Genomic DNA, 57,671 nt, shown 5'->3' with positions numbered 1-57,671 from the left:
TGTTTTTGTTCGTCCGTACCATAATGCATCAACAGCTCACCAGGGCCGAGCGAGTTTGGCACCATACAGGTAACCGCAGCGGTCGGCGAGCGCGAAGCGATTTTACTCATGATACGGCTTTGTGCATAAGAGCTAAAATCTAAACCGCCAAACTCTTTTGGAATGATTAAGCCTAAAAATCCATTGGCTTTGATAAATTGCCACGCTTCAGGCGACAGCTCTTTGTCTTCATGCTGAATTTTCCATTCATCAAGCATGGCGCATAGTACTTCTACTTCATTATCAATAAAGCTTTGCTCTTCTGCCGACAGCTCTGGATAGGGATATTGAGCAAAAGTGTCCCAGTCGGGATTGCCCATAAACAGCTCTTTTTCCCACCAGCTGGTACCCGCATCGAGTGCTTCGCGCTCGGTATCGCTCATGCTCGGCATTGCCCCGCCCAAAGTTTTGTAAACAGGTCTGGTAATCAGTGACTGACGAATAGGGGCGACGAGCAAAACGATGCAAAGTAAAGCGATTGGTATGCCCAAAATGAGCGACCAAGGACTGATAAAGGCGGTGACAAGGACGGTAACTAGGGCAACGATACTGCCTGTAACTCGTGATAGGGACAATAAAAAGATGGCCAAAACCATGGCTAATTGAATAATGATTGCCAAAATAAATAAGCCAATTGCCATGACTATCTCCTTTTATAACGCTAAACCAAAAGCGCGAAAAATGTGTGTGTATTAAAGTATTTGAATAAATCTTGTTGTTATTTTTGCTGATGTTTAAGGGTCTGGTGACCAAATTAAACCAATGAGCCGTTATGGATTTTGTAGCATATTTTATGATCAATTTTAATTTGTTGAGCATTTTACAAAAGTGGCTTTGATAACTACCTAACCAGTGACAGACAAATAAAAGACAAATTTAGCCATCAATATGAAACAGTTGCCGATAACTATCAATAGCTAAAATGCTACGCTGTGTCGATTATATGTATCAAGATTTTCTCATATAAGCAAAAATAACAGTCGTAATCAGTTATCCAAAAGGCGCTAAGCCGCTTTCTGCATAAGATAATGTCTCATTGCGTCCAACAATGATGTGGTCTACCAAGGATAAATCGATTAAATCGCAGGCTTTCTTTAGCTCGTAAGTTAATAAATTGTCTGCCGTTGAAGGGGTCGCATCGGTATGCGGATGATTGTGTGCGACGATGAGTTGGCTGGCGGCGTGACTCAAGGCATGACGCAGAACGTGTTTGATACAGACGGAGCAAGAGGAGATGCCGCCAGTAAACAGTATCTCAAAATTAATGAGATTTAACGCATTGTCTAAGCAAAGTACCGCAAAGACTTCGCGATGCTCCCCGCGCAGCTGAGTACTGATATAGTCTTTGACCATTTGCGAGCGCCCAAGTGCGTGACCAGTTTTAAGCTGACTGTCCAAATAACGCGTACCCATCTCAAGTGAGGCCAATATCTGCGCGTATTTGGCAGGACCAATACCATGACAAGCCAGTACAGTCCCTTGCGGCGCTGCCAATAATTCTGCCAAGCTACCAAATTGCTCGATCAAATGACGCGCCAGCTCGATAGCTGACTGTGACTGCGTACCTGTGCGCAGAAATATCGCTAATATCTCGGCATCAGATAAATGCGCTGCCCCAAATTTTAGTAGTTTTTCACGTGGTCTATCATCTTCATGCCAGTCTTTAATCGCCATTGTCACTCCTTGAGAATGGATTGCTGCCAGATATATTGAGTAAATACGGAAATTCTTACCCAACTTATCTCATAATTGTTACTATAAGCGCAATTTTATCTTTCAACTTTTTATTGATGCCATGCTTATGTCCAATATTGTGCTTGCTATCACTGGCGGTATCGCCGCTTATAAATCTGCTATCTTTGCCCGCCTATTAATCAAGGCAGGCTTTGAGGTGCGTGTCATTATGACCACAGGGGCACAAGCTTTTATTACGCCACTGACCCTGCAAGCTTTGACTGGCAATGAGGTGCATATCTCATTACTCGATGAAAAAGCAGAAGCGGGGATGGGGCATATCGAATTAGCGAAATGGGCGGACTTAATCATCATTGCGCCAGCCTCTGCCAATACGCTTGCGCGTCTCGCGATGGGCATGGCAGATGACTTACTAACCACAGTGTGTCTGGCAACGGCGGCACCAGTCATCATTGCGCCAGCCATGAATCAGCAGATGTGGGCGCACCCTGCGGTGAATTTAAATGTGCAAACGCTGCGTGATATGAATTATCAAATTATTGCGCCTGCTAGCGGTGAGCAAGCCTGCGGTGATGTGGGAGCAGGGCGTTTGCCTGAACCTGAGCAGCTATTGGCAGAGGTGTTATTATTTAACGCCATGCAAACCACGCCGCAATTATTGGCAGGTAAACGAGTGGTAATTACTGCAGGACCGACGGTAGAAGCTATCGATCCGGTGCGTTACTTGTCCAATCACTCTACTGGCAAGATGGGCTTTGCATTAGCACGTGCGTGCGTGGCTGCTGGTGCAGACGTTATCTTGATTGCGGGTGGCAAAGTGGCACTGCCCACACCGCTGAATGTCACGCGCATTGATGTATTGTCGGCTAAAGAGATGCTGATAGCAGCCCAGCAGTGCGTGGATGGTACGCACAGTGCGCTACAGTATGTGCCTGAAGATGAGCACGACCATTCTCACGATCACGACCATAGCCATCAACATGAAAATCATGGCGAGTGTGATTGCGGCGATGATCATAGCCACAGTCATAACCACAGCCATGAAATTGATGATAAGCAGCATCATGCTCATAGCGAGAATCAAAATGTAATGGCGGATATCTTTATTGCCACTGCGGCTGTCGCTGATTATCGTACTGAAGAAGCTGCCCCGCAAAAAATTAAAAAAACCCAAGATGCTATGACGCTGAGTTTGGTCAAAAATCCTGATATCTTAGCGACGATTTCGCTTGCGCATCCAGCGCTGTTTGTCGTCGGTTTTGCGGCAGAAACGCAAGATATCGAGCGCTATGCTCGTGGCAAACTGGTGTCTAAAGATTTAGATTTGATCGCTTGTAATGATGTTTCCCGAGCAGACATTGGTTTTGCCAGCGATGACAATGCCATGCAGGTATTTTTCTCAGAGCGTTATGAGCACGATAGCGTCACACTTGAGAAGGCGAGCAAAGATAAGATTGCAGAGCAGTTGGCTGGCATCATTGGTGAGACAATATGGCAACGCCACAATGGTCACAATGCCTAGTTATGTCACTATTAATCCAGATATTAGGTCTTAATGTTTATGGCTAATATGATGGATAGTGATAGCACTCAGACGTTGTTATTGATGGTAATCTTTGCGCTGGCATCGTTGCTACACGGTATTAGTGGGTTAGGTGTGACGTTGGTGACGACCACTGCGCTTGCTAGTATCTATCCGTTACCACATGCTATTGTGTTGGTCATTTTTCCGTCATTATTGCTTAATGCCATGACTTGGCTCGCGGGTGGCGACCGTACGATCTGGCAAAATTTTATCTATTATGGCAGGCGCTATTGGTTACTGGCATTGACCAGCTTACTCGGTAGTATTCTAGGCGCGAAGCTCTTACTATGGGTCGATAGCGCCTATATTTTATTACTATTGGCAGCGGTTATTGGTTTTTATGTCATAAGCAGCTTGCTTGGTAAGCAACTCCGTCTACCTGCTACCAAGCCTGTGTTAATCATCGTTGGCTTTAGTGCAGGGGTGATTGGCGGCTCGACCAATGCCATGTCGACCATATTGATGATGTATCTACTGTCTGCCAGCGATGATAAAAACACTATCGCCAAAGTCGGCAACATGTGCTATTTTTTGGGTAAAATCGCCCAAATTATCGTATTACGTGAGCCTATTATGGCGCTCAGCAGTGGTGAATGGCAGCTGATTACTTTGCTTAGTGTACTATCGATTGCTGCGCTTTTAGTTGGCATCCGCTTGCGTCGCTATTTGCCCCAAGCGCGCTTTCGTCAGCTTATTTTATTGATACTTACCGTGCTTGGTATTCGTGTCGGCTGGCAGGGAGTTATGGCATTTTTATAAGATAGCTCGCGAGGCAGCTGGCTGTTTAGATGCTATTTTATGTGCGCGTTATTTTGTTATTTCATTAAAAAATATCTGTTGCGTCAAACGAAAGGTATTACAGTGCGCCTCAACCACATCGTCGATATCTTCTGAATAGCCACCACCCATCACGATAGCGATAGGAATTTTAGCGGCTTTTGCTTGGCGTAATACATATTCATCACGTGCCTTACAGCCCTCTATCGTCAGCCCTAACTTTCCTAATTTATCAGTTGCCAGCACATCGACGGCGGATTGATAGAAAATTATATCGGGCGCAACGTCGCTAATCAAACGTGGTAATGTCGCCTCTAGTAACTGCAAATATTCCACATCGCCAGTATCATTGTCTAGCTCAATATCCAAATCTGATACTTGCTTTCGAAATGGATAGTTCTTTGCGCCATGCATGCTAAACACAAAAACACGCGGCTCACCTGCCATAATACTGGCATTGCCATTGCCCTGATGGACGTCTAAATCGACCACTAAAATCTTTTGCGCCTGTCCACGATTTAATAATAAATTACTCGCGATACAAACGTCATTAAACACGCAAAACCCTTCGCCATGATCAGCAAACGCATGATGCGTGCCACCTGCGACATTCATCGCCGCGCCATATTGCTGCGCATATAATGCACATTCATAAGTGGCATGAGCAATATAACGCCCACGCTCTACCAGCTCTGGCGTCATTTCAAAGCCAATGGCTCGCGCTTCCTTTCGTGGTAGCGTTTGGGTTTTCAGCTGATACCAGTAGTCCGCAGTATGCGTGGTCAAAATCTCATCTTCGCTCAAACGTGCAGGGGCAAAAAAGTTGTCGGTACTGATAGTGCCTTCAGCCAATAGCCGCTCGGGAATCATGGTGTATTTTTGCATAGGAAAGCGGTGTTTTTCCGGCACAGAATATCGAAAAATATCAGAGTAAGCAATTTTTAGCATAGTGTTAGAGGATGTCTTTTTTGAAAAGTATGTTAAGGATAAATAGGTTTAAGCGCTTTGAAAGTAAGGTGCTGATGAGACATTGTAAAAGCTATGGATAGCTATGGTAGTCAGTTCATTACTGCACAAATTGCGTTGGCAAAAAGAAGGTTCTAGAATCTGATTGGTGACGTAGCTCGGTCAGCAATGTCGGTAAGTCTTCCGCAGGGTTTTGATTATCGATCAAATCACTAAATATCTCATTCGCGACCGTGGTCATCGCGATGACACTTTGTAATAAATGCTCGATAGCATCATTACCGATGCCTACCGCTTCGACATCGATAGCGTGTTTGTAGCGTATCTCGCCATCATTGACATCCATTTCTAGATTGCCGATTAGCAAGTCATAATTTATTTGAGTAATCAGTAGCATCGCCGCGCTTTGATGACTTTCTGGTATTAAAAATGGCAAAATTCCATAGACTGCCAGCAGCTTGTTGTTTTCTTGCACGCGAAACAAATAGCCGCAATCGAGACTTTTATTGCGCATTCTAAGCGATAAGTGATGCGATTGCTGACGGTCATTGTTTTTGTTGCCACTGCTTTTGGGTCGATAGTGAGTATAGTGCCATTGCTTATCATTAAAGTACTGTTTCAGAAAATCGATAATGGGCGTGTCGCTAGCTTCGTGTTGACTGGCACTCGAGTTAAAGGCGTCAGTTTCTGAATATTCGCTTGTGTTTTTGACATCAGATTCGGAATTGATTTCGGTATTATCATGAGCGTCACTAGTATCCTCATCATCTGTATCACTACTATATGTATCACTACTATACATGTCATGAGGCTCTGTTTGTATCATATCAACTTCATCAGCCTGCGCTGCTGAACCAGTCAGTAACTGTTTGAGTTTTTGCCACAAGCTGAGTGTATTACGTTGACTCATAAGTATGGTGCTGTCAAATAAATGAATGAGATGGGAAACTGAGACAAATACATCAAGACAGTAAACGACTAGGTATTAAATGCTAAGCCTTTTTTGATATTCGGTTGCTCATAAAACGCTTGTAACATTTCACGAGTATGTGCCGTCAACCACTCGCTTTCAATGGCATCGTGCACCACAGGTAATAGCGCTGTACTCAATTGAGTCATGGCTTGCTCATCAATATGAAGACTCGAAATTACCGTCGCAATAGTATCTGACTGATGATTACCATACCAAGTATCGATGCTCGCTGCCACAAGGCTGTGTAAGTAAGGCGACTGGCGCAGGCGGTTATAGCTTTGCTGAATGCTGGCTTCGATATGATCGATACTACTGTTGTCAGGCTCATCACGCAGATAAGTCTGTAGATGACTGACAGGCTGGTCTTTGATTCGTGCCCAACCAGTGATTAATAATCGCGCGACTTCGTCATTTGATAAATGCTCTTGCGCATTGGCTTCTGCGCGGCGTGCTAAATCTTTAATATTACGATGCAAATACGCCTGCAGTTTTTCATCAAGGTTTCTATTGGTCGCTTTTTCAAAAGAGCTGCGCCCAAATTTCATCAGTTTACCAGCAGCGCCTGCTTTATCCAGCGTGGTTTCCATAAAGTCATTAATGGCATGATATAGCGTTTGGGTTAGCAAATCGGCAAAAGTCTCGTTGCCGACCAGGGTATGAATCAAGATATTGCGTTGCTGATCGTGGCTACCAACATAATTGGCAAGGGTTTCAACTTGAGTGTCATCCACCAGCTCAGACAACGGCACGTTATCATTGACTGGATGATAAATAATCGTATGCAAGATATCGCGAATATCTTTACGTATCACATCAGTCATCGGTTGATTGAGTAGCCAGTCATTAATCAGCTGTTGCAAATCATCGGCACTGACATATTTATTCAATGGCTGTGCAGCAAACCATTGCCATGCCTGCATAGACAGCGGTTCAGCTTGCGTGCGCAACCATTGCTGCATAAACGCAACTTGTGCCTCGATTAAGCCATCTATGGTTAGCGCTGGCATATCTAAATTTTGGTTATCTTTTGAAGTCTGCATAGGTTTTGAGGTCATAATAATCGACAATTTGTTATACTGTGTGGTTGGGGTAAGCATAAAGTATTATGCCATGAACGTCATCTGTGTTTGTGATGAATGTTGACTGCTGCTTAATAAATAATGAGAGATTCTGATGACAGCTCTGAATACCGCCTTACTTGCGCTTGATGAGCTGACCGTTCAGCGCGGCGAAATCCCTCTATGTGAAGGGGTTGTACTCAATCTGGCAGCTGGTAGTATTTGCCATTTAATTGGTGCCAATGGTACTGGTAAGACGACTTTGCTAATGCAGCTGGCTGGGTTATTGCCAGTGTTAAGCGGTGAGGTTTATTATCAAGGAGCAGCGAATTTACCTATTCAGCCTTTGTACGTGTCGCACCAGTTGGGTATACATCCAAATCTGACGGTCGCACAAAATCTGACCTTTCTGCTGAATTTATATGGGATTGGCCCAAGCGTTACTGATATTGATGACGCCTTGGCTTGGGTTGGACTACAAGGCTTTGAGACGATTAGCTCAAGCCATTTATCTGCTGGGCAAACCCGCCGTATTACCCTTGCACGGTTATATTTATTGACCCCTGAGGTGACACCATTATGGCTACTTGATGAGCCTTTTACTGCCCTTGATGTCGATATGGTAGCGCGAATGGAAGACAGATTGCGCGATTTTGCCAATGCTGGCGGCGCTATATTAATGACCAGTCATCAGGCCGTTGGTGTTGCCAATCAAGTGCTCGATTTGTCCGATTATATGGTTTGAATACTAGTTTGCATACTCTCAGTATAAGTGTCCCAAGCATCCGTAGAAGAGCAAATAAATGATAGAAATAGACGGTCCAGTACAAACAGTGAATAAAAGCTCAAATACTGACTTAGCTGCGGTGCGCGGTATCAGCTTTATGCAGTTATGGCGGCGCGAGTGGCAAGTCAAACAACAGGGTGCCGTGCAGTGGCTTTATCCGCTAGTGCTGTTTTTGGTCATTATCACCTTATTTCCGCTAGCAGTGGGTAGCGAGCCTGCGCTATTGCAACGCCTTGGCGTGTCGGCGGTTTGGATTGCCGCTCTATTGTCACTGGTCATGGGTGTCGATGGCTTGTTTAAGCCTGCCCTTGATAATGGCACGTTGGCGCAATTGGTCGTTGCCAAAGCATCATTGCCCTTATGGGTATTGATTCGTTTGGTTATCCATTGGATTTTTAGTAGTGGTATTGTGGCAGCGCTTAGTTTACTTGCCGTGCCTTTGTTTCAGCTTAGTTGGTTTGAGGCGTGGATATTGATGGCTTCTATTGTGACGGGCAGTCCGATGCTCTTGATGCTGTCAGCGGTCGCGAGTAGCTTAACGCTATCATTAAAGAATGGTGCGGTGCTGGTACCTTTGATTGCCTTACCGATGCAGTTACCAGTGTTGATTTTTGCCACAGGAGCGGTTGATTTATTTGCCACTGGTCTCAATGGTTTACCTATACTGGCTTTATTATTAGCAGGTAGTATTATCTCGGTTTTGGTGATGCCATGGGTGATTGCCATGACGTTAAAAATGGCGTGGTTGAATTAAAAACGACATAAGTTGTGTACAACTCTCTGTATTGAGAGTTTGTAATAAAAACCCCTATAAAAAACCTTTGTATTAACAGCATGTTGAAAACTGGCAATTTTGCTATAATAGTCAGTTAACTAAGCAAACAATCACTTGTAGATTCTATCCAGTGTTTAACGCCAGCAGGTTAGCAGGTAGTCGCGCCTATGATGCGCTATATCGGTTACAACCAATACGCTGTGCCAATAGGTTTATTCCCATGCCCAACCTGAATAACGTCTCATCTCCTAGCCTGTGGCAGCGCATCTGGCAAGGCTTTTTGACCACTGTGGGTACCAAGCAGTTTTTTCGCATTTTTTCGCCTTGGGTCAAGTGGCTGGCGATATTAGCCAGTATTTGCCTGTTGATCGGTAGTGTCTGGGGTCTCGCTTTTGCGCCGCCTGATTATCTGCAGGGTAATAGCTACCGCATTATCTTTATTCACGTACCCGCTGCCAGTATCGCTATTTCCATCTATTTTGCCTTAGCAGTGCTCGGGGTCATTTTTTTGGTTTGGAAAATAAAAACGGCTAGTTTAGTGGCGCAGGCGCTTGCTCCGCTAGGATTCTTGCTCTGTGTGATTAGCTTAATCACGGGCTCTATTTGGGCAAAACCCACTTGGGGTACTTACTGGGTTTGGGATGCACGTTTGACCTCTATGCTCATTTTGGCATTTCTGTATGCGGGCGTGATGGCGTTATTTGCCGCGTTTGAGCATACCGCCAATCGTGGTAAAGCCGCTGCCATTTTGTCTATTGTTGGCGCAGTAAACTTACCTATTATCAAGTATTCGGTACAGTGGTGGAACACCTTGCATCAAGGCTCGACCTTTACCTTAACCGCTGCGCCCAAAATGTCTGCAGATATGTGGATGCCATTATTACTGATGATTATTGGTAGTTATTTGTTGGTCGCGACGTTAGCTATTTATCGTACCAATACCCTTATCTTGTATCGTGATCAAGGCAAAGCGTGGGTCAAAGAATATATTCGCGGGCAAGCTAAGTGACGTTAATGACTGTCGCCAAAAAAAATCACGGCTAGGAAAATATTATGCAGCCTTACTTTTATAGCGTATCTGAATTTCTTGCCATGGGTAAGCATGGCGTGTTCGTTTGGTCATGCTGGGCTATTACCGTTGGCATGATGCTGGCGTTTGTTATTTATAGTCGTAGACAACGACAGGCTTTAATCAAGCAGTTGACCATTCAGCAAGCGCGGCAAGCACAGCGTACTGCTAAAACAACCATGCCTGTCACCAAGCAGCCTCATTAGCCAGTAGGTTCGTCCTATCTAGCGTTAGCCGTTAATTTTTAGCCACTCAATCTGCAACTTAGCACCTGATAAAGAGGTGACTGCCACAGAGGTTATAGGGCTTATTGATTTGTCCGAAAAATGCTACCATATAGCTATTAGAAGAGTACGATTAGAAAGACATTTTTAGAACGTTTTTCTAATGGTAGTTTCTTCAAATTTTTCTGTTTTATACATTTGTATGGCATTGACTATAGTTTATAAAACAGTGACTCATCAATGAGGTAGTGGTATGAACGCAGTTCGTCGCAAAAAACTGATGTGGGTTATGTTTACGCTTGCAGGAGCGGCGATAGCCGTGGTATTGGTTCTTTATGCCATTGGGCAACAGACCGATTACTACTTTGATGCTACCGCGATTGCACAAGGTGAAGCACCACAAGATAAGCGTATTCGAGCAGGCGGTATGGTCGTTGCGGGTAGTGTCCAGCGCGCAGAAGACAATCCACTAAACGTTGAGTTTGCCATTACGGACTTTCAATCGACAGTACCAGTGACTTATCAAGGTATTTTGCCAGATTTATTTGCTGAAAACTCAGGTGTCGTCGCCACAGGTAAGATGCAGGGTGACACTTTTGTCGCTGGAGAAGTCTTGGCGAAGCATGATGAAAACTACATGCCGCCAGAAGTGGCCAAATCAATGAAAGAAAACAACCGTAGCGGTGTAGTGCCTCCTTCTGAGCAATATAATCCTGCTGAAAAGGTGCATGAGACGGATACCTTACAGTAGTAGTTATATAGTCCATACCATAGTAAAAGAGCCGCTAATATATTATTAGCGGCTCTTTTTTTACATGAATTTTGGTATTAATAAGTTTTGGTGGTTTTTTACGAGAACTTAGTCGTCCCATTCAGGCGAGTAATCTGGATGCTTAATTTTGCGCCCATCAGCACGCGCTAAGCTGCTGATTTTCTCAATATCATCCGCACTTAATTGTACTTTTATAGCGTCTAAGTTGCCTTGTAAATGATCAGGGTTAGCAGTCTTTGGGATAGCAATACGATGCTTGTCTGCCAGAATCCAAGCCAATGATATCTGTGCTGGCGTGACATTATGTTTGTCAGCGATTTCTTTAATAATCTCATTATCGAATACATCCCCGCGTGCAAGTGGTGAATAAGCTTCGAGTAGAATGTGGTGATTGTTCAAAAAAGTCTGCAAGGTTTTTTGCTTGATGAACGGATGAAACTCAACCTGATTGACCACAATCGGCACATCAGCATATTTCTCAGCTTCAATGATATTGGCAATATTAAAGTTAGAGACGCCGATATGGCGCGTCAAACCTTGTTTTTGTAGTTCGCACAAGGCAGGAATGGTTTCAGATAAAGGAACACGGTCATCTGGCCAGTGCAATAGTAGCAAATCAACATAATCAGTATCTAAATCTGCTAAAGAGCGTTTGGCGGCTGCAATCAATTTCTCAGGCTCAAACTTCATATCATCAGGAAAAATCTTTGTGGTCAAAAAGAACTTATCCCGAGATACCCCTGATTGTTTGATACCTTGACCCACTTCTTTTTCATTACCATAAGCTTGAGCGGTATCGATGTGCTCGTAACCCATTTTCAACGCTTGACTGACGACATCAACACAATCTTGACCGGTCGATTGCCATGTACCAAGCCCTAGTACAGGAATATTTGCTTGTCCAGCGGTACGAATATTATAAGTTTTAGCACGCATCTTATTATCCTTGTTATTTATGTATTTATTGATAGAGCATCGAATCATCAATATTCTGATCACCCTCTCTATTTGACCTACCCACTATAGAAAAAATTGGCAGCAAGTAAAAGGGCACGTGACGCTTTCCTACAAAGGACAAACAGGCTGTAACGTCATTTTTAGTAACTGATAGACAGCAGCGCGCGGTTAAAAAATAAAAATCGTAAAATCGAGTCCATAAAAAACGCCCATCACTATCTAGCAATGGGCGTTTACAATCGGGACGAAGACGATATTTAAGTGTTTTGGATTTAAGTGTTTTTGGCTTATGAGCTTATTGAGCAGCAGCTTCTACAGGTGCAGGTTTTGTTGCGGTATCCGTGTGCGCACTGTGATCAGAGCCCCAGATTTTTGGGTACTTATAACCAGGGAAAGTTTCATGAGCATACTTTTTAAAGGCTTCTGAGTTATATGCATTGGTCACATCTTCGACCCATTTTTTGCCAGCATCTGCTGATTTGATGGCTGACCAGTTGACATAAGCAAAGCTAGGCTCTTGAAATAGCGCTTCAGTCAGCTTGATACCAGCATCCGTGGCATAGTTGCCATTAATGACGGCAAAGTCGACTTCATCACGAGCACGTGGCAATTGAGCGGCTTCTAGCTCAATGATTTCAATGTCGTATTTGCTGTTATCAGCGATGTCAGTTTTTGATGCCGTTAGTGGGTCAATATTGTCTTTTAGCGTGATCCAGCCAAGATCATCCATCATTACCAGCGCACGAGCAAAGTTACTTGGATCATTTGGTGCAGAGACTCTCATGCCTTTATAAACATCATCAAGCGTGGTCTTTTTACCTGAGTAAATGCCAAGTGGGGCAGTAGGTACTTGGAAAACTTCTACCAGATCAAGATTGTTTTCTTTTTTGAAGGTATCAAGATAAGGCTTATGCTGGAAGATGTTGATGTCCAAATCACCTTCAGCCAAGGCAAGGTTTGGGCGTACATAGTCAGTAAAAGCAATCAGCTCAACTTCGTAACCTTGCGCTTCCAGTGAGCTTTTCACTTGGTTACGCACCATATCAGCGAAGTCACCTTCGGTGGTACCGATGACGATTTTGGTATGCTCAGGATCGATATCGCTAGCGGCAGTCTCTGCTGTTGAGCCTTCAGTAACAGGCTCTTTAGTTGCTTCTGGTGCTGATGAGTTGTTGCAACCAACCAAGACTAGGCTTGATACGCCAACGGCAGCAAATGCAGTCGCTAACTGACGGCTGATATCTGTTAATTTCATGGAGCTTCCTTAATAAGAGGGATGGGATGGAGGGCAAACGCTGGCCATTAAAAAAGCAACATTAGGGATAGTAATGCTGCTAAGTTAACGACTGTTAAGTTAGTATCAAAATTAAAGGGTCTCAGTAACAAAGTCAAGCATTTTGCTTAGGATGAATCGGCATTAAACCCTGAGTATTATTCATATTAGCGTTAACTGGCTTTGTCTAAGTCTTTTTTCTATCGTTTATCCAAACGGTTAGCCAACCAATTACCTGATGCTTGAATGGATACAACCATTATTGATAGGACAATAACGATAAAAATCATTACCTCCGTTTGATAACGATAGTAGCCATAACGAATGGCTAAATCCCCCAGACCACCGCCGCCAATCATACCCGCCGCTGCTGAATAAGAGAGCAGGCTGATACAGAGAATCGTCACGGACAATACCAGTCCTGAGCGTGCTTCATTGAGTAAAACTTTAATAATGGTCAGTGGACGTGCGCCCATAGATTCGGTCGCCTCAATGATGCCGCGTGGCACTTCGCGTAAGTTTTGCTCGACCAAACGGGCAAAATAAAACGAACCTGCAATGGCGAGTACCAATGAGGCCGCAATCGGTCCAATACCTGTGCCAACGATAGCTTTCGTAAATGGGCTCATGGCAATCATCAAAATGACAAATGGAAAGGCGCGCATAAAGTTGGTGATGCCACCAAGCAGACCATACAATGTTTTGTTTTGCAAAAACTGTCGATCACTGGATAAAAACAAAAATACGCCAAACAACCCACCGATGACAATGGCCACCGTCGTTGAGATGCCAAGCATAATAAATGTATCAATAAACGCGTTCACAATCTCTTTGCGCAGGGCAAACAGCTTGTCTATCGAGGCGGATAATTCACTACCAGTTAACATATTTATTTCTCCTGCCTCATTAGTCTTCGTGCACTAAGCCTTTGCCAATCGGGGTGGTCGCTTGAATCAGACCGTCTCTCACATCCGCAACTTCCAAGAGTTGACCTTGGTGCAGTAATGCGGCGCGATCACACAGCCTACGGATGACACTCATCTCATGAGTCACAATCACAATGGTGACGCCAAGTTGTTCGTTGATATCGCGTAGACAAGTCAACAAGCTGCGGGTCGTCGCAGGATCAAGCGCACTGGTTGGCTCATCAGCCAATAATACTTTAGGACTGGGGGCAATCGCTCGGGCAATACCGACACGCTGTTTTTGTCCGCCTGACAGCTGCGCAGGGTAGTGACCAGCGCGGTCTGTTAGATCAACAATCTCTAGGCAATCCATGACTCTTTTATGAATGTCGCGGCTCGGATATCCTGAAACGGTTAAATTAAAGGCCACGTTGTCAAAAACAGTACGATTGGACATCAGATTAAATTGCTGAAAAATCATACCAATATTATGCCGAGCGATACGCAATTCACTGGCAGACAAAGTGGTCAAGTCAGTGCCATCGACGATGACTTGACCAGCATCTGGACGCTCAAGCATATTGATTAGGCGTAGCAAAGTAGACTTACCGGCACCCGAGTATCCCATTAGGCCGAAGATTTCGCCTTGCTGGACAGATAACGAGGTCGGTTCAACGGCAGTAAACCAATGTGGTTTGCCATCTTTGTCTTTGATTGATCGGTCGCTTAAAAAACTCTTGGTCACATTGTTTAAGACAATCATGTCATTCATGGAGGGCTCAAAATTCAATAATTTTTTTAATAGTCACAAACGCGCTGTCGGGCCTCTTTAACAATGTAAGAAGCCAATTAAGAAACAACCGTTAATAACCCTATAATAAGGGGCGCTAATATAGCATATTATCGAGCACTTTGGATATGAACATCCGTGATAGGCTTATGATTAATAGCTATTATTAAGAGGGGTTTTGTAGAATATGAGTCACGATGATCGAGTAGAATGAAGTGTCTGTTCATAGCACCTTATATAGTCGTTCCACTATAAAAGTATTACTGCGTTAACCTCGCTTGAAGTATTAAATATACATCTACACTCAGTTGCCCTGTACTACTTTTAAATTGAATCTACTATAGCATCGCTGACTAGGTTGTGTCCTTATTTTAAAAATGGTGATAAAAATGAGATAAATCGCCGTTAAACAAGGAAAGTAGCACAAATAATATCTAGATATTGATAAGCTATTTGACGATGTTTGGCAAAATTTAGCCCATTTAAAGGTTACTAGATTGAATTGAAGAAACGCCCTAGTCATGTTGGTGATAATGTGGGTCGTGCTTGACTGGTATGACAACTAAAAACCTGGTATGTCCATTCAACGTATCAGTAATGATGCGCCCTTGATGGGCGGTAACGATTTGTGATACTAGCGATAAGCCTAGTCCAGAACCTTTATTTTTTTGTTGCAACCGCACAAATGGACTAAATACTTCTTCACGTTTGTCTTCTGGAATACCCGTGCCTTCATCAATCACTGCTAATACTGCATATTTCGGTAATGGACGTACAGGATCGGTCTTGGCTTTTTTTAGATGCTTGGCAAACAAGCCTTCTTTGCGCGGTGTACTGAGTACTTCTGTAGGATTTTGAGTGTTATTTTGAGCATCACCCTTGTCGCGTGTATTGCCCCCTTTATTTGTTATGGCGCCTTTGGATTTGGCAGCTGTATCATTCAAGGCAGTACTCTTAGCGTCATTGATAACTGCAGACGGCTCTTCAGTGTCAGGAACTGCTTTCCAAACCACCTTTTTAATTTTGTCAGTCAAATCATTGGTAAAGTTATGATAATTAGCAATCAATGAGGATGCGCTGGTGCTTCCAACGGTATCGTTACTGTTGACTGAGTTTGCCGAAGTACTTGCGTCAGTTTGAACACTATTCGCATCAGTAGATTCTGTTGTCGCACAGGTCTCAATAGAGTCAATGTCTCCGTTGATATTATTAATATCAGCCTTATCGATTTTAGTCTCTATATTCACATCGGCATCGGTATCAGAATTGAGATCATGCTCAACCGCAATATTTTCTCCGTTTCTATATATCGGTGGTGCTGGCAACACGATAATAGCATCCGTTGCTTCAGATTTAACTTTACCAGTACTATGAGAAGAATCGTTTGAGTGTGTATGACTATGCGCAATATGATTACGCGTATTGTCTTCATTAACCTCGATTGGTTCGTGATAGGAGTCAAAATCAGAGCTATTATAATCGGCAAAGCTACTGCAGAGTATCGTTTGTAGCAGGTAATCAGGTATGGTATCTGCTTCATCAATAGTTTGCACACCATACAATAGTACCGTCACGGGCGGCTTGCCGTGTAGCATGGCATTGGTTAACAAGTTGCGAATCAAATGGGTCAACATCGATGATTGACCATCGATCACAATATGTTCACCAATGAGCGTCGCTTCAGGATAATGTTGACGTTCTTGATTCACTAAATCATATAAATCTAAACTTTCAACTTGCTGCAAGGCATGACCGGCGTCTAAACGACTCACCAATAAGATACTCTCTACCAAATCATTAAGCCCTGACAAATCGCGGTTAATCGCTTGCGCACGTTTATCAAACTTTGCTTTGGTATCAGATGGTAGCGCCCCTGCGAGCATATCCATCATCTCAATCTGTAAGCGAATACGAGTAATGGGGGTACGTAGCTCATGAGAAGCATGTGCTAAGAGCAGGTTATTGGCATCGATAAGGTGTTCGATTTTTTGTGCTGCTTGATTAAATCCACGCGCTAGTGAGGCGATCTCATCGTTACCACGAGCATTCACCCGTACGGTAAAATCACCATCACCCAGTTGCGCCATCTGCTGGCTCATCTGATTGATGCGCCAAGTGATGGTACGAGCAATCCACCATAGGACACCTGCCATAATAAGTAACAGTAGTAGTGTGCCAGTAAATAAATTCAGCGCAGAAGAGAGTACTGGTTTTTTAGGCGGTAAGCGTGATTCATACAAAAGCGTATAGCCGGTGCTGCTATAAACCTGAGCTTGCTTGGTAGGGGAGGTATCTGCGAGAGAGGGAAAAACGCGTGAAAATAAAGAGGGCGGTGCGGGCAACTCCAACGGCAAATCGCTGTTATCCGTTTGCATTAGCAATCGACCTTCGCTGTCATACAAGCCCATCTTTGCCTGTAATGACTCATCAAAGATATCAAAGCTCTTTTTGACCACTGCTAGCATAAAGCGCGCTTGCAAGCGATTGTCCTCGCTAACAGAGATATTCAGCTCATGCAAGAAAGGGTCTATTTGTCCTAAAATCTGAGTGGCCAATACTTCTGATCGAATACTTGCATCTTTATCGTGCACAAGTTGCGTCAACAGCACCATCGCCACTGCAAATAAAATAAGTGCCAGCATGACACTGGCAAATAACTTGGCAAATACCGAACGAAATCCCAACTGCTGCATTAAACTATCTCTACTATCAGCCGTTTATATCGACTCATACTTCTAATTTGCATAAACAAATCAAAAGTATGGTTTGTATCGATTAATTTGCCGCTTTTGTGATCAAACCTGATCAGTGGCAAATTGATAACCAACACCGCGTACCGTAATAATACGTTTTGGCTGGCGTGGGTTATCTTCAATTAAAGCACGCAAGCGCGAGATATGCACATCAATGGCGCGATCAATATTATCTGAGCTGTCATCGTTGGGCATGGCTTGCCACAGTTGCTCGCGATTCAATACTTTACCAGAATGGGTGGCAAAGTAATGCAATAATTGAAACTGATGCGTCGTTAAACGAACAGGCTCATCATCGATGGTCACTTCATGGCTATCAGGAAAGACGCTCAAACGACCAAAGGTCAAGCTATCAGACTGGCTATCTGCTTGATTGGGCTGCTCATGACGGCGAATAACAGCACGGATTCGAGCGAGAAGCTCGCGTGGCTCAAAAGGCTTAGATATATAATCGTCAGCACCCATCTCAAGACCTAGCACGCGATCGGTGGTATCGCCTTTCGCTGTCAACATGATAATTGGCACTTTATTGGTCATGTTGTTTTTATTGCCGCGAATTTTTTGACAAACTTGCATACCATCCATATCAGGCAGCATTAAATCAAGCACGACCAAATCAATGTCACGCTCTTTAGCATCCAATAAATCAAGCCCTTCTTGACCAAGCCCTGCATGATGGACGTCATAATAATTCATGGTCAGGTAATCGCTGATTAACTCAGCTAGATCAGGATCATCTTCGATTAATAAAATCTGCTTGCTCATGGGTTATCCTCTAGTTGTTGTTATGGTTGGCCAAACGTCTCATCTGTTTTGATATTTTGTATCACGATAAATACATCGCTGATTTTAGGATCTTAAACAGTTAAACGATTAAGCCTCTAGGTTCTCAAACTTTCTAAGATTTCTCAAACTCTCAAGATATCGAGTCATTTAATACCAATGATTCAGAATACTCGGTTAATGCTATATATCATACGGCCATATTGCCTAATTACGCAGTTACAAAACAAGAGAGGCTTTGTTAATGTTTCTACACAATGTAACTGTCGGCATGCATAGCTATGAGACATTGACTTTTTTACCTTTAGCATCAGCCGGTAAATCAGCCAAACAAATCAAACTGTCGTTGCTAATACCTGCAATTAAATACTGCTTTGTGATAGGGTCATATTCGACTACTTCAATAGGCTGGCGTGTCAGGCGCTGATCCTGTCCAATAATCCACACGTTAGCAGTTAACGGTGACAGAGGCTTATATGGTGACGTTTGTAATTCTGTCAAGTCAACATCGTGCAACGCCCGCTTAGGTACGATAGTGCCCACATCTATTTGACCATAATTAACCCGCCCCGTGACTTTCATATCTGGCAATAACTTGTCTCGACTTGCTTCATTGTCAATGACGTTAACATAGACCAACAGCTTTTTCGGCTGGCTGGTCGCGGTCAGTTTACTGACTTGTCCTGTGAACTGTTCCGACATACCTTCAGCTGTAAAATTGACAGTCTGACCAACCGAAAGTTGTGGTTCTGCTTGAATAGGTAGGGTCGCGATAAAGTGTAATTTAGTTTCATCGCTAAGCTGTAATAAAGGCGTGCGCGCCTCTAGTCTTTGACCTGCTTTGGCATATAAGTTTTTTACACGGCCAGAAAAACTGGCACGCACAGTGACCAAATTATACTGACTCTGCTGCGGTTTTGAGCTTGCCGTGCTATTAGCGCTGGTTTGGTCATTGTTTTTAGGATTGCCGACTGCGTTTTTAGGAGCGCCCACTGTGGCGTTTGCTGTTGCCTCTTCTTTGTGAGCAATTGGGTCGTTTTTAGTGGTTGTTGCACCATTTTCTGCTGTAGGCTGATTGGGTTTTGAGCTAGCGTCCGTTTTTTGTGAGTGTGTTTGCTTTACATCAACCGCATCGTTCGTCATCTCAGAATCTGGGACAATGCTGTTCGATGCCGAAGATTGTTCCTTGACCGGGTTAGATGCATCTGCTGTTTTGCTTTCTGATTGCACGCGTCGAACGATAAGCAGCGGCATATCTTTTTCTACCCATTGACCCTCAGTAACCAGTATTTCTTCGACGTTAATGGGGTATGCAGCGATAAGCTTAGTCTGTTTGATAGGTTCGATCTTACCTTGTAAACCAAGGCTAGGCTGATAACGTGAAGGTTTTATGCTCAATATATGATCTGGCGTCATGGTCACACTATCGTCGGTAATGACAATAGGGGTATCTACAGTCTCACTGTTTTCTGCAGTCACAGGCTCATTGGTAGGCGGTGATGGCTGACAGGCAGCAAGAAGAAAAGCACTCAGTAGATAGGTGCTATTTTTAAAAAATTTAGAAGCCGTCATAGCAGTCACCATAGTAGTCATCGTTTTATTATATAGTGAATTGCCACTGGGTGAAATAAGCGCAAAAGACTTAATAAACCGCTGACATTAAGGCTACTAAATCCAGTCATTAGCTAAGGTAGGAGTGACAGCTAGTCTGAACATATTTTTATATTACTGACCAGTTCGAATATTGGCTCACTCATAACTGGAAATTAGTTGATAACTGTGCTAAAACAAACATAACAAAATACAATGATACATTTTTATCACAAAATAAAATTATTCAGCAATGTGCCCATCGTTTCTATATAATGCAGAAATATCATAAGGTTGATGGTTATTCTACTTCGGGCTTACCTCTTTTATCGTCAAGGTCATCAGTAATAAAAGGTACTTTACCTTGTTTTAGACCAAATACGGTTGCAGTGGACGATAATAAAAGCAAAATAAGTCGTCTAGAAAGCCATAGATTTGGCGCAATTTAGTAAGCTTATTAATTAGAAAGTGCGTATAGTAGCCCATGTTGATGCTCTGTTTGACAGGCAGATACTGGCAGATGATATGTCGACTGTCATAACATATGGTAATGCAAATTTAGCGTCTCATATCAGTCCAATAATGAATGATATGACAAGTTGAAATAACCGTTAAATTTTTGCATTGATGGATGGTATTAAGAATAAATAGTCGTTTATAGGACACTGATAATGGAAAATAATTTTGATGGTTTAAAAGTAATGGTGATTGATGATTCAAAGACCATTCGCCGTACCGCAGAGACTTTATTACAAAAAGCGGGTTGCGAAGTTGTGACCGCCATTGATGGTTTTGATGCTTTAGCAAAAATTGTCGATAACAATCCAGATATTATTTTTGTCGACATCATGATGCCGCGTTTGGATGGCTATCAGACTTGTGCACTAATAAAAAACAACCCTGATTATGCCAGCAAACCTGTGATTATGTTGTCGTCTAAAGATGGCTTATTTGACAAAGCGCGTGGTCGTATCGTGGGTTCAGATGAGTATCTGACCAAGCCATTTAGTAAAGATGAGCTGTTCGAGGCAATTAATCAGTACCGCTAATATAAATAAGTCCACTTGTAGACATATCATTAAATATTGTCTTACAAGTTGGTATGATTTATGCATAGCTATGCTTTATATAGAGTCAGATAAATTAGGCTGGGCATTACGGTTAAGAGGTTTAGTATTGATAAAATATTACTAATAACGGCTCAATATTTAATCGAAACTGTTAAGAGAGTTGCCCTGCCATTCATGGTTGGCGTGCTACTTTCAGTCGGATTGTCTCAATAATATAACAACATATCCTTATGGATACTTTCGAAAATAAAGGAAATTCCTATGACTACAGTTTTAGTCATTGACGACTCACCATCTGAGATGGCGAAATTTCGCGACATGCTTGCCAGACATAATTTTAAAGTATTAGAGGCCATAAATGGTGAGCAAGGTTGCCAGATGGCCATTGATCACTTACCAGATGTCATTTTAATGGACGTGGTTATGCCTGAGATGAACGGTTTTCAGGCCACTCGCAAAATTTCGCGACATGCTTGCCAGACATAATTTTAAAGTATTAGAGGCCATAAATGGTGAGCAAGGTTGCCAGATGGCCATTGATCACTTACCAGATGTCATTTTAATGGACGTGGTTATGCCTGAGATGAACGGTTTTCAGGCCACTCGCAAAATTACTCGAGGCAAAACCACCGCGCATATTCCAGTAATTATGATCAGTACCAAAAATCAGGAAACCGATCGAGTTTGGGGAAAACGCCAAGGCGCTAAAGAGTACATGGCAAAGCCCGTTGACGAAAATGGATTGGTTAATATCATTCGTAAAGTAATGGAGTAGATTGTGGCTTCCAGAGGGTTTATTGAGCTTCTGCGTTTAGCAGACTTGGCACGCGCGCGCAAAAGTGGTCGCCGCGGTGGACAAGAGTATGACTGGCAAGGTGTGGTATTCGAGATCGGCGGACAGCGGTTAGTTGCACCGATGGGTCAAGTATCAGAAGTATTGGCCATGCCAGAGTATACCAGCTTGCCTCTAGTGAAGCCTTGGATGCTAGGCATCGCCAATATTCGCGGACGCCTATTGCCAATCACCGATTTGTCTCAGTTTCTACAGGTTCCTAGTCGTTTAACGCAAATGAGCCAACGCAAAGTCATTGTCATTGAACATGACAATCTCTTTTCAGGACTGTTAGTAGATCAAGTTATTGGGATTGAACAATTTACGCATGATCAATACCGTGCCGAAGCTATAGAGCCTAATTCGCCCTTTGCTCCTTATAATCACGGTAAGTTCTTTAAAAATGAGCAAGATTGGTATGTTTTTATGCCAAGCCTGCTCGCACAAGACCTGCAGTATACCGATGCTGCAATATAGCAGTCGATAACAGCTATCTGGCTGCTATAACGATGACGAAATAATAGCGAATGACATGATACGGTTGGGTGTCAGTATTCATACAGGCTTTGCTAATCACTGTTGTTTTTATAACAATAAGATTGTCAAAGTCAGTCACGATGAGACTTTGATGATTGTTTGAAAGGAATACGTACGATGAGTGATGTTATAAAGAAACCTGTAGCTGGTACGACCAATACAACAGATGGCAAGGACGCTAATAGCAAGTGGAAGTTATTGTTAGGGTTTTTTGTGCTAATAAGTGTGGCCTGCCTGATTTGGCTGGTCAATTCGTTATCGTCAGTAAGTCAGTACTTGGCTGATTTTAATCAATCCGTTACTTTACCAGCGATTATATTTGTCGTAGGGGTATTAGGCATCCTCTTTGCTCTGTATCAGTTACTGAAGCAGCGTGGGGGATCAGAGCGTCTACTCATTGAAAAAGAAACCTTGCGTCGTCGTCAGGAAGCAGAAGCGGAATCTGAGCGAGCGCGTCAAATTCAAGAAGAAAACGAACGTAACCAGATTGCTATTCTACGTTTACTTGATGAATTGGGTGATTTAGCAGAAGGTGATTTGACGGTTAATGCCACCGTATCAGAAGATTTTACTGGGGCAATTGCTGACTCAGTGAACTTTGCGATTGACCAATTACGTCAATTGGTTTTGGTTATTAACAACACGGCTGACCGCGTTTCGCAGTCTTCAGACCAAACACAGATGAATGCAGTCGAACTTGCTGAAGCATCTGAGCACCAAGCACAAGAAATTGCTGGTGTATCAGCAGCTATTAATGAGATGACAGTATCGATTGACCAAGTTTCGAACAACGCTTCAGAATCAGCGACCGTTGCTCAGCGCTCAGTAGCCATCTCTCATAATGGAGCGGAAGTTGTACAGCGCTCTATTGAAGGTATGAACGTGATTCGTGATCAGATTCAAGAGACCTCAAAACGTATTAAGCGTCTTGGTGAGTCTTCGCAAGAAATTGGTGATATCGTTGGTTTGATTAATGATATTGCTGATCAGACCAACGTTTTGGCATTGAATGCTGCTATTCAGGCATCGATGGCAGGTGAGGCTGGTCGAGGCTTTGCGGTCGTTGCTGATGAAGTCCAACGTCTTGCTGAGCGTTCAGCTAACGCTACCAAGCAGATTGAAACCTTGGTGAAAACCATTCAGGCAGATACCAACGAAGCAGTTATGTCAATGGAATCGACGACCTCTGAAGTTGTGCGCGGTGCACGTTTGGCAAAAGATGCTGGTGAAGCCCTAGAAGAAGTGCAGAGCGTTTCTAATACCTTGGCTGACTTGATTCAAAACATCTCAAACGCCGCTTTGCAGCAGGCAGAATCTGCTGGTCACATCTCCCATACGATGAATATTATTCAAGATATTACCTCACAGACCTCTTCTGGCACAATGGCAACCGCGCGCTCTATTGGTGAGCTGAGCGAAATGGCTGCAGCATTGCAAGAGTCAGTCACTGGTTTTAAAGTGTCGAACGATGATGAGCTACTAGAAAACGAGATGTTGGACACCGAAGAAGCGTTATCAGCAAGTGTGTAATGACAAGTGTTAACGTCAAGTAGGTGTTAGACCACTGACCGTCTTTAAATTAATGTGTTAATAATATGCTGTGCAGATACGATGATTTGCAGCAGTGACTATAGCAGGTGACGTGAATAATTTTACTCAACCAGACAGCAATTCTATCAAAGCAATCAAGCCCTCGTTGATTAAGGGTTTGCTGCAGGCAGACAGTTTTGATGTGCAGCAGTGGCAGAGATATATAGAACAAGAGATTGGTTTCGTTCTACCCAATGTCCAGCTGCAATGGTTGATAAATGCGATTGAACACACGGCATTATCACATGGATTGACAGTTGAAAAGCTGTGGTGTCAACTACCAAAAAACGATGAAATACGCCAGCAGTTATTGGATAAAGTACTGATTCACGAAAGTCGTTTTTTTCGCCATATGCCTTCTATCGATTTTGTCACAAAGTGTGCATTACAGCATCAGCGCCAGCAGCTTACTGCTACTAGTACTGATCGTGGTCACAACAATGATGCTAATGATTTATTTCGCATTTGGAGTGTTGGTTGTGCCAGTGGACAAGAAACATGGTCATTGGCGATGAGCTTGGCTTCTGAACAATTGATTAATTATACGATATTGGGTACGGATGTTAGCCAACAAGCCATTACGAAAGCACGATTAGGGCAGTATGATAAGCGGCAGCAGTCGTTAATTCCAGACCTGTGCCAGCAGTTCGTTCAGCCATTGCGAGCTAAGTGTGATATCAGTCAATCGCATTTTTATAAGGTGTCTACCGCAAAAAAGGCGATGACTGGCACTCAGACCGACTGGCAGATTGCGCCAACATTACGACGCTATGTTAGCTTCGCTTTACACAATATTATTGAGCAAAAACCATGCACTTCGCACCTTCAGCATGTCATTATCTGTCAAAATATGCTGCTATATTTTCGCAAGTTTGATCAGCGTGATATTTTGGCAAGGCTATCAGAGCAGTGTGTGTTAGGTGGATATATTATATTGGCTCCAGGTGAGGCGTTGTTTTGGCGTCCTTCAAATATGCGCCGTATTGCGCACCCACAGGTTAATGTGTGGCAAAAAATTAATGTCTAGATTAGTGCCTAGACAAGTTAGGATAACCCTATGAAAAACCAGCCCAATGACATAGTGACGCTTGAGTGGTTATTACCACTGTTTAATCAGCAATTATCACAGATATCTGATGGCTGGCAGTTAGACGCTGATAGCACTGATTACGAGCAGATGGTGCAACATTATCATCAGGTTGGCGGCGCGCTAACGATGATTCGCCTTAATTTGTTAGCAGATCTTGCCAATAAACTGAGCTTGCTGGCAGACCTTAGCAGTCGCGATCGTATTTCTGCTAACGACCGCCGCATTGGTCAGTTTTCTCATCGCTTGCTACAGCGTGAGTTGAATCAATACGCAGGTATGGGTAATCACAACACCGTTTTAATTGATAATGCTGCTGACGAGCTTACTCAAGCACTAGCGAAACTGGGGGTAGCGCCAGATATCTCGGTCAGCTTGGCGAATACTCAGCATAAGAATCTAAATAATCATGCTATCGATGATCATATTATCGATGGTATTAATAGCATCGAAGTGATGATGCCGGCGAATAGAACGGCGACGCATTTAGCTGATTATCACTATCAACAATTATTACTGGTTTGGCGACAGCAAGTACAAGCGTTATTGAGTGCCAATACCAATCAACCGTCCTTATTGACTACACTAGAAAGAGTCAGCCAATACTTATGGCAGACCACTCAACATGATGACTTACAACGCCTTTGGTACTTAACGGAACTGTTGCTAAATGACCTTGCTCATAATGATACCCCATTACCTGAGCATTATGCGTCATTGCTAAGTCAGCTGGATCAAGTAATAGAGTCTCGCACTCAGCAAGCTGAGTTGTCGTCAAGCGTTATTCGAAGCTTAATCATAAGGGTGTATATCGAACTAAATAGCCTTGCTCAAAGTAGCAAGCGTACTCAGTCACTCCTAAATGATTTGTCGCAAACGTCGTCAACGGGATCACGTTTTTTACCACGTATACTCAGTGAGCTTGAGACACTTATCTTTACTTTGGATAAGCCAGACACGCTTCTCGTTCCTTTACAGAAAATACAAAGTCAACTCGAAGGTCGAGGTTGGACTTATTACGTGTCGCAAATACATGCAATCGTTACAGACATAGAGCAGGCTCTATCATCAGAAACAGGATTTACACAAGAACAATGGCAGATTGAGCGTCAGCTTCAAGAGCTATATAACGCTATCTATCATACTGAACAGACGATATCTCTCAAGATAGGGGATGCCGCTTCTTTTACGACATTGTCTGCAACGTTTGAAGATATTGACACGCAGTCGGAAGAAAGTCCTGCGACGGCTTCTGTTGGTGGAAGTTTACGTGAGCTGCGCATCGCGGTAGAAGATGTCAAACAAAGCTTCCATGAATATGTACAGCGTCAAGACACTGACTTACTGCCCATTGCTGCTGATTTTACCGATATTGGCGATGCTTTTGCCGACATGGGATTGCCATCAATTCGTCAAACCATGAATGATATGGCAAGTATATTTACACAATTGACCATTCATGAGATTGACGTACTCAGTTGGGATGTGACTCAGGCATTGGCTGAAGGACTAACGTCTATTGAATTGTTGCTTGACTACCTTGCGCAGCAGGTTTTTGACCCGCAGCTATTAATGCGGGCAAATGAGTATACTGCGACTGCCGCCCAACTTCTGACTCATTATATTGCATCGCCAGAGACGATTAGCGACACTTTCCTTACCCAAAAATCCGTAGCGACCAACGTATTGCGTTACGATGATAGTGGCGAGATTGCTCCTGCTAATAGTCAAAATGATGTTGCTAACCAAGCTTTGACTGATGTAGATAATGAGCGTGTGGTAGGGCAAGATACGGCTGATGGTGATAGTACGGAGAGTGAAGCATTAACGCGTGCTCGTGAGCAAGTTAAGCCTGATAATTTTGAGATGGACGCAGAGATTCGTGACATCTTTATCGAAGAGGTGACGGAAGTCATTGCTGATTTAGAAGACTTTCTACCTATCTGGCAGCAAGATTCAAAGGATTTAACCCCACTCACTGAAGTGCGTAGAGGGTTCCATACCTTAAAAGGCTCAGGACGTATGGTTGGGGCTTTTAGCATCAGCGAGATGGCATGGTCAATCGAAAATCTGCTCAATCGTCTGTTAGATAAAACGCTGCCTGTTACAGATGACGTCGTAAATCTGGTGATGGATACGGCAAAACAGCTACCAGCATTAGTGATAGATTTTGAAGCGCAGCAATCTCCAAGCTTTGATCCTGCTGTCACTATTCTACAAAGCCATAACCTCATGACACAGCAACCTATCAATGCTGGGCTGACCATATTAGATGCTGTCACTGCTGATTCAGACTCAGCACTATCTCAACCATTTGATGATGATGCTGAATTGCTAAGTGCTCTCGACATGAGCAATGAGTCAAGCGAGACAACTGCTGATAGTACAAAGAGCACTGCTGTTGCTTCCTTATCTGCCATTGATATTCCAGCGATACTAAAACCCTTTATGCAAGAAACCGAGCAGCTAGCGGCAGATGCTCATGATGCCGATCCTGATATTAAAGAGATATTTTTAGAAGAAGCTGATGAAGTATTGGCTGAGATTGTACCTTTATATGAAGATTGGCGATTATTGCCAGCTGACTTAAGCGGATTGGTGGATATTCGTCGTGGGTTCCATACCTTAAAAGGTTCCGGTCGTATGGTCGGTGCAAATTATACGGCTGAGCTGGCTTGGGCTATAGAAAATATGCTTAATCGCATTTTGGATCATAGTGTGACTGTCTCAGCAGATATGCGTCAGCTTATTGCTGATGTGCTAGCTGCCTATCCTGCGATGCTAACAGTATTTGAAAATGACAGCCAAAACTATCCAGTGATGGTGCCTTTATGGATCGCATGCGCCAATGCCTACAGCAAACAGCAAGGGGACGAATTTAGCTATTCTGCCTTGTATGAGCAAGCATCAAATAGTTCTGAGGATGAGACCATCCAAGCGTCAGTACTGTCGCCTGCTATTGATGAGCATAGCCCTACCCAAGATAATCTTAATGCAGCGATAGATACCACGCTGCAGACGATTAATTCTGTCAATGAAATGATAGCAGAAGCGCCTATTTATTTAGCACCGCAAAGCGAAGAAGAAAAAATGTTTTGTGAGATTTTTATCGACGAAGCAGAAGGACTGTTGCAAGATATTGACCAATTCGTTGATGAGCATCAAGATCAGCCTTATATTGAAGTAACGGATGAGATTGTACGCGCATTCCATACCTTGCGAGGGGCTTCAGGTTCTAGTGCTTTAGCAGCGATCAGCGAGGTTAGCGCAACGATAGAGCATAGCTTAGAGCTACTGCAGCAGCAAGATACTGCCATGAATGCTCAACATCTAGAAGCATTGGCGAAGTCTGCTACGCTAATGGACGGTTATTTAAACAACTACAAGCAAAACGTTCAGCCGCAAAATATATCGATCGAAGATGCACAAAGTCAGCAAGACATAGCCTCATTGCAAGCCATGCTTGGTGAGCAATACGTCATTAGTGATGGTAAGGTCACGGCTGATAACAAACCAACGATAGAGCAGTTGTTAGACAATAATATTGATGAACTATTGGATGCTGAGTGGGAATTAGATGACGCACTTAATCACTCTGAGACAGCACATGTTCAGGGCTATATATCGCAGCAAATATCGCAAATAGCTTACTTAGCCAATAAAGCAGAAGCGTTTCCAAAATTCACTTTTATTCTTAATGAGTTGGGTCACGCTTATGCCTATTTGAAAGATAATATTGATACAGCAAGAAATATCGATACCCAAGCGGTTTTACACGCTGGTCATGCTCAATTGGTTGGTTTGTTCGACGCATTGGCTGGTAGCACGTCATTGAAGATTGACCAACAAGTTATTGAAGATCTACAACGTATTTACCAAGACGATGATAGCAATGGTGATGAGGGTATCTTTGTCGTGAGAGCCGTTGCAGCACCTGAGCTACAACTTGAATCTATTGATACTGATGCTGAGCTATTAGAGATATTTTTAGAAGAAGCTCAAGAGCTCGATGCCGCGCTGGATGAGAGTTTTAATAAGTGGCGTGCTGATATCAGCAATATAAATGCACTAAAAGTTTTACAGCGCCATCTGCACACTATCAAAGGTGGTGCGCGAATGGCAGGTATTCGTAGTATTGGAGATCTGACCCATGAAGCTGAAAGTGTCTATGAAGCATTCGTAGAAAATAGAAGAATACCGACAGCACAATGGCTTGAAATAATGCAAATAGTGCAAGACACAATGTCGTTGCAAGTACTGCATATCGTAAATCATAAAAAATCATTTTTTGCCTCAGCGCTGATAGAGCAGTTACAACAGTTTGTAAAAGACCAAGCCTTGCCAGAAATGGTAGAGCTAATCATACCTATTCCGAAAACCCACTTCGAACCTGAAGCACAAAGTAGGGTGGCTAACAACGCTCACCTCAGCGCTGACGTATCGGATACCTTGAGCCTAGACATGATGATTAAACAGTCATGGGCGAATGGTTTGCCAGATCCTGATATATTGTCGGTGTTTTTAGAAGAGGCTGAAGAGCTCACCAATCGTAATAAGTATCTGCAACTGTTCTTAAAAGATACCAATAATACGACAGCATTACAGGCATTGCAGCGTGATTTGCATACTATCAAAGGTGGCGCACGAATGGTCACCGCAGCTGGTATCGCTGATCTGGCTCATGAAATGGAATCGGTTTATACAGATTTTGTAGATAATCGTCGTCCTGCTACCAAAAAAGTATTGGAGTTGCTGGTTGCCAGTCATGACTGGCTTGCTGATGCGATCTCTATCCTTAGACAACATGTCAATCCACCGACGCCTGCGCTATTGATTGAGGCATTGCAGCAATTTAGTAAAAATCCTGACAGCCTAAAGCAAATTCCTAAAGAATCCCTACAATCGCAGCATGAAGCGCTCTTTATTGCTAGAGAACAGCAAGACTCACAGTATCTGGCAAAAGATATTAGTGAGATGCCTTCTATGCTCAGCAGTACGGGTGAGGAAGATCAAAGTGCCAATAATAATGAGATGATTCGTATCTCAGGTGGTTTGATCGAGCATATGATTAACCTGTCTGGTGAGTCAGCCATCAACCGTGCTCGTATCGATATGGGCATGAGTAGCTTGACCAATAGTATCGAAGATATGGGTATTACGGTACAGCGCTTGGCTGATCAGTTACGCCGAATGGAAATCGAGCTTGAGGCGCAGATCTTGTCGCAGATAGACGATGAGCTGATTAATCACGAAGGGTTTGACCCTCTAGAGATGGATCAATATTCTTCTTTAAATCAGTTATCCAAATCTTTGACAGAGTCAGCCTCAGATTTGATTGATATTAATCATACTTTATTAGAAAAAACACGAGACAGTGAAAGCCTTTTATTACAGCTGTCTCGTACACAGACCGAGTTACAAGATGGGCTTATGAATTCACGTATGGTGCCGTTTACGCGCTTAACGCCACGTCTTGAGCGTATCGTACGACAAACTGCCAATGAGCTGAATAAATCTGTCGAATTAACGATCATCAATGCCGATGATGAGATGGATAGAACCATTCTAGAGCGTATTACTTCACCGCTTGAACATATGCTCCGTAACGCTGTCGATCATGGTATCGAAAATACCTCAACGCGTTTAAAAGCAGGTAAAGAGCGTAGTGGGCGTATTACTCTTGAGGTAAATCGAGAAGGTAGTGAGATTGTTATTCAGTTAATAGATGACGGTCGCGGCATCGATGTAGAAGCCGTTCGTAACAAAGCCATTTCTCAAGGCTTGATTGATGCAAATGATAATAGCCTAACTGATCTTGATATCATGCAGTATATTTTCCATGCTGGATTGAGTACCAGTAAGCAAGTAACGCAGATTTCTGGACGTGGCGTGGGCATGGACGTGGTCATCAGCGAGATTCGTCAATTAGGTGGTGCTGTATCGGTTGTCTCAGAGCTGGGTAAAGGCTCACGCTTTACGATGCGTTTACCACTGACGGTTGCGGTATCTGATGCATTGGTTGTGCGTGCCGCGGATCGCTATTATGCGATACCTTTGGTACAGATTGAGCGTGTGGTACGGATTAATCCAGAGAAGCTTTATGACTATTATCAGTCAGGTGATGCAACGTTGAACTTTGAAGATGTTGATTATCGAGTGCGTTATTTAAATGAGATTTTGTCAGGCAATGAACTGAATGAGCTGGTCGTTAATACCAATACCAGTTTGCCACTTATTATCATTAAGAATCGTAGCGGACAGAATATTGCATTGCAGGTTGATCAGATTGCAGGGTCACGTATTGAAGTCGTGGTCAAACCTCTAGGACAACAATTATCGAATCTACCAGGTATTTCAGCAGCGACTATCATGGGCGATGGTTCAGTAATGCTTATCTTAGACTTGATTGCTTTGATGCGTAATGCGCAGTTGGTCAAAAATATCTCACAATCTGCTGATGCTAAACGAAGTCGTTTAGAGTTTAAGTCTACTATTTTAGTGGTTGATGACTCTGTTACCGTACGTAAAGTGACGTCACGTTTCTTAGAGCGCCAAGGGTTTACTGTGGCGGTGGCAAAAGATGGTATCGATGCGATTGAGATATTACAAGACATGATACCAGACATGATATTGCTCGACATTGAGATGCCACGTATGGATGGTTTCGAGGTGGCTACTCAAGTGAGACACAGCAAGCGCTTACAACATATCCCAATCATCATGATCACATCACGTACAGGTGAAAAGCATCGTGAGCGTGCACTAGAGATTGGCGTGAACGATTACATGGGTAAGCCATTCCAAGAACAAGAGCTACTTAATAAAATCCAGCACATACTGGGTCAAAAGGTCAGCTTAACTTATGAAGGATAATGCACGTGTTTTGGCGCTAAGAGGAAAAAACAAGGATGATATTAAGGTGATGGTAGTGGCAGAAGACCATCATCAGCGTATGGCCTTTTCAGATACTGTACGCAGTTGTGGTTTTAGCCTTGTTGGCTGTATGTCACGGGCGCAACTGCAAGAAAAACAGGGGCGCTCTGATACCTCGATTGACATCTGGCTAATAGATAGTGATTACGACGACAGTGTGGTAGCCGCGACCACGGCATCTAAACCTGCTGCGGTGTTGGTGGGTTTTAGTCAAGCACCTTATCTGAATGAAGCGCCGCAATATGCCAAATGGCAGCGCAAATTAAAGCGTAAGCTGGCACATATGCTGGCATTACCCGTTTTAATGGATGCACCCGTGCACAAACCTGATAATGCTGATGCAGACTGGCGCTACGTAGTATTTTTGGGTGCTTCTATGGGCGGGCCGAGTGCTATAAAAGAATTTTTGGATAACTTGTCGGCGACGCTACCAGTGTGTATTTTGCTGGCGCACCATTTTAATAAAACGATGATTGGCACACTGCCACGCATCCTGAATCGCCATAATGACTGGCATTGTCAGGTAATTACTTCTTCGCAGCGTTTAAGAGCAGGACAGTGTCTTATAGCTCCTATTGATAAGCAAATTGTTTGTGACTCTACCGGTCGAGTCATATTGCTAGAGCAAGCTTGGGAGGGTGAGTATAAGCCCGCGATTGGTCAGATTCTCAAAAACACCAGCGACGTTTATGGTAGCGAGCTTATCAATATTATATTTTCTGGCATGGGTAATGATGGTTCGCAGTATCTGGATCTCATTCAAGAAAACAACAGTCAATTGTGGGTGCAAGATCCCAGCTTAAGCGCTTGCCCAAGTCAACCTCAGGCGATTATTGATTCAGGGTATTGTGGTTTTATTGGCAGTCCAGCCGATTTAGCACAAAAACTAACAGACTATATTGATGAAAGATTAGTAGTAGCCTCTTTGCATTAACTGATTGTGAGCGATGTATGAAACAAATTTTGAAACATTCGTTTGAGGCAGTGAGTTTACTGACCACGAATAACGGTATGCTTGATGTCACTATTGTGCCAGCATTCGACCAACCTGACTGGCTTATTCCAAGCAGCCTGATTTTGAGTGTGGATGATTATAATGAGCGCACGGCAACCTATGAATGGCAGCAGCAAAAGGTAGTGGTATGTCATCTGCTACCACAAGATAAAATGCCAAATACCATGATTGTATTAGAGGGCAATACTACCGATCATCGCTTAGCTTTACAAACGGCAGGCGAGCTGCACCAGCGACAAGTGCGTATTTCTGAGGTCAAAGATATCGACGTTCCTGAGCAATTTAACAGCCCTAAGCATGCCGATAATATAGACAGCGACAAAACAGCCCTACCTTTTGATGAAAACGTTATGCTATCCTATCTTTTCCAAACGGTTATGATTGATGATAAGGCTTATTTGGTGCCCGACTTAGACAAAATTGCGCATCAATTGGTCGATTTAGACAGTTAGCTTCTCGCTTATATCAGGGTTTATTTCTACTATCAGAGAAATAGGGTTACCCAATTACTTTGATGATTGCTAATCGTTGAATGAGTGGTTGTTTTGTCTACAACATTGATGATAGATAATTAGTGATGAGGGTAATAGGACAGCTCATGAATAGTAGCAATTCAAATGTGTCAAAGTGGCCAGTCAGCAGCCGGATATTTCACTGGATCAGTGCCGTTTTACTGTTGGTTACGTGGATAATGATTCTGTTGTACGATAATTTGGATAACAATCTTTATATTGGGTTGCATAAAGCGTTTGGTATTAGTTTGTTATGTTGGATGATAGCACGGGTGCTTAATCGTGTATTTATTAAGGCGCCGCCACCTGTACCGATGCCAAAGTGGCAGTTATTAGCCTCTAAACTGTCGCATTTTGGCTTATATGCCTTATTAATTGCAATGCCAATAGCTGGTTTGCTGATGTCCGTTTATGGTGGACGCCCCGTCGATATTTTTGGCTTGTTTCAAATCCCTGTATTTGTCACACCAGATAGAGGGTTGGCACGCTTTTATAATGACCTGCATACTGATATTATTTGGCCGACCATTATTGCCTTTACACTTATTCATATCGGTGCTGCTCTATATCATCAGTTTGTCAAAAAAGACAATTTGATAGCGCGTATAAAATAATGGTATCAAAATAATCGTAGGCTGCTATAGGTAAACCTACTATTTCATGCCATATAAAAAAGCCCTAAGTTATGATACTTAGGGCTTTTTTGTTTTTCTAAGACAGCGCTTATTTTTTGTGTTCAGGTAGACTGATATTCATCTCTAATACGTCTAGGCTGTCCTCAGAACGATGATTGATATTCACATCATCAATCTGTACGCCATTAACATATTTGTTGACCACTTCTAAAATCTCACGTTTCATTTTTTCGATACGATCAGCTGTTAAGCGGTTGTTTAAGCGATTTTCGCTCGCAACGATAACCTTAAGACGCTCAGTAGCCATATTAGCGCTACCTGCGCTACCACTGTCGTCAGTACCAAATAGGCTACTCCAAAATCCTTTTTTCTTCGTCATCATTGACCTCCAAACCAGCGCTGTAATAGACTCTTTTTCTTCACGTCAATATGACGTAGTGGGCGTTCTTCACCTAAGAAGCGGGCGACGATGTCATCATAACATTGACCAGCAACTGAATCGGTATAATGAATGACAGGCTCACCATGGTTAGATGCTTCAAGCACTGAGTGACTTTCAGGAACAACCCCAAGTAACGGAACTTTTAGGATATCATTTGAAATGGTATCAATGTCCATCATCTCGTTGGCTGCTGCACGCTCAGCATTATAACGAGTAATAATCAAATGCTCACGTACAGAGCCTTGGTTTTCTTCAACCTTTTTGGTCTGGCTTTGCAAGATACCGATAATACGGTCTGAGTCACGCACTGAGGAAATCTCAGGGTTGGTGACGATGATCGCTTCATCAGCATGATACATGGCGAGTTGTGCACCGCGCTCAATACCAGCTGGTGAATCACAGATAATATAGTCGAACTGTTTAGACAGCTCAGACATAACCTCTGCCACCCCTTCGTCTGTCAGGGCGTCTTTATCACGCGTTTGACTGGCGGGTAGGATATACAAGTTTTCAAGCTGTTTGTCTTTGACCAGTGCTTGCGACAAGCGTGCGCTACCAGTGATGACATCAACAAAATCATAAACAATTCGGTTTTCACAACCCATGATTAAGTCTAGATTACGTAGACCCACATCAAAATCGATAACGACTGTCTTATAGCCACGCAATGCTAAACCTGCGGCAAAAGAGGCACTTGTCGTGGTTTTGCCCACACCGCCTTTACCTGAAGTGATTACAACTATCTTCGCCACAATGGCACACTCCTATGAATCAATGGGATATCTTTCATATAAAAAAATAGCGCAATTGCACATTATTCACATGCTATATATACACTACCTGCGAAGGTAGCCTAGCATAAATAAACAAAAATTTATAGCACGTCCATAGTAAAGCAGAAAAACAGCTTATATATGGATCACAAAGCGGTGCTACCTAGAATTTTCTGGTCAATATTGCCTATTGTGAATAATAAAATAGACGCTGACGAGTAGTGTAGATAGTGGCAGAGCTAGCGATTCATCATAGAACAGTTTTGTTAAATAAACTTACTATAATATTAAGTGCGCTGTCTAAACGTCTACTATTGAGATTTTCTAATAAACGTTTTTTGATAAGCGTCATGTATGATGAAAATCGGCTTAGCCTGTCTACATTTATAAAAATCACGGACGCATCTATTGCTCTTAACGGTAAAAGATTTAAGCGTCATCCATTACCGTAAATACTAAGCCTTCACCTTCTACAAATCTTACTTGTACAGATTTGTCAATCACGTGCTCAGGTAAGTTGTCTCGTAAGCAATAAGTTCCCGCCACTGACACCAAAGAAGGATTAAAAACTTGACAAAAAATACGGGCATCTTTGTCACCGGTAGCGCCAGCAACCAAACGCCCTTGGGCACGACCGTAAACGTGCAAGCTGTTATCGGTAATCGCTTCCGCCCCGCTATTGACACTATTGGTCAAAATTAAATCACCGCCCACGTGATTCAGGCTTTGTCCTGAGCGTAGCATTTGATCGTAAATTAGGCTGGTAATATGCTCAGCGCTCACCAGTGTCTCTGCTGTGGCGTTTGCTATCGTTGTTTCTGTGTTTGACTCGCTGATGTCTGCAGTATCATCGTTAATGTCTGAATTGGTACTGGTTGAATTGGTACTGGCTGATTCTGTATGCTTATCATCGGGAGCTTTACTTACTTGAGTTGCAGCTTTCTTGCTAGGTAATATACGCTCAATACGTTTGCCATCAGCAGGGAAGATGGCCAATCGCTGTTCACGGGCTTGCGCATCTAGTGTGCCAGTCACGACGCCAATAGGCTGTAAGCCCCACGACCATAAAAGCTCTACCAATGCTGAGAGATCTTGTTCAACCTCGCTATCGATAAGGATAGGGATATTGCTAGATTTATTACTAAGCGTTGTGGCAAGCTGGGCGTCTATCGCACCTAAATCATCTGTGCTAAATTGCAAACGTGAAAAAGTCAGCATCTTGCCATAAAATGCCAATGCTGGTAATGCTGGCGCGGCGCTCGAGCCTTGGCTGTCGTTGTCTGAAACTGTCATATATAAATCCTCAAGAGATAATTCTGTCACTGTATTCACGGTGTTGTTTTTATTATCGAGTCATACCATTCATTTGCTTGCCAAGCCTAATGTTTTTTAGGCAGGGCGTGCTATTAGCAGTATGGATTATAGATGAAGCATCTCTTGATGCTTCCACTGCTGCACTTTTACCTGCGCTTCAAATTCTGTCAAACTGTCATCAATGATACTCGAAATCAAGGTATCTAACGCAGTATTATCCGTATCGATACTGGCAATGCCGTTGGCAATCGCTACCATCAATGAATCGAGGCGTTCAGGGTCTAGAAGGCGTTTATTCAGTGCGTAAACAACGTTTTCGCCTATATTGTGACCGACGTGTTGCAACTGTGATTCAATCAAGCTACCGGCAATCGGTATCATGCGTAGGTAGCGACGCAGCTCAGGCGTATTGGCCAAACCCTCTTCAATAGCATTGCCCATCTCGCTGGCTAATATACTGCCGCCACCTGATGCTGCCGTCAACTCCTGTAGTTTTGGTGCTAGCTCTGTGCGCAGTATCGACAGCACTGCTGCCTCAATCTCGTTACGATTACGAGTTATCGTTGATTCAATAAAAGATTTATGCGTTTTAGGATCGGTCAGTTGCTGCCGAAAGTTTTGAATAGTCGTCAATATGACGCGGTCGGATAGCTCTTCTAATAATAAGTCGATATAGAACCTAATCCGATTGATCCATGGCTGCGGCAGCACTTGGTAACCAAGCTGGTATAAGCGTCGCCCAATGATGACCGCTCGGAATAAACGTAAGGCACGCAGCTGCGGAAAGCACCCCAATACCTCATACCAATGGACAAAAGGAAAAAAGAACCAGCGATAGTAGACGTTTTGTTTAATCGCAATCGCCCAACGTAGCAGTAGCTCAAAGATCAAAAATAGGGTGAAAAATCCACCAGCGGTACGTAAAGGCTCATGTAAGGTATTTTGATACCAGTTGAGAGCATCGCTAATACTGAGCCATCCTGCGGCATTGCTACTAAAGCTACTCATCAAGATAGCATCAATACTAATCAATAATAGATCGATACTGATGGCAATAATCATCACGATATCGTAAGTGAGTTTTAAGCGATTTGGCGTTGGTCGGTTTGGCGGTGGCAGCGTATTATTAGGCGGCTGATTGGATACAGGCGCTGAGTCTAGAGGCAGGCTAGTAGAAGAGGAAGCGGGCACAGTCAAACCTTATAAATGATAAATAGCACGAAAAATAAGCGGCTCAAATAGTACAGGGCTATCAAGTCACTAACGGTCAAAAAGTCATGGGCTCATGACTATTCACATTATCAATGAATAGAGCCAAAAAACAACCCATCTTTCATTATAATTACGCATTATCATTTATGAGTTGGGGTTTACAGTCAGCATTTACGAATCGGCATTTTAAACAACAGCGCTCAATCGTAGTTTTAAAACGACTTAAAGTAATTCACTGTTGTATGCCGTTGCTCTATTAACGATGTCTCTAAGCATTCGGAGCTTTAGGGTTTGTTTCAAACTCAGCCAACATATCGGTAATACGCTGATCTTTTTGCTGCCAAATTTGCTCTACCCAATCAAACATTTGAGATTTTACCGCGTCATCATTTTCGTAACCACCATTTTTAATACCGTTAAATAATGCATCAGGCATCTCAATATAACGCACATCGACGCCCAAACGCTTGATGTTACCTTTCCACAAATCACTATAACTTGGCACACCATCAGGATAAACGATGGTCATATCTAGTATGCCATCGATGTCTTCGCCTAGCGCGTTAATGGCTAAAGATAGGCCGCCTGCCCGTGGCTTCAATAAATGAGTATAAGGAGACTGTTGCTTTGCATGTTTGGCTTTGGTGAAACGCGTGCCTTCTAAGTAATTTAACAAAGTAAAAGGTTTGTCTTTTAACAGGGCACAGGCGCGTTTGGCTTCTTCGATGTCTTTGCCTTGTAGAGCAGGGTTTTTAGCGACGGCTTCTTTAGAATGCCGACGCATCATTGGGAAGTCTAAAAAGTAAAAGGCTTGACCCACAATCGGAATGTAAATCAGTTCAAATTTGGTAAAAAACCGTGTCAATGGCAAGCGTTTTTCACTAATGTACTGCACGATACTGGTATCGACCCAAGACTGATGATTACTTACCAGCAAATATTTGCCATTGATGTGAACGTCATCGGGTAAGCTGATGCGCCAATCTTTACGTGGCAACATGTCATCGATCAAGGCACTGTTGCTACTTATCCAATAAGTCGCGATTTTGATGACCGCTTTGTCTGCGATAGGAGCACCAGTGATGACTTTGCCGACACCCATTAACCATAAGGGAATACTACCACCGAAGCTGTTGGCTGCAATAACCCCAGTCGCTGTCGCAAGTGAAACGGCTTTGCCTAATTTAGGGTTGCGTTCGTGTATTTTTCGAATAGTGGATGTCAATCGCATGCTAAATCCTTTTCGGTCAGTCTTATTAGTATATAAATGATTCATTGCCAGTTTTATTGCACAATTTTAGCAGAAACGGTTCAGAGTGTACGAGTGTAAACGTGACTTGTGATAACACCTTGCGCTAATGGGTAGTTAAAAGTGAGAACACAAACGTATCCAATCATTGTGAAAGCCTCATTAAATCATTCTGCACTTCTCATACACAGGTGTGACAAAATATTACACATGATTAGATTGTAATTGCCATAATAATGACGAGTGTATATTCAGCATTTAGATGGAATTAACAGAAAATATTTATAAAAAGCACACTTTGTTTGTCTATAATTTTTTAAACTTAAGAGGAAATATTATGCGTAATACATTAATGATTGCAGCAGTAGCGTCAGGTCTAGCTCTTAGCGGTTGTGCTACTGATCCAAACACTGGACAACAACGCTTGAACAAAACTGCCATTGGTACATTGGCAGGTGCTTTAGGCGGCGGCGCAATTTCAAAAGCAACAGGTGGTGATAACACAGGTCGTGATGCCGCGATTGGCGCAGCTTTGGGTGCTGGTGTTGGTTACTACATGGAGCGTCAAGCCAAGCAGCTTGAGCAGCAAATGGCTGGTACAGGTGTAACCGTTACGCCAAATGCGAACGGTAATATTGACCTAGTAATGCCAGGCAACATCACGTTCTCATTTGATGATGCGTCTTTAAACCCATCATTTAGACCAACGCTTGATAAGCTTGCATCAACGCTAAATGAATATAATCAAAACACGATAACGGTTGCTGGTCATACTGATAGCAAAGGTTCTGATGCTTATAACATGAAACTGTCACGCGATCGTGCTTATGCAGTAGCTAACTATTTAAGCGCACGCGGTGTGGCTTCTAGCCGTATCAATGTCGTCGCTTATGGTGAGTCTCGTCCAGTTGCTGATAACAGTACCGAGTATGGTCGTCAGCAAAACCGCCGTGTTGAATTAACCATCAATGCGCCAAACAACGTACGTTAATTCATACGATGGTTTAGCTGTCACTATAGTGTTGAAAAAGGTCAGTGATAAACTGGCCTTTTTTTATGCCTGATATTTAGATTTCAAATTCAAAATGATTTTAGGTATTAGGATTCCGTTTGCTTTAAATCAATTTGAAATATTTTTGGTACTTTTATTTATAAAACAATCGTTAGCTAAATGGTTATATTAATATTAATTAAATATTGATAATGATTATCAATAACACTATAATTTACAAAGCTTTGTTATTGTGGCGATACTAGGGTAGGTTCTCAGTTCATTTGATTGCCTTATAGATGGACTAAAAATAGCTAAATTTTGTCTAATGTTGTCAAATTTCTGGTCAATATCTTGATATTATGGGCGCTGTTTTTCTCATTTGACTGTCATTTTTATCAGCATTATTTAAAATGAGGATATGCCCTAATGCTCTTTATTCAAAGCCCATTTTTCTTTTGCGATACTTTTTGAGGATATGTATGACGATTACCACAGTAACGAGCCGTAAGATTTTACCAACTACTTTAGCTGCTGCGCTTGCAGGGTTGTTAATGGTGTCGGGTTGTACCAAGCAAGCCAAGGAAGAAACGGACTCTACCGCCGATACGCAAACAGCGGTGCAAGACACAACCGCTGCAGATACGACGAAACTATCAGCGGTTGATCAAGCTTATACCGATAGACTGATGATCAGCTATGCCAACATGGCGCATGCGGCTTATAAAGATTCGCTAGATACTGCTAAAGCCCTGCAAACGGCAGTAGAGACCTATGTGACAACACCAACCCAAGCAAACCTTGATGCGGCAAAAGCGGCGTATAAAGCCGCGCGCCAGCCGTATTCGCAAACTGAGATTTTCCGTTTTGATGAAGGCTTTGTGACAGCCAACGATAAACGAGCCCTCGGTAGTATCGATGGTTGGGAAGGACAGGTAAATGCTTGGCCACTTGATGAGGCGCTGATTGATTACGTTAGTGATGGCTATGAAGGTGAATACAATAGCCAAGACAATATCATCAATAGCGATAGCATTACGGTCGGTAGTATCAAACAAGATACCAGTACTATCACTCCTGAGCTGTTAGCAGAAATGAATGAGATTGGTGGCAGTGAAGCGAATGTGACGACCGGCTACCATGCGATTGAGTTTATGCTATGGGGACAAGATAATAACGGTGTTGGCGAAGGTGCAGGCAACCGTCCAGTGACTGACTATGTAACTGAAGCGGGTCAATGTACCAGTGGTGAGACGGTCAATGAAGATGCTGGTATATGTGAGCGTCGTGGCGCATTCTTAAAAGCAGCGACTCAATTATTGGTTGATGATTTGACTGCAATGGAAGCTGAGTGGCAGCCTGAGAGTGAGAATACCTTACGTAGCGACCTGATGGCTCGCAAATACGATAATGGTCTACGCCAAATCATGTATCAAATGGGCAGCTTAGCATTGGGTGAGCTTGCTTCTGAGCGTATACAGGTTGCGTTTGTAACGGGCTCTACTGAAGATGAGCATGAATGCTTCAGTGATTTGACCCATCTAAGCTACGCCAACAATGCCCGTGGTATCCAAAATGTCTTTAACGGCAACTATAAGACAGTCGCTGGTAAGAGCGTTGGTGGTTATGGTGTTAAAAACTACCTCGTCGATACCAACAACAAAGAAGCGGCTGATAAATTGGCGACTGACTTTGCTAAGGTAGAAGCCGCCTTTAATGTGATTGTTGAAAAAGGTGAAAAAGAAGGCATCAAAGTTGATCAAATGATTGCCACCGCTGGTCAAGTAAGCAAACAAGGTATTTCAGCTGAAGAGCAAAATACCCGTCGTAGCTGGATTGAAAATAGTATCACTAGCCTACAAGAGCTGACAGCTGGTATCGAAAATGCGGCAAAAGCGGTCGGTATTGACAATTTAGATGCTGACGCAGGTTCGCAGTTTTAATTGCTCATTAATCTACTTGCTTAACAGCAAGCATAGCAGTGATTGACATAGCAGTGATTGACATAGTATTGACCGACATAGCATTGATCGATAATGCCTGACAAGTCGTTATAAGCTAATGAGAATTATTTTCATGGAAAAATAATTTAGGTATAATACACACGTTGTCGACTACCGTTGGCAGCGTGTTTTTTTTACCATATTAAAATAGCCTGATAGGTCAGTACATCGCTGTACCTTATCGACTAGAAGTGAAACACTTTATAGCATGCGATTTTAATGGTTCTAGATTAGAACTAAGGTACTCTTTATGAACACCACGATGAACACCAAAAATATTTTCAAAGCCAAAACCCCTACCTTTTTTTATGCGTCTTTTGTCAGCAAAACCACCCTGTTAAAGCCAACGCTTGGTATTCTATGTGTGCTATCCCTTAGTGCTTGTCAGCCGACGGACAGTGTGTCTGATGATATTTCTGAAAACGAAAAATCTGCCATTAATAATGCTGACAACCCAACGCTAACACCTGAACGCCTCCAAACCATCGAAACGCTCGCTGGCATACCAATGCAGCAATTGGCAAGCTTTGATCCGCAAGAGGTCAAGCAAGGTGGTGATACAGGAATCAGTATTAGCAGCGCTGAGAGTTACTCTAAACCTTCATCAAACTTGACGGCATCACGAAAAGGGCATTTCTTTATTGGTAATGCGTTCTTTCGGCAGCCGTGGGTGATTGCCCCTGCCAGCACTGACAGCCGCGATGGTCTGGGCGCATTGTTCAATGTTGCTGCCTGTCAGTCGTGCCATGTCAAGGACGGTCGCGGTCATGCACCTATGACCAGTGATGACGATGCCGATAGCTTGCTTATTCGCCTTGCGATGCCAGCGACCACCGATGAGCAGCGTCAGCAACTGCAAAACTCACTTATCGAAAAAGTCGTTCATGCTATGTATGGTGGTCAGCTACAAGATCGAGGCATCCAAGGTGTGCCTGCTGAAGCCAGAATTGCGGTGCAGTGGACAGATAAGCCTGTTACTTTTGCAGATGGTCATATCGAAACATTGCGTGCGCCCACCTTTAATTTAACCAAACCGGGTTATGGTGCATTTGATGATGATTTGATGGTGTCGCCGCGAGTGGCTTTACCGATGATTGGGCTTGGATTACTTGAGCAAATACCGGATGAAGCGATTAAAAAACAAGCGGTTGATAATAAAAACAGTACGAATGGCGATATCAGTGGCAAGTTCAATTGGGTCATGGATCCACAGACTGGCAAGCATGCTCTTGGACGCTTTGGCTGGAAAGCTGGGCAAACCAAGCTGATTACTCAAAACCAAAGTGCTTTTAATGAAGACATGGGTTTGACCTCAAATATACGTCCTCATGAATCCTGTATGCCGACACAGACGGCTTGTATGAATGCGACGACTGGGGCTGATGAGCAAGGCAATGGCAAGCCGCCCGTCGAAGTCAATGATGAAGTGGCTAAGTTTGTGGAGTTTTATACACGCAATTTGGCAGTACCGCATCGGCGTGATGCTGACGATACGCTAGTGCTAGCGGGCAAAAAACGCTTTTATGATATGGGTTGCCAAAGTTGCCATACGCCAAGATATCAGTTGCCAAAAACCGACGATGACCATCTTGAGCAGCATGGACAAGTGATTTATCCTTATACGGATTTGCTATTACATGACATGGGTGATGATCTTGCCGATCGCACGATTGCTGGAAAATTACCCGCAAAAAATATCCAAGTCGAGTTTTTAGCCAATTCTTATGAATGGCGTACGCCTGCTTTATGGGGCATTGGTCTGGCACAAACGGTCGATCCACAAGCGACATTTTTGCATGATGGTCGCGCCCGTACGTTGATGGAAGCGGTGTTATGGCACGGCGGTGAAGCCCAGAAGCAACAGCAAAAAGTACTCAAACTCGACAAACAAGGTCGTTCTGAATTGAATGCGTTCTTACAGTCATTATAGAGATAAGGTCATTTATCTATGCTAAATGACTGAGTAATAACTGAGAAAGTAAGTGTTGATAAGGTTATCCGCCCAATCAAACACTAGAGACTAGAGCTTGTAAAGAGTAGAATTTAAACCATTATTGATAATAATATTGAGAAATTTATGAAAATAAACCATGCTTTAGCGATGGCCTTATCGGCCTTAAGCGCAGGCTTGCTGATCAGCTGTGTTAAACCGGCTGATGACAATAAAGCGCCAGAAGTAGATAGCCAAAAAGTTGCGCAAGACAATGCGGCATCTACAAGCGCAGCAGAAAAAGATAGTAGTGGAGATAAAATTACCGCTGTCGATATTAGTGCCGAGACTGAAAAGACCTATTTGACCCATGTGGCAAATGACATTGTCATTCCAGCCTATGCGGATGCCGCAAAACAGAGTGATTTATTGCATGATTTGGCACAAAAGCATTGTCAGCAAGCACCAGTCAGCGGTGATGAGCTGCAAGCACTGCGCGATCAATGGCTAGTGCTTGCACGAGCATGGGCAGGCGCTGAGATGATTAACTTTGGTCCAGCGACCGCCAGCATGAGTAATTTATATATCAATTACTATCCTGATGAGCGCGGTCTGGTACACAGTGGCGTTGCGGATCTAATCGCTGCCAATCCTAAGCTCACTGCCGAGCAATTGGCTAACGAGAGCGCCATCGTGCAAGGGGTGCCAGGATTAGAAGAAGCGTTATATGCCAATGACAGTCTGGATGCTGCTCAATGTGCTTATGTTATTAGTGCAAGCAGTGCTTTGAGCACGCGCCTAAAAGATATTGAGAAAAACTGGCAGCAAAATGCCACTAATCTATTAGCCATTGATAAAACGGCTGACAGCGATCAAGGGTTGAATCAATGGTTTAATTCTTTACTCTCGTTGGTTGAGACCATGAAGTCTAATGCCATCGATCAACCGTTAGGCTTAACAGGAAAGGCAAAAGGTCATTTGCCAGCCGCTACCGCAGAGCAAAGCCGTGCCATTATCAATGCTAAATTGGCGACATTGAATGAAGTAATGACGGATCCCGTTTTGACCGCTATTTTGGGCAGCAATAATGAAAATGAAGTCGCGGATAACTTATCGACCGCGCTTGCTGATGCCACTACATTATTAGCGCAAATGCCAGAAGACTTAGGGACCGCCGATAAAGCGACTCAACAAGAGCTGTTTGATCACCTCACGACTATTACACGTATTATTAAGCGCCAATTGATTCCGACGCTGGGTATCCGTGTGGGCTTTAACAGTACTGATGGCGATTAAAAAATGCACTCTATCGATACTAAGACAGCAAAAAAATCACAGCCGCAGCCAGAAGATAAGCAGTCTAATAATGAGCTGCTGGTAACATCAGCATTGACGATGCTTTCTACTATAATGGGTACCGTAGCGCTTGTCGGTATTCATCATCGTTATCGCAAGCAGCGTCAGCCTGATGCCCGCTTGCAGGATTATGTCGTAGGCATACGTTCGCAGTTGCAGTCGTTAACCTCTACACCAACACCCCAGCTAGCACGGTTTAGTTACGCTTGTCAGCAAGCCGCTACTGCATGGCAACACGCTTATTATTTATCGCTAGATGATAGGAAGAATACCAACCATCATAGCGTCGCTGACTTTAGCGCGGCACATACCACCACCGTACTGACGCGACCCGTTTGTTGGGTTAGCGGTGTCGCCTCTATGCCAAAAAATAGCGCATTAGCAAATGATGAGCAGCGTGTTGACAATGATTTTGGTGTGGTCGGTATTGACGCTGATCGACAAATCGTTTGGCAAACGACCATGCCTGAACGTGTTCACGATATTGTCGTTCAGCCTGTCGCTGATATTAAAAATGTATTTATCGATAGTAGAAATAGAGATGTCGTGGTGATGGGGCGCCGTCCGAGCGAAAAAATTTGGGTATTAGACACAGCAACCGGAGAAGTAAAATTCGCCATTAACGCTGCAAACAACCGTCATTTTTATGGACACGCTTGTTATAGTTTAGATGGTAAGTTGCTGTATGTGACCGAGAATGACACCATAAATTTGGATGGTAAAATCGGTATCTACGATGCTTACGAGAATTATAAGAAAATAGCAGAGTACAACTCGCATGGTATCGGTCCGCACGAGCTGATTATGCATCCTGATAGCGAGACATTAGTGATCGCTAACGGCGGTATCAAAACCGAGCAAGCGTCACGTGAAGAGCTCAATTTAGACAGTATGCGTCCTTCATTGGTTTACCTTAATCGTCATACTGGCGCTTTACTTGAGCAGATTATGCCTGAGCACAATCAAATGAGCGTGCGTCACCTAGCCATGCATGGCGATGGAACGGTGATGATAGGAATTCAATTCCAAGGTGAAAAACATATCAATGTGCCGTTAGTATTGACCCATAAACGCGGTGATACGGATTTTAAACCTCTTATTATGCCAAACGATCAATGGCAGCGTTTTCATCAATATATCGCCAGTGTGGCGGTTGATAGTGAGCGTAACTTATTATGTGTGACCACGCCAATTGGCGGTTGTGCGGCGATTTATGACTTAAATACTCGTAAATTGATTGATGATGTTAGCCTGCCAGATTGTGCGGGTGTAGCAGTGTTTTTGCGGCAAAGTACTAATAATACAGCCAATCATTATGAGCGATCAGGTTTTATCGTTAGTGATGGGCAAGGTCAATTGACCAGATTAACGGTCAATGATTTATCTATAGCAAACTCAGACATCGTCACTACAAATGAAGCTATCGTTAAAGACAGTCAATACCATATGATTTCGTTTGATAATCACTTGCAAGCGCTTTGAGTATGAATATGCCGTCTGCATATCAGTCATCTTTACTAGAGGAATCTATACAGCGTTTGGCGCAAGCGGATATTGAGCTACATATCAGCAAAAAGCGGGTCAAAAATATCAACTTTCGCTTAAAGCCACATCAATTACTGGTATCTGTACCACTATTTATTAGCCCAGCCCAAGCTGCGCAGGCTGTGATGAAGCGCGTGTCATGGGCGATAGCAAACCATCCGCAAGTATTAGAGCAGTATAAACGGCAACAACTTCCTTTAGCGCAAGCTTCAAATGCTGATAGTACCTTGCTATTGTGGGGTACAAAGCAACCGTTCACTTTAAACCATGATGAAAAACTTGCCTATTATCGGCAACATCTTTCTGAAGCGATACCTGCATTATTTGCAAAGTGGCAACCGATTGTCGGTGCGACAGCCAATGAGATACGCCTAAAAAAAATGCATACGCGCTGGGGCAGTTGTAACACGCGTGCGCGCCGAATTTGGTTATCTGTGTATCTGCCTGCTTATCCTATTGCGTGCACCGAATACGTCATCGTCCATGAGCTGTGTCATTTACACCATGCCAATCATAGTGCGGAGTTTTGGCAGACGGTAGCGAATGCGATGCCAGATTATCAGAACTGGCATAATATGCTGGCAGGGAAGACGGGAAAATTAGATTAAATGATTTATCTAAATAATATCCATAATCGTAAGGCATGTCCTCATTTTCATCACCATCTTTAAAATGAGACACGCTCTAATAAGCCTGATATGATTAGACATAACGATATAAATCGTGTCGTTTAAATAATAAGTTTGTCTACAGGGATGTCATATGGAAAACGTCAATCAAGCGGAGTTTTGGCAGCAGCGTTATGAGCAAGACAGTATCGGCTGGGATATGGGACAGGTATCGCCACCGCTCAAAGCCTATATTGACCAACTGCCCGAATCTGCCAAAGAGCAAGCGATTCTGGTGCCGGGTGCGGGCAATGCTTACGAAGTAGGTTATTTACATGAGCAAGGATTTACCAATGTCACCTTGGTTGATTTTGCCCCAGCGCCGATTGCAGCGTTTGCTGAGCGTTATCCTGACTTTCCAGTGGAGCATTTAATCTGTGCCGACTTTTTTGAGTTATCGCCTGAGCAGTATCAGTTTGATTGGGTGCTTGAGCAGACGTTTTTTTGTGCGATAAATCCATCACGCCGTGATGAGTATGTGCAGCAGATGGCAGCGTTACTGAAACCGAATGGTAAGCTGATTGGTTTGCTCTTTGATAAAGATTTTGGACGAGAAGAGCCACCGTTCGGCGGTACAAAAGCTGAATATCAGCGGCGTTTTGAGCAGCGTTTTGATATTGAAGTCATGGAGCCAAGCTATAATTCACATCCTGCACGGCAGGGCAGTGAGCTGTTTATTAAGATGCGTGTAAAAGCGTAATTTCGTGCTCAATATTTTTTCTAGCCTGCTTCTCTAACCGTGCATAGTAATAATCTGTCAGATAAAGCGTTGGATGTGCCAGTAATTCTTTTAATACGGCCATGCGTCCGACGCGATAATCGTCATCTGAGACATGCGCATACTCTTGGCGTACAGCGTGAGCATAGTGTTCATACTCCGACCAAGATGACCCTAAAATACTTAAGTCCATATCTAGTAAATAAGCGGCATCGCTGTATTCTTCTCTCGCTTTAGCTTTGTTTGACCATTTGTCAATTTGATGACTAGCCGTCATCATAATCAGCGCATAGATATGTTGGCATTGCTCCGCATTTAAATAACCAGTTAATGACTCTACTGCATATTCTGCACTTTTAAGCTCATTATCTGAGCGCATCGGCTCATATATCACATCATGATACAACAGTGCTAACGCAATGATATGCGGCTTATGCAAATTATCTTTAACCTGATCGAACTGCCCAAACAACTGCTGAATATGTTGCAAGCTATGATAAGCACGCTGCGGCTCGTTATAACGCATGGTGATATCCTGCCAAAGTATGCTCACTTGCTCTAGCGTGATATGGCTACTCATAGCGGATAAATGCTGCGTAAAAATCGTACCAAGCTCAGTATTTAGTTGCGACAAATCGTCCATCGTTAACCTTCATTTGATAACTGCTGGCAATTTACAACCAACAGATTATTCTTTATTAGCAGTATCTTCAAAGGCTTGCTTAAACACTTTACCCAATAAGTTGACGTCATCGACACGGGCATAGTTCAAACGGGTGACAAAGGCAATATGACGATGCGGTCCTTTCTCAGCGAGTGGTATCGCGACGGCATTTTGGTTTTGCAGATGCAGCTGATCCAATGCCATTTCTGGCACCAATGTCGTCCCCATATTGGCAAGTGCCATCTGTATAAGGGTGTTTAGACTGGCATCTGAAAAGCTTGACTTCATCTGTGCACGGTCAAAATGACAGACAGACAGCGTCTGATCGGTCAAGCAATGCCCTTCGCCGAGCAGCATAAGATTGGCGGTAGCCAGCTCATCCGCGTTGATGGTTTCAAGCTTGGCATGCACATCATCTTTTGGGAATACGGCAAAGAAATCTTCGCTCCAAAATTCAAAGCTGTGCAAACCATCGACCGCATAAGGCAGCGCAATAATAGCCGTATCAATATGACCGTAACGCACTTGCTCTAGCAAACGCTCCGTTTGTTGCTCAACGATGGTCATACGAAATTCTGGATAATTGGCTCGTAGGGCAGGTAAGACTTTTGGCAACAGATAAGGCGCAATCGTTGGAATGATACCGACAGTCATCGGATACGCCAGCGGCGATTGATGGCTATGGGCGCGTGTGGTCAAATCATTGACTTCAGAAAAAACTCGCTGCGCCCGCGTTAAAATGTCTTCACCAATAGGGGTAATCAATACTTGCTTATTGTTACGCTCAAAAATCTGCGTATCCAGTTGCTTTTCTAACTCGGCAATACCCAAACTCAGTGCCGATTGCGAGATATTACAGTCTTCTGCTGCACGTTTGAAGTGACGGTGCTTGGCCACTGCTAAAGCAAACTCAAGTTGACGTAAAGTAATCATAAAACCTCTCTATTAATGGGTTTTTAACGTGATATATTATGCTGATTCATTTGGTGTACCAATTCGATATCCAAACTCGATGTCATCTTAACGTAACCTAACGGCTGTATAGTGACTGACGGATGCTCTATAGTGGCTGATGCATAATGCACTGATGATAAAAAGTAGAGAGAATAGTTTAACAAGTTTAATAAAACAAAACATCACATTAAAAACTTTTAACTGGATTAACGATAGAATTCGCGTATAGTTTGTCAGGTAGCCCAAAGCAGTAAAGGCTTAATAAAAGGCTTAATAGAAACAATCATACCAAGAAATTTTAATCAACTTAACTATCAATCAACTATAAAGGAGCCAATCATGGCGTCTATTATCAATCAAGAAATCCCAGAATTTTCAGCTGATGCGTACGTTAATGGTGAATTCAAAACCATCACTTCAGAAGACGTAAAAGGCAACTGGGCAATCTTTTTATTCTACCCAGCTGACTTTACCTTTGTTTGCCCAACTGAACTTGAAGACATGGCGGCTCATTACGACGAGCTTAAAGGTTTGGGCGTAGAAGTATACTCAGTATCTACTGATACTCATTTCACGCATAAAGCATGGCATGATTCTTCAGAAGCGATCGGCAAAGTACAGTATCCAATGATCGGTGATCCTACTGGCCGTATCACTCGTGGCTTTAACGTCATGATCGAAGAAGCAGGTTTGGCTGAACGCGGTACATTCCTAGTTGATCCAGACGGCTTGATTCAAGTTGCTGAGATTCATGCTGGTGGTATTGGCCGTAGTGCAAAAGACATGCTACGTAAAGTAAAAGCAGCCCAATATGTTCGTGAAAACGATGGCGAAGTTTGCCCAGCAGCTTGGGAAGCTGGTCAAGAAACGCTAAAACCAAGTCTTGATCTTGTTGGTAAAATCTAGCTCTTGATTTAACGAACTGGCTCAATACTTTAGATATTTGTAGTGCTGTATATCCTACTTTGAGTTAAATCAGCATTATAAATGAAGACCCCATCAGCATAAGTTGATGGGGTCTTTTTATGTTATTTGACAATAAGTGTTTTTATTCATGCATCGTGATAATAAGTGAAGCGCTAAGCATGAGATTGTAGTTTATTTTTATCAATTATCTTATAAATCTCATCTTTTAAATGCAGTTTTCGTCGTTTCATCAGTTCAATTTCTTCATCGCGACTGGTGTGTGTCACCAAGTTTTTATCCAACTGATTAATCTGCTGATCTAGCTGGGTATGCTCATCAAAGATCGTCGCAAAATGACTGTCTTTTAGCTTAAGCTCAGCAATAATGTCTTTGTTATCTTGCCATGTATCAGTCTTTCTCATGTTGTCATCCTTGTTATGAAGCGCAAGCTTGCAGTAAGCATCCGCGCATGGTCGTAAGATTGTTTTGATGAATTGCTATGATTTTGAGACTTGATTTTATTAAGCCAAAACACTATTTAGCTCAATATGGATAAGACCTAATAGTAGCAGAAAGCGTCTTTGATAAACTTGCATAAAAGACAATCTGCAACGAGGGAAATAAGAGTTTTTCCTATTAGCCTCATTTGATTGTAGCGAAAAAACAGCCTTGTTACCATGATAATAATCTGTATGTAAATTGAAATTTAATTATAAATGATAATTAATGATTGGTTTTATAAAACATAAGATTTGAGTTTCTCAGCTTGCCGAAACCCTCAGAACCTATGATAATAGAGACATCAAAGGGCATAAACTTATGGCCTATAATATTTTAGATAAAATTATTAATACCAAATAGTCTATATTTGAACGAGCAACATGACAGTTGCCGTTACATATCCAGTAATGATGAGGAACAAACATGATAGATAAAAGTTTATTAGATGCCATCAAAAGTTACAGTGAAAAGATGACTCGTCCAATTACCTTCGTATTGGGTAGTGGCGAACATAGTAAGCGTGCTGAGTTGATTGATTTTTTGACTAAAATCGCTGGCACCACAGATAAAATCAATTTTGATGCAACAGCAACTGATGATAGCTTACCAAGTCCAATTAGCTTTAAAGTAGTCAGTCATGTCGATGGTGCATTGACTGATACGGGTATTGTTTTTAGTGGTATCCCTGGTGGTCATGAATTTACCTCGCTGATTTTGGCTATTTTGCAAGCGGGTGGTCATACGCTAAAATTGGATGAAAGTATTCAAAAGCTGATTAAGCGTTTTAATAAGCCACTACAGTTTCAAACTTACGTGTCGCTATCTTGCCACAGTTGCCCAGAAGTGGTACAAGCGCTCAACCAGTTTGCACTATTGAACGATGGCATTAGCAACGAGATGATTGATGGTGCTCTATTCCAAGAGCAGGTTGATGTTAATAACATCCAAGGTGTACCAGCGGTATTCTTAAATGGTAAACCGTTTGCCAATGGTCTCATCGACACGGCAAAATTGATTGGAAAGTTGCAAGAGCAGTTTCCTGACTTGTTAGCAGAAGCTGATGACGATGCTGAGCAGTTAGAGCAGCAAGATGTGACGATTATTGGTGCAGGTCCAGCTGGTGTTGCCGCTGCGATTTATACCGCTCGTAAAGGCTTAAAAGTGACGATGGTTGCTGATCGTATCGGCGGACAGGTGAAAGACACGCAGGATATCGAAAACTTGATTTCTGTGCCTTTAACCACGGGTACTGAGCTATCAGCGAACTTTGAAAAACATTTACGCGAATACGATATTACTTTAAAAGAGCATGTCAGCGTCAAAGAAATTAGTGAGACAGAAGATGAAAACTATCGCATTCATCTAAACACGGGTGAGACGTTTGAGACACGCAGTATTATCTTAGCGACGGGTGCTCAGTGGCGTAAGCTTGGTGTTCCGGGTGAAGAAGAGAACATCGGTAAAGGCGTGGCTTTCTGTGCGCACTGTGACGGCCCATTCTTTAAGGGTAAAGACATTGCTGTCGTTGGTGGTGGTAACTCTGGTATCGAAGCGGCATTAGATCTTGCTGGTATCGTGAAGCATGTGACTGTGCTTGAGTTCGCGGATGATTTAAAAGCGGATCAGGTATTGATTAACAAAGCCAAAGAAAAAGCCAATATCGAATTTATCACTGGCGCAGCGACGCAAGAAATTAAAGCGACTGATGGTAAAGTGACTTCGATCGTGTATCAAGATCGCAGTACAGGTGATACTCATGAGCGTGACTTGGCAGGGGTGTTTGTACAGATTGGTCTAGTACCGAACTCTGCGTTTGTCAAAGGCTTTGTTGATTTGAACCGTTTTGGCGAGATTGAGATTGATGAGCGCTGCCGTACTGATCGTAAAGGTATCTTTGCTTGTGGTGACGTGACCACTGTGCCATTTAAGCAAATTAACATTGCGATGGGCGAGGGTTCAAAAGCTGCACTGTCAGCGTTCGAGTACTTGGTTATGCAGTAAGTTATTTCACGCTAAATTTAGTCTAACAAGCCACCTCTTTTGAGGTGGTTTTTTTATGGGTGCTGATATACTACTTGTAAAAAATTATAAATTAACTTATGTTCGTTAATATTTTACGAGAACCTTAATAGTGAAAAATAAATATGCAATTCGCAAAAATAATTATTGGGCTAAATGCCTAGCTTTTATATTTGTACTATTCAGTGTAACCAATGCTTATGCAGGGCAAACCGTCAATGAGATTCTGAATGAATACTATCCCATCTATAATGAGACAAAGCAGTGTCGAGGTATTATGGCTAATAACGGTTCATCAGATGGCGAAGGCATACTTTATCAAAACGGTTACTGTATTAAAATTGATAGACAATTAAAGGTACAAGCCAAGCAGGGTACAAGGTTATATATATCGGTCATTGGCGACATCGGTTTTAATGAAGATGGTAGCGAAGCGTATGGAGCACACGTCTTTTCTGGTCTAGTAGGCATGTTTGTTCTAAAGCCACAAGGTTCAGGCTGGGAAGTAGAATCTGCCAATCCAGCGATGAATGCAGGTGCTTCTGGTAAAGGTCTAAAAGACTGGAAGCTGATACAAGTTGCCCCTGATAAATGGGGATTTATTAATGTTCATAGTGATTCGCATTGGGTTCATTCAGGCTCGGCTTTTGTGTTACTTACGCCAGACAAGAGTAATATTAGAAGAAGCTGGGTAGAAGCCAAGTATGAACATTCTAATGGAGGATCTGGGTCAGCAGGAGGTTGTAGCAATCCTGATGCCAGTACTTGTACACTTTTAAAGGCTAAGCTAGGCGTTGATAAGAAGATGATAATTAATGGTTTTTATCCATTAGAGATTACGCTAAACGGTTTTGAGGATGATAAGGTATATAAAAATAAAGTCTATATTATTAAATATCAGCCCCGATTAGGGTATCAAGTACCTAATGATTATCCAATGAAAGATGTCAGTTTTTAAGTGTCGACTTTATTGTTTATATCGTAATGTACATCACGCTGCAGCTGTCGCAAAAATAACCGTTAAGCGTTTAGGAAAAGATAAAGTATGACAAACTTCAAACTATCACAAATAACTTTAAGCATTGTTGGTGCGATTACGCTTATGAGCTTATCAAATGTTGTATCGGCAAAAAGCGTTAATGAGATTATTAAAGAATACTATCCTATCTATAATAAGGCTCAACAGTGCCAAGGTATCATTGCACCCTCAGGGCCTTATAATGGTTTAACTGGAGAACGGGAGTTTACGGGCTATTGTATTGAAATCGATAGACAACGAGTATTAGAGACTGATAAAGGTAAACGTTTATATATAGTGGTGAAAGGTAACGCTAGTTTTAATGAGGATGGTGAAGCGTTGGAGTATACCGACACTCGCTTTGACAGTGGTTTGGTCGGTATGCTTGTATTGAAACCACAAGGTAGTAGCTGGCAAGTAGAGTCAGCAAATCCTACCATGACCGCTGGAAGTTTTGGTTTTGGTCTTTCTAAATGGCGTTTACAGAAGTTCGGACCGAATGCATGGGGTTTTTTAAATAAGCATAGCAACGCAATCCAAGGGTACTACAACGATTACCTTGTCATATTAATACCCGATGGAGGAGGTATCAAAGAAAGTTGGATAGGCATGGATCATAACAATGAAGACGTTGGGAAATGTGAAGAGAATATGTCAGAGTGCGATAATACCAAAACTACTTTTGCCATCGATAGTCGTAAAACGGTTAATGGATTTTATCCTTTAGAAATAACACTCAATGGATTTGTGAAAGGCAAGAAATATCATAACGCTACTTATCGTATTAATTATCAAAAAAACAAAGGCTATATAGAGCCTAATGAATATCCTTTAAAAGATAATTATTAGGCTCGTTTTCAATGATTCACCTTTGGTCAGCCAACACCCCAACCACCGAAAGTATCTCACCTGCTTCATCTTCTTTAATTACGCGAGTTTCTTCAAGTGCTGCCTCCCGCCAAGCCTGTAGATGGGGATTGTTTAACATCGTCTCACAATACTGTTTGGTCGTTGGCTTTAATACTATGTCAGAGGCATCGGCATACGTTTGCAAACGTAGAATAACTGGTGCGAAAAAAGCATCGGCAGCCGTGAATGGACCAAACAAATAGCTGTCTGTTGAGCGACTTTTTAAACAATCTGCAAAAATCTCTTCGATACGAGCAATGTCCTTTAAACATGCAGCGCTGGGTTGTATTTTTGCTATGGCTCGAATGTTCATCGGCATGTCACTACGAATGCCCATCAGCCCTGAATGCATTTCAGCGACGATACTTTGGCAATAGGCGCTATTTATTCTGATGCTAGTATTACTTTTAGTCTCAGACCTACTCAGTCCTGTCCAAACATCTACGTTGGTAAAATAATCATTGATATGCATGGCAATCGCTAAGGTGTCCCAAACTGTGACCTTTTCGTCATTTTCACCATAGACTAAAACGGGTACTTTGCCTGTTGGCGCATGCTCATCGAGAATGGGTATCGCGGATGGATGAAACAGTTCAATCAGTTGCTCATCAAAATTAATATTAAAAGCTTTGAGTAGTAGCCAAGCTCGCAATGACCATGACGAATAGTTTTTATTGCCGATGATGAGTAGCGGTTTTTGCATCATAAAATCCTATTGAGCTGTATAAGTAGTATTTTATTATGTGCTCAATATTAAAAATTAACCAGTCTATAGTTTAGTAATTCCAATAAAAAATGCCCATCCAAAATTTGGACGGGCGTTTTTTCAGCAGTAGTAATTATATTTAAATCACTATCAATCGTCTAATAAATCCATACGCTTTGCCGCTTCGTAGATACCTGTTGAGCGGTTGCCAGTACGGCAAAAAATTAGCATTGGCTGTTCAGCTTGATTGAAGAAATCAGCAAATTCTTCGACATGGTTTTGATTAAGCTCATTACCAGCGAAAGACACTTCTTTATAAGCAAGACCTGCTTTTTTAGCAGCGGCCTCAATCTCAGCGCTGGTCGGTTGATTCGGCTCTTCACCATCTGGACGGTTGTTAATAATGGTTTTAAAACCATTTTCAGCAATCATAGGTACTTGATCAGGGGTGATTTGTCCAGTAATACTAATTTGATGGCTCATAAGAGCTCCTTTTTATTTTTCATATTAAATAAAGTGTGTGGTGTAAGATACAGAATCTTAGCCTAATCTTAATAGGCAACTTTCTAAAGAGACCGTATGTAAACGCTATCGCTTTTTTATAGTAATGGTTATAACAAACCTTGCATCAATGCGCTTTGATACAACAATTTAGCACGTGCACCTGTCCCGCAAAACATCAATATCGGTTTAGGCATCGAGCGATAAAACGCCGCAAATTGCTCGACAGTCTCCATGCTCAAGCGCTCATCATCAAACGGTAAATGATGATAAGTAAGGTTGGCTTTTGCCGTCGCACTGGTAAAGTCGTCGCTATTGGGCTGCGTTTCTGTCTCGGCATCAGGACGAATATTGAGCACGGAGCGGTAGCCAAGCTCAGCAATCTTGGTGCATTGGCTTGGATAAATTTGCTTATAAATGGTTAAATTATCGGTCATAAGTAGCTTCGGTCGCATATATTAAAAGACGTTTGTAGGTATAGTATTGTAGCTAAGCGCCATTGTATAAAGGCTGTACTTTAGGTATCTCTTCTAAAGGCTGTATTTTTTAAGGGCTTATACCAATTTAGCATAACACAGCTTTTATCATATCTATATTTTGTCACAGCATAATAATAATTATGCTTGATTGAGCAACATATGTCTCACAGACCGATTAGACATCCTTTAGCGCATTTACCGCATCCATCGTGCTTAAATAAACTTGACCTGAGAGGGTGGTAATGACCGGAGTATGCTCGATGATGTCCATTACTGGCCCTTTAATAAAGCTAAAGTTTAAATGTTTGTTTTGGTTCAACAGCTCTTGATTAAGACTGATAAGCATTTCTTGTCCGGTCAGGTCAATGTGATTGACCGCTGACATAATGAGTATGACCTCATGTGCTTCTGGATATTGCTGAGTGGCTTGTATGACCCTACGATGGACGGATTCACTATTGCCAAAAAATAAGCTCTCATCGATACGCAGCATCAATAAGTTGCTAAAGGTCACCACATCGTGACGGTTTATATTGCGAAAATGCCCTGTGCCAGCTAGCTGACCAACCACAGCGACGTGCGGTTTACTCGATTGCCAAATGAGGCTAGCAAACGACACCATCAAACCAATTACCAAGCCAGTATTTAATCCAAATATCAATACGCCGATGAATGCCGCCAAAAAGCTGGCTGCATCTAGACGGTCGCGTTGCCATGCCGATTTCAAGGTTGCCATATCAATGAGACCGATGATCGATGCCATGATGGTTGCACCCAATAAAGCATAGGGAAGTGGTGCGAGTACATTGCCAAAAGCGATTAAAGCAGCAA

Annotated in this window: 51 protein-coding genes and 1 pseudogene (2 of these 52 running past the window's edge); 28 read left to right on the top strand and 24 right to left on the bottom strand. The window is 42.8% G+C overall.

The window, feature by feature from the left end; translation table 11 throughout:
- Together JMW64_RS11535 and radC are read right to left on the bottom strand one after the other, a co-directional pair.
- Window positions 1-680, bottom strand: partial view of an acyl-CoA dehydrogenase gene (locus tag JMW64_RS11535; protein ID WP_201554782.1) — the start only. The gene continues 2,266 nt to the left of window position 1, outside the view; the window shows 680 of its 2,946 coding nt (coding positions 1-680); it begins with the start codon at window positions 678-680; its stop codon lies off the left edge, out of view.
- Between the two features lie 349 nt (window positions 681-1,029).
- The gene (gene radC, locus JMW64_RS11530; RefSeq protein ID WP_201554781.1) at window positions 1,030-1,713 is read right to left on the bottom strand and encodes a RadC family protein; all 684 of its coding nucleotides are present in this window, start codon (window positions 1,711-1,713) and stop codon (window positions 1,030-1,032) included.
- A gap of 127 nt (window positions 1,714-1,840) precedes the next feature.
- Here radC and coaBC point away from each other — a divergent pair, with 127 nt between their 5' ends.
- Together coaBC and JMW64_RS11520 are read left to right on the top strand one after the other, a co-directional pair.
- Window positions 1,841-3,256, top strand: coding sequence for a bifunctional phosphopantothenoylcysteine decarboxylase/phosphopantothenate--cysteine ligase CoaBC (gene coaBC / locus JMW64_RS14285; RefSeq protein WP_055124784.1), 1,416 nt, complete (start codon window positions 1,841-1,843; stop codon window positions 3,254-3,256).
- Window positions 3,257-3,295: 39 nt separating this feature from the next.
- Entirely contained in the window at window positions 3,296-4,078 is a 783-nt protein-coding gene (locus JMW64_RS11520; RefSeq protein WP_201554780.1) for a sulfite exporter TauE/SafE family protein, read from the top strand.
- Between the two features lie 48 nt (window positions 4,079-4,126).
- Here the strand turns inward: JMW64_RS11520 and JMW64_RS11515 are convergent, their stop codons facing one another.
- The 3 genes from JMW64_RS11515 to JMW64_RS11505 form a co-directional block, all read right to left on the bottom strand.
- Window positions 4,127-5,044: a histone deacetylase family protein gene (locus JMW64_RS11515; protein ID WP_201554779.1), complete on the bottom strand. Its 918-nt coding sequence runs from the start codon at window positions 5,042-5,044 to the stop codon at window positions 4,127-4,129.
- Window positions 5,045-5,162: 118 nt separating this feature from the next.
- On the bottom strand, window positions 5,163-5,972 hold the full coding sequence (locus JMW64_RS11510; RefSeq protein ID WP_201554777.1) for a YbjN domain-containing protein: 810 nt from the start codon (window positions 5,970-5,972) through the stop codon (window positions 5,163-5,165).
- Window positions 5,973-6,040: 68 nt separating this feature from the next.
- On the bottom strand, window positions 6,041-7,075 hold the full coding sequence (locus tag JMW64_RS11505; RefSeq protein WP_227694199.1) for a hypothetical protein: 1,035 nt from the start codon (window positions 7,073-7,075) through the stop codon (window positions 6,041-6,043).
- A gap of 133 nt (window positions 7,076-7,208) precedes the next feature.
- On the opposite strand from JMW64_RS11505, the gene ccmA reads away from it, so the two are divergent.
- From ccmA to ccmE, 5 genes are all read left to right on the top strand, one after another.
- Window positions 7,209-7,838, top strand: coding sequence for a heme ABC exporter ATP-binding protein CcmA (gene ccmA / locus JMW64_RS11500; protein ID WP_201554775.1), 630 nt, complete (start codon window positions 7,209-7,211; stop codon window positions 7,836-7,838).
- A gap of 139 nt (window positions 7,839-7,977) precedes the next feature.
- Window positions 7,978-8,634 carry a heme exporter protein CcmB gene (locus JMW64_RS11495; RefSeq protein WP_045444605.1) on the top strand — a complete coding sequence of 219 codons (657 nt, stop codon included), beginning with the start codon at window positions 7,978-7,980 and terminating at the stop codon, window positions 8,632-8,634.
- Between the two features lie 241 nt (window positions 8,635-8,875).
- Window positions 8,876-9,664, top strand: coding sequence for a heme ABC transporter permease CcmC (gene ccmC, locus JMW64_RS11490; RefSeq protein WP_060491821.1), 789 nt, complete (start codon window positions 8,876-8,878; stop codon window positions 9,662-9,664).
- 44 nt (window positions 9,665-9,708) lie between these two features.
- Complete coding sequence (gene ccmD / locus JMW64_RS11485) at window positions 9,709-9,930, top strand: heme exporter protein CcmD (protein ID WP_045453491.1); 222 nt, start codon at window positions 9,709-9,711, stop codon at window positions 9,928-9,930.
- A gap of 271 nt (window positions 9,931-10,201) precedes the next feature.
- Window positions 10,202-10,699, top strand: a complete 498-nt coding sequence (gene ccmE / locus JMW64_RS11480; protein WP_045444021.1) for a cytochrome c maturation protein CcmE — start codon at window positions 10,202-10,204, stop codon at window positions 10,697-10,699.
- A gap of 108 nt (window positions 10,700-10,807) precedes the next feature.
- Here ccmE and JMW64_RS11475 read toward each other — a convergent pair whose 3' ends face one another.
- The 7 genes from JMW64_RS11475 to JMW64_RS11445 all read right to left on the bottom strand — a co-directional run bounded on the left by JMW64_RS11475 (window position 10,808) and on the right by JMW64_RS11445 (window position 19,753).
- A complete protein-coding gene (locus JMW64_RS11475) occupies window positions 10,808-11,656 on the bottom strand; it encodes an aldo/keto reductase (RefSeq protein ID WP_055124778.1) in 849 nt (282 codons plus the stop codon).
- Between the two features lie 316 nt (window positions 11,657-11,972).
- Complete coding sequence (locus JMW64_RS11470; protein WP_193009030.1) at window positions 11,973-12,932, bottom strand: MetQ/NlpA family ABC transporter substrate-binding protein; 960 nt, start codon at window positions 12,930-12,932, stop codon at window positions 11,973-11,975.
- 218 nt (window positions 12,933-13,150) lie between these two features.
- Entirely contained in the window at window positions 13,151-13,837 is a 687-nt protein-coding gene (locus JMW64_RS11465) for a methionine ABC transporter permease (RefSeq protein WP_060491817.1), read from the bottom strand.
- Window positions 13,838-13,856: 19 nt separating this feature from the next.
- Window positions 13,857-14,627: a methionine ABC transporter ATP-binding protein gene (locus JMW64_RS11460; RefSeq protein WP_055124775.1), complete on the bottom strand. Its 771-nt coding sequence runs from the start codon at window positions 14,625-14,627 to the stop codon at window positions 13,857-13,859.
- Between the two features lie 533 nt (window positions 14,628-15,160).
- Window positions 15,161-17,338: a sensor histidine kinase gene (locus JMW64_RS11455; protein ID WP_201554773.1), complete on the bottom strand. Its 2,178-nt coding sequence runs from the start codon at window positions 17,336-17,338 to the stop codon at window positions 15,161-15,163.
- Between the two features lie 102 nt (window positions 17,339-17,440).
- On the bottom strand, window positions 17,441-18,163 hold the full coding sequence (locus JMW64_RS11450) for a response regulator transcription factor (protein WP_045444030.1): 723 nt from the start codon (window positions 18,161-18,163) through the stop codon (window positions 17,441-17,443).
- Between the two features lie 297 nt (window positions 18,164-18,460).
- Window positions 18,461-19,753 carry an efflux RND transporter periplasmic adaptor subunit gene (locus tag JMW64_RS11445; RefSeq protein ID WP_201554772.1) on the bottom strand — a complete coding sequence of 431 codons (1,293 nt, stop codon included), beginning with the start codon at window positions 19,751-19,753 and terminating at the stop codon, window positions 18,461-18,463.
- Between the two features lie 689 nt (window positions 19,754-20,442).
- On the opposite strand from JMW64_RS11445, the gene pilG reads away from it, so the two are divergent.
- The 10 genes and pseudogenes from pilG to JMW64_RS11395 all read left to right on the top strand — a co-directional run bounded on the left by pilG (window position 20,443) and on the right by JMW64_RS11395 (window position 33,961).
- The gene (gene pilG / locus JMW64_RS11440) at window positions 20,443-20,820 is read left to right on the top strand and encodes a twitching motility response regulator PilG (RefSeq protein WP_045453505.1); all 378 of its coding nucleotides are present in this window, start codon (window positions 20,443-20,445) and stop codon (window positions 20,818-20,820) included.
- Window positions 20,821-21,102: 282 nt separating this feature from the next.
- Window positions 21,103-21,327 (top strand): response regulator, encoded by a 225-nt coding sequence (locus tag JMW64_RS11435; RefSeq protein WP_201554771.1) that lies wholly within the window; start codon window positions 21,103-21,105, stop codon window positions 21,325-21,327.
- A complete protein-coding gene (locus tag JMW64_RS11430) occupies window positions 21,311-21,616 on the top strand; it encodes a response regulator (protein ID WP_201554770.1) in 306 nt (101 codons plus the stop codon). The genes JMW64_RS11435 and JMW64_RS11430 overlap by 17 nt, the downstream gene beginning before the upstream one ends.
- A gap of 3 nt (window positions 21,617-21,619) precedes the next feature.
- Window positions 21,620-22,150 carry a chemotaxis protein CheW gene (locus JMW64_RS11425; protein WP_055124771.1) on the top strand — a complete coding sequence of 177 codons (531 nt, stop codon included), beginning with the start codon at window positions 21,620-21,622 and terminating at the stop codon, window positions 22,148-22,150.
- A 516-nt stretch (window positions 22,151-22,666) separates the two neighbouring features.
- Window positions 22,667-23,740, top strand: a pseudogene (locus JMW64_RS11420) (methyl-accepting chemotaxis protein); the annotation flags it as partial.
- Window positions 23,741-23,885: 145 nt separating this feature from the next.
- Window positions 23,886-24,827 carry a CheR family methyltransferase gene (locus tag JMW64_RS11415; protein ID WP_406947505.1) on the top strand — a complete coding sequence of 314 codons (942 nt, stop codon included), beginning with the start codon at window positions 23,886-23,888 and terminating at the stop codon, window positions 24,825-24,827.
- Window positions 24,828-24,857: 30 nt separating this feature from the next.
- Window positions 24,858-31,760 carry an Hpt domain-containing protein gene (locus tag JMW64_RS11410; RefSeq protein WP_201554769.1) on the top strand — a complete coding sequence of 2,301 codons (6,903 nt, stop codon included), beginning with the start codon at window positions 24,858-24,860 and terminating at the stop codon, window positions 31,758-31,760.
- On the top strand, window positions 31,750-32,754 hold the full coding sequence (locus JMW64_RS11405; RefSeq protein ID WP_045444048.1) for a chemotaxis protein CheB: 1,005 nt from the start codon (window positions 31,750-31,752) through the stop codon (window positions 32,752-32,754). The genes JMW64_RS11410 and JMW64_RS11405 overlap by 11 nt, the downstream gene beginning before the upstream one ends.
- Window positions 32,755-32,771: 17 nt before the next feature.
- The gene (locus JMW64_RS11400; protein ID WP_045453512.1) at window positions 32,772-33,287 is read left to right on the top strand and encodes a hypothetical protein; all 516 of its coding nucleotides are present in this window, start codon (window positions 32,772-32,774) and stop codon (window positions 33,285-33,287) included.
- 146 nt (window positions 33,288-33,433) lie between these two features.
- On the top strand, window positions 33,434-33,961 hold the full coding sequence (locus JMW64_RS11395; protein WP_055124766.1) for a cytochrome b: 528 nt from the start codon (window positions 33,434-33,436) through the stop codon (window positions 33,959-33,961).
- Window positions 33,962-34,070: 109 nt separating this feature from the next.
- Here the strand turns inward: JMW64_RS11395 and minE are convergent, their stop codons facing one another.
- The 5 genes from minE to JMW64_RS11370 form a co-directional block, all read right to left on the bottom strand.
- Window positions 34,071-34,361 (bottom strand): cell division topological specificity factor MinE, encoded by a 291-nt coding sequence (minE, locus tag JMW64_RS11390; protein ID WP_055124765.1) that lies wholly within the window; start codon window positions 34,359-34,361, stop codon window positions 34,071-34,073.
- On the bottom strand, window positions 34,361-35,176 hold the full coding sequence (gene minD, locus JMW64_RS11385) for a septum site-determining protein MinD (RefSeq protein ID WP_045444058.1): 816 nt from the start codon (window positions 35,174-35,176) through the stop codon (window positions 34,361-34,363). The genes minE and minD overlap by 1 nt, the downstream gene beginning before the upstream one ends.
- 450 nt (window positions 35,177-35,626) lie before the next feature.
- Complete coding sequence (minC, locus tag JMW64_RS11380) at window positions 35,627-36,490, bottom strand: septum site-determining protein MinC (protein ID WP_201554768.1); 864 nt, start codon at window positions 36,488-36,490, stop codon at window positions 35,627-35,629.
- Window positions 36,491-36,616: 126 nt separating this feature from the next.
- Complete coding sequence (locus tag JMW64_RS11375; protein WP_372861429.1) at window positions 36,617-37,678, bottom strand: hypothetical protein; 1,062 nt, start codon at window positions 37,676-37,678, stop codon at window positions 36,617-36,619.
- A gap of 313 nt (window positions 37,679-37,991) precedes the next feature.
- A complete protein-coding gene (locus tag JMW64_RS11370) occupies window positions 37,992-38,954 on the bottom strand; it encodes an acyltransferase (protein WP_201554766.1) in 963 nt (320 codons plus the stop codon).
- 355 nt (window positions 38,955-39,309) lie between these two features.
- On the opposite strand from JMW64_RS11370, the gene JMW64_RS14215 reads away from it, so the two are divergent.
- The 7 genes from JMW64_RS14215 (at window position 39,310) to JMW64_RS11335 (ending at window position 48,165) form a co-directional block, all read left to right on the top strand.
- Window positions 39,310-39,963 carry an OmpA family protein gene (locus JMW64_RS14215; protein WP_055124860.1) on the top strand — a complete coding sequence of 218 codons (654 nt, stop codon included), beginning with the start codon at window positions 39,310-39,312 and terminating at the stop codon, window positions 39,961-39,963.
- Between the two features lie 482 nt (window positions 39,964-40,445).
- Entirely contained in the window at window positions 40,446-41,906 is a 1,461-nt protein-coding gene (locus JMW64_RS11360) for an imelysin family protein (RefSeq protein WP_201554764.1), read from the top strand.
- Window positions 41,907-42,216: 310 nt separating this feature from the next.
- A complete protein-coding gene (locus JMW64_RS11355; RefSeq protein ID WP_227694195.1) occupies window positions 42,217-43,896 on the top strand; it encodes a di-heme oxidoreductase family protein in 1,680 nt (559 codons plus the stop codon).
- Between the two features lie 147 nt (window positions 43,897-44,043).
- Window positions 44,044-45,192, top strand: a complete 1,149-nt coding sequence (locus JMW64_RS11350) for an imelysin family protein (protein ID WP_201554762.1) — start codon at window positions 44,044-44,046, stop codon at window positions 45,190-45,192.
- A 3-nt stretch (window positions 45,193-45,195) separates the two neighbouring features.
- Window positions 45,196-46,734: a DUF1513 domain-containing protein gene (locus JMW64_RS11345; protein WP_201554760.1), complete on the top strand. Its 1,539-nt coding sequence runs from the start codon at window positions 45,196-45,198 to the stop codon at window positions 46,732-46,734.
- Between the two features lie 2 nt (window positions 46,735-46,736).
- The gene (locus JMW64_RS11340; RefSeq protein ID WP_201554758.1) at window positions 46,737-47,405 is read left to right on the top strand and encodes a M48 family metallopeptidase; all 669 of its coding nucleotides are present in this window, start codon (window positions 46,737-46,739) and stop codon (window positions 47,403-47,405) included.
- Window positions 47,406-47,559: 154 nt separating this feature from the next.
- The gene (locus tag JMW64_RS11335) at window positions 47,560-48,165 is read left to right on the top strand and encodes a methyltransferase domain-containing protein (RefSeq protein ID WP_201554756.1); all 606 of its coding nucleotides are present in this window, start codon (window positions 47,560-47,562) and stop codon (window positions 48,163-48,165) included.
- Here the strand turns inward: JMW64_RS11335 and JMW64_RS11330 are convergent.
- Entirely contained in the window at window positions 48,143-48,826 is a 684-nt protein-coding gene (locus tag JMW64_RS11330; protein WP_201554754.1) for an HD domain-containing protein, read from the bottom strand. The two genes, JMW64_RS11335 and JMW64_RS11330, sit on opposite strands and share 23 nt — an antisense overlap.
- A gap of 45 nt (window positions 48,827-48,871) precedes the next feature.
- Window positions 48,872-49,780 carry a hydrogen peroxide-inducible genes activator gene (locus JMW64_RS11325; protein ID WP_109591797.1) on the bottom strand — a complete coding sequence of 303 codons (909 nt, stop codon included), beginning with the start codon at window positions 49,778-49,780 and terminating at the stop codon, window positions 48,872-48,874.
- Window positions 49,781-50,140: 360 nt separating this feature from the next.
- Here JMW64_RS11325 and ahpC point away from each other — a divergent pair, with 360 nt between their 5' ends.
- Window positions 50,141-50,707, top strand: coding sequence for an alkyl hydroperoxide reductase subunit C (gene ahpC, locus JMW64_RS11320; protein WP_045453533.1), 567 nt, complete (start codon window positions 50,141-50,143; stop codon window positions 50,705-50,707).
- A 173-nt stretch (window positions 50,708-50,880) separates the two neighbouring features.
- Here the strand turns inward: ahpC and JMW64_RS11315 are convergent, their stop codons facing one another.
- The gene (locus JMW64_RS11315; protein ID WP_045444089.1) at window positions 50,881-51,129 is read right to left on the bottom strand and encodes a YdcH family protein; all 249 of its coding nucleotides are present in this window, start codon (window positions 51,127-51,129) and stop codon (window positions 50,881-50,883) included.
- 502 nt (window positions 51,130-51,631) lie between these two features.
- Here JMW64_RS11315 and ahpF point away from each other — a divergent pair.
- From ahpF to JMW64_RS11300, 3 genes are all read left to right on the top strand, one after another.
- Window positions 51,632-53,209, top strand: coding sequence for an alkyl hydroperoxide reductase subunit F (gene ahpF / locus JMW64_RS11310; protein WP_201554752.1), 1,578 nt, complete (start codon window positions 51,632-51,634; stop codon window positions 53,207-53,209).
- 130 nt (window positions 53,210-53,339) lie between these two features.
- Entirely contained in the window at window positions 53,340-54,185 is an 846-nt protein-coding gene (locus JMW64_RS11305; protein ID WP_201554750.1) for a hypothetical protein, read from the top strand.
- Between the two features lie 87 nt (window positions 54,186-54,272).
- A complete protein-coding gene (locus JMW64_RS11300; RefSeq protein WP_201554748.1) occupies window positions 54,273-55,094 on the top strand; it encodes a hypothetical protein in 822 nt (273 codons plus the stop codon).
- 16 nt (window positions 55,095-55,110) lie between these two features.
- Here JMW64_RS11300 and JMW64_RS11295 read toward each other — a convergent pair whose 3' ends face one another.
- The 4 genes from JMW64_RS11295 to JMW64_RS11280 all read right to left on the bottom strand — a co-directional run.
- Entirely contained in the window at window positions 55,111-55,860 is a 750-nt protein-coding gene (locus tag JMW64_RS11295; protein ID WP_227694193.1) for a glutathione S-transferase family protein, read from the bottom strand.
- Between the two features lie 150 nt (window positions 55,861-56,010).
- On the bottom strand, window positions 56,011-56,343 hold the full coding sequence (locus tag JMW64_RS11290; RefSeq protein WP_201554747.1) for a TIGR01244 family sulfur transferase: 333 nt from the start codon (window positions 56,341-56,343) through the stop codon (window positions 56,011-56,013).
- A 128-nt stretch (window positions 56,344-56,471) separates the two neighbouring features.
- On the bottom strand, window positions 56,472-56,798 hold the full coding sequence (locus JMW64_RS11285) for a beta-lactamase hydrolase domain-containing protein (protein ID WP_201554746.1): 327 nt from the start codon (window positions 56,796-56,798) through the stop codon (window positions 56,472-56,474).
- Between the two features lie 217 nt (window positions 56,799-57,015).
- Window positions 57,016-57,671, bottom strand: partial view of a SulP family inorganic anion transporter gene (locus JMW64_RS11280; RefSeq protein ID WP_201554745.1) — the 3' portion only. 1,054 nt of this gene lie beyond the right edge of the window; 656 of the gene's 1,710 nt are visible here — the last part of the coding sequence; its start codon lies off the right edge, out of view; it ends in the stop codon at window positions 57,016-57,018.

This window comes from Psychrobacter immobilis, assembly GCF_904846065.1.
GTDB classification, from domain to species: Bacteria; Pseudomonadota; Gammaproteobacteria; order Pseudomonadales; family Moraxellaceae; genus Psychrobacter; species Psychrobacter immobilis_H.
Note: the sequence above shows the minus strand (reverse complement) of the source record. Positions and strands in the feature narration are given on the sequence as shown.

Excerpts from the sequence above, each read along its gene's own strand:
- radC (WP_201554781.1), bottom strand. The coding sequence starts at position 1,713 with ATGGCGATTAAAGACTGGCATGAAGATGATAGACCACGTGAAAAACTA.
- coaBC (WP_055124784.1), top strand. The coding sequence starts at position 1,841 with ATGTCCAATATTGTGCTTGCTATCACTGGCGGTATCGCCGCTTATAAA.
- JMW64_RS11520 (WP_201554780.1), top strand. The coding sequence starts at position 3,296 with ATGGCTAATATGATGGATAGTGATAGCACTCAGACGTTGTTATTGATG.
- JMW64_RS11515 (WP_201554779.1), bottom strand. The coding sequence starts at position 5,044 with ATGCTAAAAATTGCTTACTCTGATATTTTTCGATATTCTGTGCCGGAA.
- JMW64_RS11510 (WP_201554777.1), bottom strand. The coding sequence starts at position 5,972 with ATGAGTCAACGTAATACACTCAGCTTGTGGCAAAAACTCAAACAGTTA.
- JMW64_RS11505 (WP_227694199.1), bottom strand. The coding sequence starts at position 7,075 with ATGCAGACTTCAAAAGATAACCAAAATTTAGATATGCCAGCGCTAACC.
- ccmA (WP_201554775.1), top strand. The coding sequence starts at position 7,209 with ATGACAGCTCTGAATACCGCCTTACTTGCGCTTGATGAGCTGACCGTT.
- JMW64_RS11495 (WP_045444605.1), top strand. The coding sequence starts at position 7,978 with ATGCAGTTATGGCGGCGCGAGTGGCAAGTCAAACAACAGGGTGCCGTG.
- ccmC (WP_060491821.1), top strand. The coding sequence starts at position 8,876 with ATGCCCAACCTGAATAACGTCTCATCTCCTAGCCTGTGGCAGCGCATC.
- ccmD (WP_045453491.1), top strand. The coding sequence starts at position 9,709 with ATGCAGCCTTACTTTTATAGCGTATCTGAATTTCTTGCCATGGGTAAG.
- ccmE (WP_045444021.1), top strand. The coding sequence starts at position 10,202 with ATGAACGCAGTTCGTCGCAAAAAACTGATGTGGGTTATGTTTACGCTT.
- JMW64_RS11475 (WP_055124778.1), bottom strand. The coding sequence starts at position 11,656 with ATGCGTGCTAAAACTTATAATATTCGTACCGCTGGACAAGCAAATATT.
- JMW64_RS11470 (WP_193009030.1), bottom strand. The coding sequence starts at position 12,932 with ATGAAATTAACAGATATCAGCCGTCAGTTAGCGACTGCATTTGCTGCC.
- JMW64_RS11465 (WP_060491817.1), bottom strand. The coding sequence starts at position 13,837 with ATGTTAACTGGTAGTGAATTATCCGCCTCGATAGACAAGCTGTTTGCC.
- JMW64_RS11460 (WP_055124775.1), bottom strand. The coding sequence starts at position 14,627 with ATGAATGACATGATTGTCTTAAACAATGTGACCAAGAGTTTTTTAAGC.
- JMW64_RS11455 (WP_201554773.1), bottom strand. The coding sequence starts at position 17,338 with ATGCAGCAGTTGGGATTTCGTTCGGTATTTGCCAAGTTATTTGCCAGT.
- JMW64_RS11450 (WP_045444030.1), bottom strand. The coding sequence starts at position 18,163 with ATGAGCAAGCAGATTTTATTAATCGAAGATGATCCTGATCTAGCTGAG.
- JMW64_RS11445 (WP_201554772.1), bottom strand. The coding sequence starts at position 19,753 with ATGACGGCTTCTAAATTTTTTAAAAATAGCACCTATCTACTGAGTGCT.
- pilG (WP_045453505.1), top strand. The coding sequence starts at position 20,443 with ATGGAAAATAATTTTGATGGTTTAAAAGTAATGGTGATTGATGATTCA.
- JMW64_RS11435 (WP_201554771.1), top strand. The coding sequence starts at position 21,103 with ATGACTACAGTTTTAGTCATTGACGACTCACCATCTGAGATGGCGAAA.
- JMW64_RS11430 (WP_201554770.1), top strand. The coding sequence starts at position 21,311 with ATGCTTGCCAGACATAATTTTAAAGTATTAGAGGCCATAAATGGTGAG.
- JMW64_RS11410 (WP_201554769.1), top strand. The coding sequence starts at position 24,858 with ATGAAAAACCAGCCCAATGACATAGTGACGCTTGAGTGGTTATTACCA.
- JMW64_RS11405 (WP_045444048.1), top strand. The coding sequence starts at position 31,750 with ATGAAGGATAATGCACGTGTTTTGGCGCTAAGAGGAAAAAACAAGGAT.
- JMW64_RS11400 (WP_045453512.1), top strand. The coding sequence starts at position 32,772 with ATGAAACAAATTTTGAAACATTCGTTTGAGGCAGTGAGTTTACTGACC.
- JMW64_RS11395 (WP_055124766.1), top strand. The coding sequence starts at position 33,434 with ATGAATAGTAGCAATTCAAATGTGTCAAAGTGGCCAGTCAGCAGCCGG.
- minE (WP_055124765.1), bottom strand. The coding sequence starts at position 34,361 with ATGACGAAGAAAAAAGGATTTTGGAGTAGCCTATTTGGTACTGACGAC.
- minC (WP_201554768.1), bottom strand. The coding sequence starts at position 36,490 with ATGACAGTTTCAGACAACGACAGCCAAGGCTCGAGCGCCGCGCCAGCA.
- JMW64_RS11370 (WP_201554766.1), bottom strand. The coding sequence starts at position 38,954 with ATGCGATTGACATCCACTATTCGAAAAATACACGAACGCAACCCTAAA.
- JMW64_RS14215 (WP_055124860.1), top strand. The coding sequence starts at position 39,310 with ATGCGTAATACATTAATGATTGCAGCAGTAGCGTCAGGTCTAGCTCTT.
- JMW64_RS11360 (WP_201554764.1), top strand. The coding sequence starts at position 40,446 with ATGACGATTACCACAGTAACGAGCCGTAAGATTTTACCAACTACTTTA.
- JMW64_RS11355 (WP_227694195.1), top strand. The coding sequence starts at position 42,217 with ATGAACACCACGATGAACACCAAAAATATTTTCAAAGCCAAAACCCCT.
- JMW64_RS11350 (WP_201554762.1), top strand. The coding sequence starts at position 44,044 with ATGAAAATAAACCATGCTTTAGCGATGGCCTTATCGGCCTTAAGCGCA.
- JMW64_RS11345 (WP_201554760.1), top strand. The coding sequence starts at position 45,196 with ATGCACTCTATCGATACTAAGACAGCAAAAAAATCACAGCCGCAGCCA.
- JMW64_RS11340 (WP_201554758.1), top strand. The coding sequence starts at position 46,737 with ATGAATATGCCGTCTGCATATCAGTCATCTTTACTAGAGGAATCTATA.
- JMW64_RS11335 (WP_201554756.1), top strand. The coding sequence starts at position 47,560 with ATGGAAAACGTCAATCAAGCGGAGTTTTGGCAGCAGCGTTATGAGCAA.
- JMW64_RS11330 (WP_201554754.1), bottom strand. The coding sequence starts at position 48,826 with ATGGACGATTTGTCGCAACTAAATACTGAGCTTGGTACGATTTTTACG.
- JMW64_RS11325 (WP_109591797.1), bottom strand. The coding sequence starts at position 49,780 with ATGATTACTTTACGTCAACTTGAGTTTGCTTTAGCAGTGGCCAAGCAC.
- ahpC (WP_045453533.1), top strand. The coding sequence starts at position 50,141 with ATGGCGTCTATTATCAATCAAGAAATCCCAGAATTTTCAGCTGATGCG.
- JMW64_RS11315 (WP_045444089.1), bottom strand. The coding sequence starts at position 51,129 with ATGAGAAAGACTGATACATGGCAAGATAACAAAGACATTATTGCTGAG.
- ahpF (WP_201554752.1), top strand. The coding sequence starts at position 51,632 with ATGATAGATAAAAGTTTATTAGATGCCATCAAAAGTTACAGTGAAAAG.
- JMW64_RS11300 (WP_201554748.1), top strand. The coding sequence starts at position 54,273 with ATGACAAACTTCAAACTATCACAAATAACTTTAAGCATTGTTGGTGCG.
- JMW64_RS11295 (WP_227694193.1), bottom strand. The coding sequence starts at position 55,860 with ATGATGCAAAAACCGCTACTCATCATCGGCAATAAAAACTATTCGTCA.
- JMW64_RS11290 (WP_201554747.1), bottom strand. The coding sequence starts at position 56,343 with ATGAGCCATCAAATTAGTATTACTGGACAAATCACCCCTGATCAAGTA.
- JMW64_RS11285 (WP_201554746.1), bottom strand. The coding sequence starts at position 56,798 with ATGACCGATAATTTAACCATTTATAAGCAAATTTATCCAAGCCAATGC.